The 47,781-nt window shown below is 69.9% G+C and carries 28 protein-coding genes, 1 tRNA gene and 1 pseudogene; 13 read left to right on the top strand and 17 right to left on the bottom strand.

Translation table 11 applies throughout. The features are described from left to right. Positions 1–213: 213 nt before the first annotated feature. From gyrB to ASG59_RS08300, 4 genes are all read right to left on the bottom strand, one after another. Positions 214–2,676, bottom strand: coding sequence for a DNA topoisomerase (ATP-hydrolyzing) subunit B (gene gyrB / locus ASG59_RS08285; protein ID WP_055883177.1), 2,463 nt, complete (start codon positions 2,674–2,676; stop codon positions 214–216). Between the two features lie 157 nt (positions 2,677–2,833). Beyond that, positions 2,834–3,796, bottom strand: coding sequence for an aldo/keto reductase (locus tag ASG59_RS08290; RefSeq protein ID WP_056408192.1), 963 nt, complete (start codon positions 3,794–3,796; stop codon positions 2,834–2,836). 88 nt (positions 3,797–3,884) lie between these two features. Continuing rightward, positions 3,885–4,154 carry a hypothetical protein gene (locus ASG59_RS08295; RefSeq protein ID WP_055883181.1) on the bottom strand — a complete coding sequence of 90 codons (270 nt, stop codon included), beginning with the start codon at positions 4,152–4,154 and terminating at the stop codon, positions 3,885–3,887. Between the two features lie 153 nt (positions 4,155–4,307). Continuing rightward, positions 4,308–4,952: an MBL fold metallo-hydrolase gene (locus ASG59_RS08300; protein WP_055883183.1), complete on the bottom strand. Its 645-nt coding sequence runs from the start codon at positions 4,950–4,952 to the stop codon at positions 4,308–4,310. A gap of 276 nt (positions 4,953–5,228) precedes the next feature. Here ASG59_RS08300 and ASG59_RS08305 point away from each other — a divergent pair, with 276 nt between their 5' ends. Beyond that, a complete protein-coding gene (locus ASG59_RS08305; protein WP_055883185.1) occupies positions 5,229–6,863 on the top strand; it encodes an AarF/UbiB family protein in 1,635 nt (544 codons plus the stop codon). 121 nt (positions 6,864–6,984) lie between these two features. On the opposite strand, the gene ASG59_RS20405 is transcribed toward ASG59_RS08305, so the two are convergent. Further along, entirely contained in the window at positions 6,985–8,610 is a 1,626-nt protein-coding gene (locus ASG59_RS20405) for an RNA-directed DNA polymerase (RefSeq protein ID WP_156399170.1), read from the bottom strand. A 256-nt stretch (positions 8,611–8,866) separates the two neighbouring features. On the opposite strand from ASG59_RS20405, the gene ASG59_RS08310 reads away from it, so the two are divergent. Together ASG59_RS08310 and ASG59_RS08315 are read left to right on the top strand one after the other, a co-directional pair. Further along, complete coding sequence (locus ASG59_RS08310) at positions 8,867–11,971, top strand: transglycosylase domain-containing protein (protein WP_056408194.1); 3,105 nt, start codon at positions 8,867–8,869, stop codon at positions 11,969–11,971. 35 nt (positions 11,972–12,006) lie between these two features. After that, positions 12,007–13,047, top strand: coding sequence for a hypothetical protein (locus ASG59_RS08315; RefSeq protein ID WP_056408195.1), 1,041 nt, complete (start codon positions 12,007–12,009; stop codon positions 13,045–13,047). Positions 13,048–13,068: 21 nt separating this feature from the next. Here ASG59_RS08315 and ASG59_RS08320 read toward each other — a convergent pair whose 3' ends face one another. Continuing rightward, positions 13,069–13,287, bottom strand: a complete 219-nt coding sequence (locus tag ASG59_RS08320) for a hypothetical protein (protein WP_055883190.1) — start codon at positions 13,285–13,287, stop codon at positions 13,069–13,071. A 227-nt stretch (positions 13,288–13,514) separates the two neighbouring features. On the opposite strand from ASG59_RS08320, the gene ASG59_RS08325 reads away from it, so the two are divergent. Together ASG59_RS08325 and ASG59_RS08330 are read left to right on the top strand one after the other, a co-directional pair. After that, entirely contained in the window at positions 13,515–13,757 is a 243-nt protein-coding gene (locus ASG59_RS08325) for a hypothetical protein (RefSeq protein WP_055883223.1), read from the top strand. Between the two features lie 360 nt (positions 13,758–14,117). Continuing rightward, complete coding sequence (locus ASG59_RS08330) at positions 14,118–14,882, top strand: Crp/Fnr family transcriptional regulator (RefSeq protein ID WP_055883225.1); 765 nt, start codon at positions 14,118–14,120, stop codon at positions 14,880–14,882. Between the two features lie 49 nt (positions 14,883–14,931). Here the strand turns inward: ASG59_RS08330 and ASG59_RS08335 are convergent, their stop codons facing one another. Beyond that, the gene (locus ASG59_RS08335; RefSeq protein ID WP_055883193.1) at positions 14,932–16,986 is read right to left on the bottom strand and encodes a nitrate- and nitrite sensing domain-containing protein; all 2,055 of its coding nucleotides are present in this window, start codon (positions 16,984–16,986) and stop codon (positions 14,932–14,934) included. A gap of 246 nt (positions 16,987–17,232) precedes the next feature. Continuing rightward, positions 17,233–18,714, bottom strand: coding sequence for a PAS domain-containing methyl-accepting chemotaxis protein (locus tag ASG59_RS08340; protein WP_056408196.1), 1,482 nt, complete (start codon positions 18,712–18,714; stop codon positions 17,233–17,235). A 491-nt stretch (positions 18,715–19,205) separates the two neighbouring features. Here ASG59_RS08340 and uvrA point away from each other — a divergent pair, with 491 nt between their 5' ends. Together uvrA and ASG59_RS08350 are read left to right on the top strand one after the other, a co-directional pair. Next, positions 19,206–22,352 carry an excinuclease ABC subunit UvrA gene (uvrA, locus tag ASG59_RS08345; protein ID WP_056408201.1) on the top strand — a complete coding sequence of 1,049 codons (3,147 nt, stop codon included), beginning with the start codon at positions 19,206–19,208 and terminating at the stop codon, positions 22,350–22,352. Between the two features lie 513 nt (positions 22,353–22,865). Next, positions 22,866–23,828 (top strand): transporter, encoded by a 963-nt coding sequence (locus ASG59_RS08350; protein WP_055883198.1) that lies wholly within the window; start codon positions 22,866–22,868, stop codon positions 23,826–23,828. A 562-nt stretch (positions 23,829–24,390) separates the two neighbouring features. On the opposite strand, the gene ASG59_RS08355 is transcribed toward ASG59_RS08350, so the two are convergent. The 5 genes and pseudogenes from ASG59_RS08355 to ASG59_RS08375 form a co-directional block, all read right to left on the bottom strand. Beyond that, positions 24,391–25,335 carry a ribose-phosphate pyrophosphokinase gene (locus ASG59_RS08355; protein ID WP_055883200.1) on the bottom strand — a complete coding sequence of 315 codons (945 nt, stop codon included), beginning with the start codon at positions 25,333–25,335 and terminating at the stop codon, positions 24,391–24,393. A gap of 229 nt (positions 25,336–25,564) precedes the next feature. Beyond that, entirely contained in the window at positions 25,565–25,792 is a 228-nt protein-coding gene (locus ASG59_RS08360; protein WP_056286930.1) for a DUF4170 domain-containing protein, read from the bottom strand. A 166-nt stretch (positions 25,793–25,958) separates the two neighbouring features. Then, a complete protein-coding gene (gene xseA, locus ASG59_RS08365; RefSeq protein ID WP_056408204.1) occupies positions 25,959–27,632 on the bottom strand; it encodes an exodeoxyribonuclease VII large subunit in 1,674 nt (557 codons plus the stop codon). A 238-nt stretch (positions 27,633–27,870) separates the two neighbouring features. After that, positions 27,871–31,449, bottom strand: a pseudogene (mfd, locus tag ASG59_RS08370) (transcription-repair coupling factor); the annotation flags it as partial. A 232-nt stretch (positions 31,450–31,681) separates the two neighbouring features. Next, entirely contained in the window at positions 31,682–31,978 is a 297-nt protein-coding gene (locus tag ASG59_RS08375) for a succinate dehydrogenase assembly factor 2 (protein WP_055883227.1), read from the bottom strand. A 261-nt stretch (positions 31,979–32,239) separates the two neighbouring features. Between ASG59_RS08375 and recG the strand changes: the two genes are divergently transcribed. Beyond that, positions 32,240–34,426 (top strand): ATP-dependent DNA helicase RecG, encoded by a 2,187-nt coding sequence (gene recG, locus ASG59_RS08380; protein WP_082523960.1) that lies wholly within the window; start codon positions 32,240–32,242, stop codon positions 34,424–34,426. Positions 34,427–34,778: 352 nt separating this feature from the next. After that, positions 34,779–35,111 carry a hypothetical protein gene (locus tag ASG59_RS08385; RefSeq protein ID WP_055883207.1) on the top strand — a complete coding sequence of 111 codons (333 nt, stop codon included), beginning with the start codon at positions 34,779–34,781 and terminating at the stop codon, positions 35,109–35,111. Positions 35,112–35,138: 27 nt separating this feature from the next. Here ASG59_RS08385 and ASG59_RS08390 read toward each other — a convergent pair whose 3' ends face one another. Beyond that, positions 35,139–35,918, bottom strand: a complete 780-nt coding sequence (locus ASG59_RS08390; RefSeq protein WP_056286922.1) for a DUF502 domain-containing protein — start codon at positions 35,916–35,918, stop codon at positions 35,139–35,141. 336 nt (positions 35,919–36,254) lie between these two features. Here ASG59_RS08390 and ASG59_RS08395 point away from each other — a divergent pair, with 336 nt between their 5' ends. Continuing rightward, a complete protein-coding gene (locus ASG59_RS08395) occupies positions 36,255–39,557 on the top strand; it encodes an ATP-binding protein (protein WP_082528689.1) in 3,303 nt (1,100 codons plus the stop codon). A gap of 4 nt (positions 39,558–39,561) precedes the next feature. Here the strand turns inward: ASG59_RS08395 and glmS are convergent, their stop codons facing one another. After that, positions 39,562–41,388: a glutamine--fructose-6-phosphate transaminase (isomerizing) gene (gene glmS, locus ASG59_RS08400; protein WP_055883213.1), complete on the bottom strand. Its 1,827-nt coding sequence runs from the start codon at positions 41,386–41,388 to the stop codon at positions 39,562–39,564. A 145-nt stretch (positions 41,389–41,533) separates the two neighbouring features. Continuing rightward, a complete protein-coding gene (gene glmU, locus ASG59_RS08405; RefSeq protein WP_056408211.1) occupies positions 41,534–42,925 on the bottom strand; it encodes a bifunctional UDP-N-acetylglucosamine diphosphorylase/glucosamine-1-phosphate N-acetyltransferase GlmU in 1,392 nt (463 codons plus the stop codon). Between the two features lie 354 nt (positions 42,926–43,279). Here glmU and ASG59_RS08410 point away from each other — a divergent pair, with 354 nt between their 5' ends. The 3 genes from ASG59_RS08410 to ASG59_RS08420 all read left to right on the top strand — a co-directional run bounded on the left by ASG59_RS08410 (position 43,280) and on the right by ASG59_RS08420 (position 47,229). Further along, on the top strand, positions 43,280–44,863 hold the full coding sequence (locus ASG59_RS08410) for a glucan biosynthesis protein D (protein WP_056408215.1): 1,584 nt from the start codon (positions 43,280–43,282) through the stop codon (positions 44,861–44,863). After that, complete coding sequence (gene mdoH, locus ASG59_RS08415; RefSeq protein ID WP_082528690.1) at positions 44,839–47,055, top strand: glucans biosynthesis glucosyltransferase MdoH; 2,217 nt, start codon at positions 44,839–44,841, stop codon at positions 47,053–47,055. Before ASG59_RS08410 ends, mdoH begins: the two co-directional genes overlap by 25 nt. An 84-nt stretch (positions 47,056–47,139) precedes the next feature. Then, positions 47,140–47,229 (top strand) — tRNA-Ser (locus ASG59_RS08420). Positions 47,230–47,235: 6 nt separating this feature from the next. Here the strand turns inward: ASG59_RS08420 and ASG59_RS19820 are convergent. Next, positions 47,236–47,781: site-specific integrase (locus ASG59_RS19820; protein WP_162245436.1), on the bottom strand; the 546-nt coding region annotated here is incomplete at its 5' end.

Consider the following 47,781-nt stretch of genomic DNA (forward strand, 5'->3'; position numbering starts at 1 on the left):
CCGCCAAGGTCGCCATCGTCGCCACCGGCCGACGCCTCGTCGTCCTCGCCAACGCCCTGGTCAAGGACGACAAAACCTTCGCCGAAAGCGACCTCATGGCTTGACCGACAATACAGTCGCCCGTTGATCACTTCGTGATGCGGGAATGGGCTTCGCTCATGCGCCGCGCGGGCTCGGTGAGACGGTTCCCGCTTGATCCAAGCGGAAACCGTATCACACGTCGAGGTTGGCGACGCTGAGCGCGTTGTCCTGGATGAACTCCCGGCGCGGCTCGACCACGTCGCCCATCAGCTTCACGAAGAGGTCGTCGGCGTCCTGGGTGTCCTTGACGCGAACCTGCAGCAGCGAGCGCACGTCGCGGTCCAGGGTCGTCTCCCACAGCTGCTGGGCGGTCATCTCGCCCAGGCCCTTGTAGCGCTGTAGCTGCAGGCCCTTGCGGCCGAACGCCATCACCGCCTCGAACAGGCCGACGGGGCCGTGCAGCACCGTCTCGTCGCCCTTGCGGGCGTAGGTGACGGGCTCGTCGTAGATCTCGCGCAGGGCCTCGGCCCGGTCGGCGAGGCGGCGGGCCTCCTGCGATCCGATCAGGGTGGCGTCGAGGCTGGCCACCTGGCGCACGCCGCGCAGGGTGCGCGACAGGACGTAGCCGCCCTCCTCCGCGCCGCCCTCCCAGCCGCGCTCGATGTCGTCGGCGATCCGGTCCATGCGTTCGGCGATGGTCGCCGCGTGGCGGCCGGCCTGCGCGCCGTCCTCGGCGACATCGGGGCGGAAGGCGCCCGCGATCAGGGCCTGCTCGACCACGGCCCGGTCGTAGCGGGTGTGGAGGGCCTGCATCAGGCCGCGGAACTGGCGCGCCTCCTCCACCAGGGCCTTGAGCTGCGCGCCGCCGAACTCGGTGCCCGAGGCGAGCCGCAGCACGGCGCCGTCGACGCCCGCGTCGATGAGGTAGTCCTCCAGCGCGCGCTCGTCCTTGAGGTAGATCGCGCTCTTGCCCTTGGCCGCTTTGTAGAGGGGCGGCTGGGCGATGTAGAGGTGGCCGCGCTCGATCACCTCCGGCATCTGCCGGAAGAAGAAGGTCAGGAGCAGGGTGCGGATGTGGGAGCCGTCGACGTCGGCATCGGTCATGATGATGATGCGGTGGTAGCGCAGCTTGTCCGGGTTGAAGCCCTCGCGGTCCGTGGACGAGCGCCCGATGCCGGCGCCCAGCGCGGTGATCAGCGTGCCGATCTCGGCCGAGGACAGCATGCGGTCGGCCCGCACCCGCTCGACGTTCAGGATCTTGCCGCGCAAGGGCAGCACCGCCTGGAAATGGCGGTCACGGCCCTGCTTGGCCGAGCCGCCGGCGGAATCGCCCTCCACCAGCAGGATCTCGCACTTGCTGGGATCGCGCTCCTGGCAGTCGGCGAGCTTGCCGGGCAGCGAGGCAATGTCGAGGACGCCCTTGCGCGTCACCGTCTCGCGGGCCTTGCGCGCCGCCTCCCGGGCGGAGGCCGCCATGATGACCTTGGCCATCACCGAGCGGGCCAGCGCCGGGTTCTCCTCCAGCCAGTTCGAGAGGCCCTCGTTGAGGACGTTCTCCACCGCCGGGCGGACCTCGGAGGAGACGAGCTTGTCCTTGGTCTGCGACGAGAACTTGGGATCGGGCACCTGCACCGAGATCACGGCGGTCAGCCCTTCGCGGCAGTCCTCGCCGGTGAGCGAGATCTTCTCGCGCTTGGCGATGCCGGACGATTCCGAATAGCCGGTGATCTGCCGGGTCAGCGCCGCGCGGAACCCCGCCATGTGGGTGCCGCCGTCGCGCTGCGGGATGTTGTTGGTGAAGGGCAGCACCGTCTCGTTGAACGAGTCGTTCCACCACAGGGCGACCTCGACGCGGATGTCGTCGCGCACGGCCCGCACCATCACCGGCTTCGTCATGCCCTCGATGGGTTTGCGCGAGCGGTCGAGGTAGCGCACGAAGGCCTCGATGCCGCCTTCGTAGTAGAGCTCCTCGCGCTTGTGCTCGGCGTGGCGCGCGTCGGTGAGCACGATGCGCACGCCCGAATTGAGGAAGGCGAGCTCGCGCAGGCGCTTCTCCAGCGTCCCGTAGTCGAACTCGATCATCGTGAAGGTGTCGGTGGAGGGCAGGAACGACACCTCGGTGCCGCGCCGGCCGTTGCCCTCGCCGACGATCACCAGCGGCGAGACCGCGTCGCCGTGGCGGAACTCCATCGCGTGCTCCTTGCCGCCGCGCCAGATGCGCAGGCGCAGCCACTGCGACAGGGCGTTGACCACCGAAACGCCGACCCCGTGCAGGCCGCCGGAGACCTTGTAGGAATTCTGGTCGAACTTACCCCCGGCGTGGAGCTGGGTCATGATGACCTCGGCCGCCGAGACCCCCTCCTCCTTGTGGATGTCGGTGGGAATGCCGCGGCCGTTGTCGGAGACGGTCACCGAGCCGTCGGGGTTGAGGGTGACGGTGACGAGGTCCGCGTGGCCCGCGAGCGCCTCGTCGATGGCGTTGTCCACCACCTCGTAGACCATGTGGTGGAGGCCCGATCCGTCGTCGGTGTCGCCGATGTACATGCCCGGCCGCTTGCGCACCGCATCGAGGCCCTTGAGCACCCTGATGGATTCCGCGCCATAGGCCGTGGCCGCAAGGTTGCGGGAGACGTCGTCGTCGTGCGTGTCGGACATGAAGTTCCTCGGGCAGGCGGGTCTTTGCTCGGTTGTCGTGCCCCGGCTCCGGCCATGGGCGCGCCTGCGATTCGTCGGCCTGCGTTATATAGGCGGCATCCCTTGTAAATGCATCGTTCTCGGGCAGCGTGGCTGTGGGCGGCCCCGAGCGGGCGGCTCAGGCCCTGACGCCGCCGGCGCTGGCCGCGTTGAGCCTGTCGCGCCCCGAGGGCGACAGGCTCAGGGAGACCGCGCCGATCAGCTCGTCCAGCTGCGCGACCGAGGTGGCGCTGGCGATGGGGGCGGTCACCCCCGGGCGGGCGATCAGCCAGGCGAGCGCCACCTGCGCGGGGGTGGCGTCGTGCTCGGCGGCCACCGAATCGAGGACGTCGAGGAGCGCGAAGCCGCGCGGGGTGAGGTATTTCTGGACGTTGCCGCCGCGTGCGCGCCCTTCAGCGGCATGCTCCGAGCGGTACTTGCCGGTGAGGAACCCCGCGGCCAGGGAGAAGTAGCCGATCACCCCGAGGTTCTGGCGCCGGCACAGGGGTTCGAGCTCGGATTCGTAGCCGGCCCGTTCGGCCAGGCTGTAGTCGGGCTGCAGGCATTCGTAGCGCGCCAGGCCCTCGCGCTTGGCGATGTCGAGGGCGCTGCGCAGGCGGGCGGCCGAGTAGTTCGAGGCGCCGATCGCCCGGACCTTGCCGGCCTCGATCAGCCGTTCGTAAGCGCGCAGCGTCTCCTCGATTGGGGTGGCGTGGTCGTCGGCATGCGACTGGTAGAGGTCGATCCGGTCGGTCCGGAGACGGCGCAGGGAGGCCTCCACTGCCCGCTCGATATGGGCGGCGGACAGGCCTTTGCCGTCGGGGCCCATGTCCATCCCGACCTTGGTCGCCAGCACGACCTTGTCGCGGTGGCCGCTCCGCTTGAACCAGTTCCCGATCACCGTCTCGGATTCGCCGCCCTCGTGGCCGGCGGCCCAGCGCGAATAGACGTCGGCCGTGTCGACGAAGTTCAGCCCGGCCTCGACGAACCGGTCGAGGATGGCGAAGGAGGTCGCCTCGTCGGCGGTCCAGCCGAACACGTTGCCCCCGAGGCAGAGCGGCGCCACGAGGAGGCCGGAGCGGCCGATCTGTCTCGCCTGCATGCTGATCCTCTACAAAGCGGTGATCGCTGATATCGACGTGTCAGGCATGACCGAACCTCCCGCACCAGCCGTCACAACGCGGTTTTCATCACGACCCAAGAACTTTGATGAAAGCGGCGCCGGCTCCGAAAAACGCGGCCCCCGCAGCCATGCCGGACAACGCGATCTGCCAAGGTGCGAGCATTCGGTCCCGGCCAAGCTTCGACGCTTCTGCCGCGAGCTTGCTCTGCTCCGAGACGAGTTTGCCTTGCTCGGCAATCAGCTTGTGCTGCTCGGCGACGAATTTCCGAGTTTCCTCGTGCGAGCGCTCGATCCTGGCGCGCTGCTCCTCGAGATCAAATGGCGCAACCTCTGCCATCGACGGCCTTCCTTCAGACGAACCGGTCACACGACGACCGGTCCCACGATATGAGCGGGTGGCCGGACGAGTGGCAAGGGGCAACCCTCCGACCACCCTTTCCGATGCACCGCCACCACGGTGCCGGAATCGCTGCAGGCCGATCGGAGCGGCTCAATCCTGCAGGAACGGGTTCGTCAGCCGCTCCTCGCCCAGGGTGCTCGTGGGGCCGTGGCCGGGAATGAAGGCGATGTCGTCGCCCAGCGGCAGCACCTTCTCCTTGATGGCGCGGATGAGCTGGTCGTGGCTGCCGCCGGGCAGGTCGGTGCGGCCGACCGAGCCCTTGAACACCACGTCGCCCACCAGCGCGAAGCGGGCGTCCCGGCTCACGAACACGACGCTGCCCGGCGAATGGCCCGGCGCGTGGAGGATGTCGAAGGCGAGCTCGCCCACCGTGACCAGGTCCCCGTCCGCCAGCCAGCGGTCCGGGGTCACGGCGCGGGCGCCCTCGAGGCCGTAGTTGGCGCCCGTGGCGGGCAGGCTGTCGAGGAGGTAGCGGTCGGCCTCGTGCGGGCCCTCGATCGGCACCGCCAGTCGCTCGCGCAGCTCGTCGGCGCCGCCGGCGTGGTCGATGTGGCCGTGGGTGAGCAGGATCTTCTCGATCGTGATGCCCTGGGCGGCGATGGCCGCCACGATCCGGTCGAGGTCGCCGCCGGGGTCGACCACGGCGCCGACCTTGGTCTCGTCGGACCAGATCAGGGTGCAGTTCTGCTGGAAGGGTGTCACCGGGATGATTCCGGCGCGGGGCGTGCCTGGCATCGGGACCGCTTTGCTCCATCGAGGCGCCCGTCGGCGCGGATGCCCGACGGTCTAAGCGTCCTTGCGCGACCTGTCACACGGGGGTCGGCCCCGGCACGGGTGCGACGTCGCCGGGGCACGCAAAAACCGCGGCCCGCCAAACTTCGGCCTCGCCCGGCGGTTAGCGGGCGCTGATCGAGCGGATACGGCCGATCCGTCCGGTGACCCGGCGATCCCCCGTGCCCCTTCGTCCGCCCGTCCATCCGAAAACGCCAGCCGGGGTAGCCCCTTGTCGTCATGCTGAGAACCGCCTTCGTCGCCGCCCGGGACCGTCAGCGCCTGGGCGAGATCACGGCCGTGCTGGTCGGGTACGGCGTCAACAAGGTGGTGGACCGCCTCGGCATCGCCCATGTGGCGCGGCTGGCCAAGCGCAGGGCGCCGCGGGTGGACATCACCCGCCTGTCGCAGCCCCAGCGGGTGCGCCGGGCGATCGAGACCCTGGGGCCGACCTTCGTCAAGCTCGGGCAGATCCTGGCGAGCCGGCCCGACCTGCTCACCCCGGAGTGGACCGACGAGCTGGCCAAGCTGCACAGCCAGGTGGCGCCGGTCCCGTGGGAGCGCATCCGGCCGCAGCTGGAGGCCGACCTCGGGGGCACCCCCGAGGAGGTCTTCGCCGAGTTCGACACGACGCCGCTCGCCTCCGCCTCCATCGCCCAGGTCTACCGCGCCCGCCTCCACACCGGCGAGGACGTGGTGGTGAAGGTGCTGCGGCCGGGCCTGCGCAAGATCATCGAGGCGGACCTGCGCCTGCTGGCGCACGCCACCCGCATCGTCGTGGCCGAATGGCCGGAGTTCGGGCGCTACCAGCCCCAGGAGCAGATGCGCCACCTGGCCGGGGGCCTCTACGGCGAGCTCGACCTCGTCAACGAGGCACGCAACTGCGAGACCATCGCGGCGATCTTCTCCGAGCGCGACGACATCGTGGTGCCCAAGATCCACTGGGAATGGACCTCCGAGCGCGTCCTCGTGCAGGAGTTCATCCACGGCATCCCGCCCAACGACCATGCCCGCCTCGACGCGGCCGGGATCGACAAGGTGCTGCTGGCCCAGAAGGGCACCGACGCCTTCCTGCAGATGGCCCTGATCGAGGGCGTGTTCCACGCCGATCCGCACCCCGGCAACATGCTGGCGATGAGCGGCGACCGCATCGGCTTCATCGACTTCGGCATCATCGGCCGGCTGTCCGAGCGCCGCCGCACCCAGCTCCTCATGCTGATCGGCGCCATGCTCAAGGAGGACGCCGACGGGCTGATGGCGGTGCTCCTCGACTGGACCGGGGCGAGCAACCCGGACCTGACCAAGCTCGAGGCCTCCTCGCAGGCCTTCATCAACCGCCATGCCGGGGCGGCCCTCAACTTCGGCGACCTGCTCACCGACTTCATGACCATGGCCCGCGAGAACGATCTGGCCATGCCCACCGACCTCGCCATCCTGTTCAAGGGCCTGGTGACGGCCGACGGCGTGATGCGCCAGCTCGACCCGAAGTTCGACCTCTTCACCGCCGCCGGCCCAACCGTGAAGAGCAAGCTCGCCTCGCAGTTCTCGATCAAGGGGCTGACCCGCAAGGTCGAGGCGGTGGGCGCCGGCCTGTTCGGCGCGGCCTCCGAGCTGCCGACCCTGATCCACCTGATGCTGGTGCGCCTCAAGCAGGGCCGCGTCACCGTCGAGATCGAGGTCAAGGGCATCGACAAGCTCACCCGCGGCATCGAGCGGGCCGCCGCCCGCGTCGCCGTGGCCCTGATCGTGGCCGCCTTCGCGACGCAGCTCGCCCCGCGCTTCATGGATCTGGGCACCCCGGCCTTCGTCACGGTGGGGTTGGGCGTGTTCGTGATCGGAATCGGGTGGCTGGTGCTGCTCGGGCGGAACAAGTAGGTAATCATACGGTCTCCGCTTGATTAAAGCGGTGACCGTATCAGCAAGCCCGCGCGGCGCTTGAGCGAAGTCCATTTCCCCATCACGAAGTGATCAACCGGGAATGGTGTCATAAAATATTTTAGTAATCATCAATACTTGACGGGTGGGATTCAAAAATATTCCTGATTTTATCTTGATCAAAAGCTTCATACCCCCATCTTGAAGATTCTATGGCGGAATGATCTGATGAAGAAAGTCTTTCAAGGTCGTTGTTTAAATCTATAATTCCTATTTTTTCGTCTGAAATTTTATCTAGATAAGAGCCATAAGGCCCAGAAAATTTTTGTTTGATAATATCATATTTTCTTAATTCAAGTTGGACCATCCAACTAGCTTGCGATCCTGTGTCCGATGATGGAAGTTCAAAATTCCGTTTGATTTTTATCTTATTATTTGCATAGAGCGATACAATAATGGATATTAAATGGGGATTCTCAGTTCTTTCTATTTGAGATATTACGTCATCAGACAAATAAATATCTAGTTGATGAGATAGCCAAAGCAACCAGGCGCATTCATGATGATAGCGATATGAAGCAAATCGCTTCAAATTAAAATTTATGATGGTTTCCCAGCTGTTTTTGTCAAAAGAAAGTGCAATCGCCGCCCGTTTCGCCATTACCAGACAAATATAATCAATGGCATGAGAAAAATGATATATAAATCTCATCAAATATGTTTCTAAAATATCGAAGTGATCTGATTCCGAAATATTCTTTCGATCTAGTTCGCGCAGTAACAATTTTAGAGGGCTTTGGCTTCCTGATGATTTAATAAGACTAATAGTAATTTCTACAACGTTTCGGATTGCTTCGCCTGATTCGACGATTTCGACATTTGAAGTTAATGTACGCAACTGCGATGGCCAGCTGTCATCGCTAGGCTGATCTGTCCGTATTATCTTTGTCTTTTCATCATTCGCAAACAATTCAAATTCTGCTAAAGATTCCCTTAGATGTGAAAGCACAAGCGCAGCGTCAGCTTCGTCTGAAACACCGAGGTAGTAGTCGTCTACATGGCGAACACCTCCAATTATTTTATCTCCTGACAAAGTCTGAAATTTAATATCGGCAGCAGTTATTACTGCTTCAGCAATAATGCGATGCGCATCTGGACCAATCAAAACTCCACGAGTTTGTCCGTCTTGAGCTCTTCGAACTTGAAAATCCAATTCGTTAAAAGGTAAAGAACTTGATTTCGAATCAAAATCATTCTTAGAACTTTCTTTGCCATGCAGAGCCCAGGGTATCGAGTGAGTATAAATTGATGGAAAAAATTGAGCCACATCTGCTCTTAGTAGAAATGGAGAATATAGAATTTTTCTATGAACGGTTTTATCCAATTCGCCGAATGGAGTAAAACTGATAGGTCTGACTACGAGCGGACCTTCATTAAAATTTGGAGTCGAAAGGCTTATCTTTGATTTTTTAAAATGATCTTCAAGGCTACCCCAATTATCTTCGATAAATCTACAGATAAAAAAGTAAGACGCGGGATGGCAGGTCGCAAATTGACGGCGATGCCCATTGCGCTTCGTGCTGCTATAAGGTGCAGGTTTTGTTGTATGTTTCCCAGTCCAGCGTAACCCATCCAGCTCATTAGAATATTTTATTGTTCCGTCGGCTAATTTGATGGCCGAAAAACACGGAGGAACAACTTCTGGAAAAAATCCAGTGCTCAGCAATGAATGTAGTTTATCTACCATGTTATTCCTTCATCATAATAGCGTTATAGATTGATAATTCTGTACAATATTTATAAAAATTCTTAGGCATTATTGCAAATTACAACTCAACATTTGTGTATGAAAATTTCGACATAAAAAGCGTACTGCGAGGGCGTGTTTCTGCCGTTCGCGGTTTCATCGGACCATAAAACAGCCGCCTTGTACAACGCATAGTCACCGCCTGCGGCGCAAGCCTCTCCGCGCCTCCCGACACGCACCGGTCCAGCCCGCTTCGATGAACATCATCCTGATCAAGCTGTTCGCGACGGCCCTGACGCTCAGTCAGGTGACGACCCGGCCGGACGCGGTGAAGACGCAGTTCGATCCGGCCACGGACGGGCCGCAGGTGGTGCAGATCCTGCGCGACGGTTGCGCCCACATGCGAAAAGCCTTCGACATCGAGGACATCAACCTCGACGACCTCATCTCCACCGCCATGGAGGACCCCACCGCGGTGGCGGGGGCGGGTGCGCCCAAGCTCCTGCACGGGCTCGACATCGGCGAGCTCAACGTCAGCTACCGCCAGTTCTGCAAGGGCGAGACCCCGAAGGATTCGCCCTTCGAGGCGAGCGAGGTGATCGCGTTCTACAACAAGGCCGCCGCCGACCTGCCGGCGGCCGAGACCTGGAAGGACCCCAAGCTCCCGGGCGTGAGCCTCATCCTCGACCGGGCGGGCAAGCGCTTCTCGGAGACCTTCGAGCCCAACGGCCGGCGCATGGTGGTGCCGATCGCCACGGTGCCCGTCATGGTCCAAAAGGCGTTCGTGGCGGCCGAGGACAAGAGGTTCGAGACGCACCGGGGCATCGACGAGCGCGGCGTCATCCGCGCCTTCATCGGCAACCTCGCCTCGCCGGGCCGGCCGGCCGGCGGCTCCACCATCACCCAGCAGGTGGTCAAGAACCTGATGGTGGGCGACGACGTCACCTACGAGCGCAAGATCCGCGAGATGATCGTGGCGGCGCGCCTGGAGCGCATCCTGTCGAAGTCCGAGATCCTCGGGCTCTACCTCAACGCGATCTACCTCGGGCGCGGCGCCTACGGCATCGAGATGGCGGCGCGCAGCTACTTCGGCAAATCGGTGGGCGCGCTGACCCTCACCGAGGCGGCGCTGCTGGCGGGCATGCCCAAGGGCCCGAACTTCTACAGCCCCGACAAATACCCCGAGCGCGCCCGCGAACGGCGGGCCTACGTGCTCGCCCGGATGAAGGACGAGGGCACGATCACCGAGGCGGAGCTGGCCCAGGCCGCCAATGCGCCGCTGGGCCTCGTCTCCGGCGAGGCGAGCCGGCGCGATACCGGGTTCTACGTGGTCGATCACCTCGCCCGCGAGGCGCGCACCTTCGCGGGCCTCGAATCCCTGACGGCGGCCTCCTACACCCTGCGCTCGACCCTCAACGCCGGGCTGCAGCGCGCCACCGAGACCGCCCTGCAGGACGGGCTTTCCACCTACGAGCGCGCCACCGGGCGCCAGACCTACGAGGGGCCGGAGTTCAGCCTCGCCGAGGCGATCCGCAAGCTCGAGGGCGGCCCGGTGACGGTTCCGCCGGCGGCCGCGGAGCCGCAGAAGGCCGCGGCCGCCTCGCCGGCGCTGGTCAACGGCGTTCCCCTGCTCGTGGGCGGCGACGCCAAGGCGGCGGCGATGACGCCGCCGGCGCCCAAGGCGACCGAGTCCGTCGAGGCCAAACCGGTCGTGCGCGCCAAGACGGCTGACAAGCCGACGACGGACAAGCCCCTGCTCGAAAAACCCACCTGGCGGCGCGCCCTCGAAGCGGCCCGGCCGGTGCTCTACGACGTCCACTGGCCGCTGGCGGTGGTGCTCGACGCCAGGGGCGGGGCGGTGAGGGTCGGCCTCGCCGACGGCCGCACCGCCAGCCTCGACCCCGGCCCGGCGCGGGGCCGCCTCCAGACCTACGACGTGGTGCGGGTGAAGCTGCGCGACGCCAAGGCCAAGACCCTGCGCGCCGAGATCCGGGTGCGCCCGGCGGTCCAGGGCGCGGCGGTGGTCATCGAGAACCGCACGGGCGCGATCCTGGCCATGGCCGGGGGCTTCTCCTACCCGGTCAGCCAGCTCAACCGGGTGACGCAGACCGTGCGCCAGCCGGGCTCGACCTTGAAGCCCCTCACCTATCTCGCCGCGCTCAACGCGGGCCTGCAGCCCAACACCCTGGTGCTCGATTCCCCCGTGACGCTGCCGCCCATCGGCGGGGCCGGCGATTCCTGGAGCCCCAAGAACTACGACGGCGGCGGCTCGGGCGCGATGACCCTGCGCCGGGGCCTCGAGTTCTCGAAGAACCTCGTCACCGCCCGCCTGCTCCAGGGCGGCATCGCCCCGACGGCACCGGCGAGCCTCCAGCGGATCTGCGACCTGGCGCTGGAGGCGCAGCTCTACGCCGAGTGCGAGCGCTACTATCCCTTCGTGCTCGGCTCGCAGCCGGTGCGGATGCTCGATCTGGCCGCCTTCTATGCGGCCATCGCCAACGAGGGTGCGCGCCCCGCCCCCCACGTGCTGGAGGCGGTGGAGCGCGACGGCAAGGCGATCTACCAGCGCGGCACCCGCGCCCCGGTGCGGATCGGCTCGGCCGACGCGGTCGCCTTCTACCAGCTCAAGACCATGCTGCAGGGGGTGACCCATCACGGCACCGCCGCCGCGCTCGCCCGCGTCTCCGCCTATGTCGCGGGCAAGACCGGCACCTCCGAGAACGAGAACGACGCCTGGTTCGCGGGCTTCTCCAACGAGATCACCGTGGTGGTCTGGGTCGGCTACGACAACGCCGACGGCACCCGGCGGACGCTGGGGCGCGGCCAGACCGGCGGCCATGTCGCCGTGCCCATCGCCGGCAGCCTGTTCCAGGCGGCCTGGGCCAACGGCGTGGCCAAGACCCCGCTGGCGCCGCCGACCGCGGAATCGCGAAACCTCCTCGTCGACCTGCCGATCGACGCGCGCAGCGGCGCGCCCACCGCCGAGGGCGGCTTCATGGAGCATTTCCGCCTCAAGGACGGGCGCATGGCCGAGACCCGCTACCGGCTGCTGCCCGGCGAGACCCGCACCGCCATGCGCCCCGACGCCGAGGACGGCGACCTCGAAGGGGTCGACGGCAGCGCCGATGCCGGCACCGACCCGGATCAGGAGGTGCTCGAAACCCTACGCCGGCGCCGGCGCGCCGAGGTCGATCCCCTCGATCCCTTCGGGGGCCGCGGCACGCCCCTGCGCAACCGCCAGCCCGAGACCTACCAGCCCTGGCCCGGCGCCAGCCGCTCGCCCTTCGGCGAGGACGACGCCTATCCGCGCCCGCGCCGCCGCGATCCCGACTATCTCTTCGGCGACGACCCGCGCTACTGAGCCCCCCACCGATCCCGACATCCGAGGCGCCCGACGTGCAGACGCAGCTTGCCGCGACCCTTCTCCTCGGCCTGAGCCTGGCGGCCCCGGCCGTCGCCGAAGCCCAAACCCCGGCCGCCCTCTCCGAACGGATCAAGGACGTGCCGGCGATCACCCCGGCGGGATTGGCCGGCCTGAAGCCGGGCACGATCCTGTTCACGGACCACCGCGACAACCCCTCGAACCCCGAGAGCGGGCTCGTGCCCTACCTCGACTGGGGCAAGAGCCGGCCGGCCGAGCGCGCGGCGCTGGCCCCCTACCCGGCCTACGCCGAGCCCGACTACACGGTCACCGTCAACGGCGTCGCGAAGCCCCGCCACGAGACCCTCAAGGTCTACGTGGCGCAGGGGCGCTTCGTGCTGCCCAAGGCGCCCGAGGCCATCGACCTCTCGGCCTACGCCACCCTGCCCTTCGTCGCGACGATGGACCCGGTGATCAAGCACAAGGCGCTCGACCCCGCCGACGTGACCCCGACCAAGGACCCGGCCGCCGCCTTCGCGAAGCGCCCCGACCGGCCGTGGTGCGCGCCGGGCACCGTCTGCATCGAGTCGCGCTACGACCTGGAGGGCAAGCTGCCCCTGGGCGTCAAGCTCGCCAACAAGCTCGAGGAAGGGGCGGCCAAGAAGGTCGCCGAATTCGTCTCGTTCCAGAGCGAGCTGCGCACCCTTCCTGCCGCCGAGGCCGCGGGCCTGTCGGCGCTCACCGGCATCGAGACGCCGGTGGCCGGCGGGCTCGAACAGACGATCTTCTGGGTCAACCAGATCCTGCGCTTCGGCAAGTTCCTGGCGGTGGTCCAGCCACTGCCGGGCGATCCCGCCAAGAGCGTCGTCACCACCTACATGGCGCTGGCGATCAAGGCGGACGTGCTCGACCGCAAGCAGGAGTACGCCCGCGTGCCGGTCCTCAAGAACCTGCTGCCGGCCCAGGTGCTGATGGGCAATTCGTCCTTCAACACCGGCACCTCGATCAGCGCCGGCCTGCCGGTCTACGCCCGCAACCGCCTCGCCGCCTTCGCCGACGCGATGGCCAAGCGGTGAACGGCCAAGCGGTGAATGGCCTCAGTTCCCCCGGAACATGATCGAGGGCAGCGACGGCGCCGTGTACTGGCGGTTCACGTCGCGGCGGGTCTGGGTGCCGTTGGTGTTGCTCGACTGGCGGTAGTTGCCGGTGTCGAAGGTCTCCGACAGGGCGCTGCGGCCGTTGGGACCGGTGTCCGTGTTGCAGGCGCCGAGCCCGCCGCAGAGGACGACGGCGAGGACGAGGTGGGGCAGGCGCATCGCGTGGGGTTCCCGGCTTGACGGATCGTGAGCCGTGGTGCTGCCGGGGGCTGCCCCCGTCAAGCGCATGATGAACGGGCCGTCGACGCTTCGCCGCCAAGTGATGTCCTTGCGCCACGCAAAAAGTGACCACGGCACCAGAAGACCGGGGTAGGACGCCGCTATTGGGGCCGTGCCGCCGCCGCGCCGTCTGGCCTTTCGGCCGCGTTTGCGTGCAGATGACGGTCATGAGCAACGTGGTTCCCTTCCGCCGGCCCGAACCCTCCCCGACGCGCGGCGACGTCGTGGCGGTGGCCGACGACCTGTTTTCCCTCCTCGACCAGCTCCAGGCGCTGAGCGAGCGGGCCGCCGCCATGGGACGGCCGACCCGGGAGGTCGAGCGCACCGTGCAGAACCTGCTCGACGCCGTGAGCGCCGTCGAGCGCGCCCTCGACTGCATCGGCGAGGGCGAGGAGGCCGGCCAGGGCTGAAGGCCGCGTCCGGGCGGGCTCCACCGGCACCGGTCCTCATCGCGAAACCGCTGCGCGCTTCCGTGGGGGCTGCTCTCCGGCGGCGGGCCGCAAGCGGGTTGTCGGCTTTCGCAGGAATCCGATGCGAAGCGGGTTTCGCAGAAGCGGTCACCGGGTTTGCCTTGAAAACCTGCGACAGACCGAGGACTTCAGCAGGGTCAAGGACTTCAGCAGGGTAAAGTGTTGGCCTGCCAACACGAACCCGCTTACGGTCAGCGCCGCCGTGGGCCGCCGGCACGATCGGCGACGGCTCCCCACCGAGGTCGCACAGTGAACACGACAGACGCCCCGTCGCGGCCGGCCGCGGCGCCCGCTCCCGCGATCCCCTTCGAGGGCAACCTCCTGCTCAGGGCGCTGCAGGCGCCGGACCGCGCGCGCCTGGCGCCGCACATGGAGCTCGTCCACACCCGGCGCGGCGACCGGCTGTTCACGGCGGGCGAGGCGGTGTCGGTCATCTCGTTTCCCTGCGACCTGACCGTGACGACCCTGCTGGTCGCCATGCGCGACGGGCGCAGCGCCGAGGCGGCCACGATCGGCCGCGAGGGCGCCGTCGGCGGGGTGGTGAGCAACGGCTGCCTGCCGGCCTCGACCTCGGCGGTGGTCCAGATCGGCGGCCCGGTCCTGCGGATCGAGGCCCTGAGGCTGCAGGAGGCCAAGCGCCTGTCGCCGGCGCTCGCCGACCTGTTCGTCCGCTACGCCGACTGCCTGCTGGCGCAGGTGCTGCAGTCGGTGGCCTGCAACGCCCTCCACCCGATCGAGGAACGCTGCCTGCGCTGGCTCCTGACCCTGCAGGACCGGATCGGCACCGAGGTCCTGCCGGTGACCCACGAGCTCCTGGCGGCCATGCTCGGGGTGCAGCGGACCTACCTCACCCGCGTCCTGCGGACCCTGCAGCAGCGGGGCCTCGTCGAGGTCGGCCGCGGCCGCATCACCATCCTCGACCGGGCACGGGTCCGGGCGGCGGCCTGCGACTGCCACGGGATGGTGGCCCGGCACTACGAGGACGTGCTCGGGGCCGTCTACGGCCCCTCCGGGCGCCTCGTGGCGGTCGATCCGCCCGACGAGGGCGCGATCCGGCCGGCCTGAGGCCGGCCGCTCATCTTCCTTCGGCCGCAAGCACGAGCCCGCCGTCGCGTCAGGCGGCGCGCACCGTCGCCAGGAAGTCCGCCACCTCGGTGCGCAGCACCGTGGCCTGGCGCGAGAGGTCCCTGGCCGCATCGAGCACCTGCGCCGAGCCGCCGCTGGTCGAGAGCGCCGCCTCGCTCACCCCCGCGATGTGGCCGGAGACCGTCCGCGTCCCGTCCGAGGTCTGGGCGGTGGTGCGGGCGATCTCGAGGGTCGCCGCGCCCTGTTCCTCGACGGAAGCCGCGATCTCGGCGGAGATCAGGCTCATGCGCTGGATCACCTCGGCGATGCCCCGGATCGCGGCGACGGAGGACTCGGTGGAGGCGGTGATCTCCGAGACCTTGCCGGCGATCTCCTGCGTCGCCTTGGCGGTCTGGCTCGCCAGGCTCTTGACCTCGGCGGCGACGACGGCGAACCCGCGCCCGGCCTCTCCGGCCCGCGCCGCCTCGATGGTGGCGTTGAGGGCGAGCAGGTTGGTCTGCCCGGCGATGTCGGAGATCAGCCCGACGATCTGGCCGATGCTGCCGGCGGCCATCGAGAGGCGGTTGACCTCCTCTGTGACCCGGGCGGCGTTGCGCTCGGCCTCGTCGGCGACGGCGGCCGAGGCGCCGACGCGCTCGCCGATCCCGCGCACCGAGGCAGTAAGCTCCTCGGTGGCCGCCGCGACCGTATCGGCGCTGGCGGCGGCCTCGCGGGAGGCGACGGCGACGGCCTCGCTCAGCGACGAGGTGTCGGCGGCCGCACGGGACAGGTGGTGGGCGGCCGATTCGAGTCGCGTCGAGGAGGCCGAGACCGCCTCGACGATGCCGCCGGCTCTCGCCTCGAAGCTGTCGGCCAGCGCGAACATGGCGGCGCGGCGGTCCGCGGCGGCCGCGGCCATCGCCCGGTCGCCCCGGCTGCGGCTGGCCCGGCCCTCGGCGAGGCTGTCGCGGAACTCCACCGCGGCGGCGGCGATGGCGCGGACCTCGCGCGGTCCCCCCTCGGGGAGCGCACCGGCGTCCTCGTCGCGCCCGATCGCCGTCAGGGCGGTGGCGATGCGCGAGAGCGGACGGGCGATGGCGGTGCCGAAGGCGAAGGCGACGATGCAGGACGCCAGGAGGGTGGCCAGGCTCGCGGCGGTCCAGGCGACGACGGCGTCGCCGGCCGCGGCCCGTGCGGTTCCGGCCGCCTGCGCGAGATCCGACGACAGGCGATCCTCGATGCCCTTGAGGGCGTCGATGCGCTCCGAGGCGAGGCGGAACCAGGCCGGTCCGTCGGTGAAGGCGAGGGGCTGGCCGGGGACGGTGTCGAGGATGACGGCGCGCAGCCGCTCGACCTCGCGCGAGGCCGCGCCGGTGCGCGCCGTGTCGAGCATCGCCTGCTGGGCCGGCGTCGCGGCCCGGCGGAAGACCGCTTCGTAGGTGGCCTGGTTGGCCGCGAGGGTGGCGATCCGCCCGAGGGCGGCGAGGTCGAGCCGACCCGAGCCGAAGATCGCCGCGGCGGTGGCGCGCTCCTGTCCGGCGAACTCCTTGAGCGACAGGAACGCGGCATAGGCCGAGACGCGGGTGGTGATGTCGCCGCTGGCCGTCACCTGCGACATCTCGCGGACGAGGTCGAGGGCCGAACCGATCAGGCCGGAATAGGCGGCCAAGTTCTGGGCCGGCGTCCGGGCGAGGTCGTCGACCGCCTTGCGATGCGCGGGCAACTGCCCGAGCCCCTTGCGCAGGGCCTCGCCCCGGCCCTCGAAGCTCGTGCCCAACCCGGCCGCGTGCATCCGGTCGTAGGTCTCGCCCAAGGCCTCCCGGCCGGCGTCGGTGAGGAGGCGCTGGCGGGCGAGCTCCTCCTTGAAGGTGGTGCCCTTCGAGCCGAGGAACAGGCTCGATGCACCGCGCTCGCGCTGGGCCTCGTGGACGAAGGCGCCGACGCGGGCGGCGAGGCCGACAAGGTCCTCCATCCGCGCCATCTCGGTGCGCTGGCCGACGCGCTCGTCGATCGCGAGGCCGGCCACGACGGCGAAGGCGAGGCACGGGGCCAAGGCCACGAGAAGAATACGCGACCGCAGGGACCGCAAAACACCGAACGTCATCGAACCGCAAGCCTCGAGGTACCAGAGATCTGCGGGCACCCTGCCGGACTTCGTGTAAAGGGAAGGTTGAAGGGTCGGCCTTTGCCTTTTGTTTGCGCATCCTCGTCGCAAATTTAGCCTGCGAGGCGAAGTCTCGTCTATCGGCCGCGCATGCTGTCCCGCCGACATCTCCGGCGGCCCGGCAAGGCATGCGTTTCCGGCGGTGGCGGCCGCCGTCCCCTGCCCGTGGAGGTCCCCGCCTGACGCCTATCGGGCCAGGACGCGCACGGCGTCCTTCGTGGTCGCCACCGCCTGCGAGACACTGCCGACGGAGCCCGTGATGCCGTGGAGGTTGCGGGCGATGGCGGTCACGGCCTCGGCGGCGACCTGCATGTTCGAGGACATGTCCTGCGTGACCACGCTCTGTTCCTCCACCGCCGCGGCGGTGGCGATCACGTGGTCGCGCATCGTCTCGACGCTGCCGCCGATCCGGTCGAGGGAGCCCGCCACCTGCCGCGAGATCGCCTGGACGCTGTCGATCTCGGTGGAGATGCGCTGTGTCGCCGTCGCGGCCTGGTTGGCGAGGTTCTTGACCTCCTGGGCCACCACCGCGAAGCCCCGGCCGGCCTCCCCCGCCCTGGCGGATTCGATGGTGGCGTTGAGGGCGAGCAGGTTGATCTGGCCGGCGATGGTCTGGATCAGGCCGACGATGCCGCCCATGGCGGTGGCCGCCTCGGTGAGCCTGTGCGTGAAGGCGCCGGCGGCCTTGACCTGGTTTTGCGCGTCGTCCGTGGCGTGGCGGGACTTGGACATGCTCTGCGAGATCTCGCAGACCGAGGCCGCCAGTTCCTCGGCCGCCGCCGCCATGGTCTGGACGTTGGTGGAGGTGGAGCCGGCCGCCTGCGCCGCGGCCGCGGATTCGCGGTCCGACACGGCCAGGGCCCCGTCGATCTCGCCGAAATTCCGTTCCAGCAGGGCCTGGAGCTTCATCAGCATCGTCACCTGCGCGGTGACGTCGCTCGCGAACTTGACGATCTTGTAGGGCCGCCCGCTGGCGTCCAGGATCGGGTTGTAGGAGGCCTCGATCCAGACCGCGCGGCCGTCCTTGGCGATGCGCTTGAACTGGCCGGCCTGGTAGACGCCCCGGCGCAGGGCCGCCCAGAACTCGCCGTAGGCGGCGCCCGCCCGCACCTCCGGCTCCACGAAGATGCCGTGGTGGCGGCCCACGATCTCCGACAGGTCGAAGCCGAGGGTCGACAGGAAGTTGGCGTTGGCGTCCAGGATGGTGCCGTCGAGGTCGAACGCGATCACCGCCTGCGACTTGCCGATGGCCTCGATCTGACCCTGGCGATCGGCATCCATGAGCTTGCGGGCGGTCACGTCGGTGGCGATCTTCACGACCTTGAACGGTCGTCCGGAGCGGTCGAGGACCGGGTTGTAGGACGCCTCGATCCACACCTCGCGGCCGCCCTTGCCCAGGCGCCGGTACTGGGCGGCCTGGTAGCGGCCGGACCGGAGGGTCTGCCAGAAGTCGGCATAGGCGGGGCCGGCCTGTTCGTCGGCCTCCACGAACAGCCTGTGGTGCCGGCCCTGGATCTCGGACAGGTCGTAGCCGACCACCTCGAGGAAGCGCTCGTTGGCGGTGATGATGACGCCGTCGAGATCGAACTCGATGATGCCGTTGGACTGGGAGAGTGCCGCCAGCGTCGCCTTCTGCTCGAAGGACGATCTGCCCCATACGTCGATCATGATGGCCTCCGGCGTCCCGCCCCGGTGTCGACCGGGACCGACGCGCATCCGCGTCGATCAGATCCGCCGACGCATGTATTCGATGTGAAAAAATACCACCATAGGGTTTAATCCTGAGTTAAGATCGTTGCAGCGCGGTCCGTGGACGGATCGGTATCTCGAACGGGTGGGCCGCCCCCGCGCGAATGCCTTGGCGCTGCAAAGGCAGATCCTTCGCCGACGGCCGGCATCGGGCGAAACCTTGTGGCGCGTGCGAGACGAGCCGCCGCGCCGGTGCGGCTACTCGCGCAGGAGCCGGTGTCGGGCTCTCGCCGGTCCCGGGCTCTCGCCACTCCCGGGCTCTTGCCGCTCTCGGGTTCTTGCCGACCCGGGGCTCTTGCCGATCCGATCCGCCCGGACGACATAGCAACCACCGAACGACCGCGGCCCGCGCGGGTTCGGCCCGGCCGGTGCCGCCACGGTCGCTCCACGCGTGATTCCGAAGAGACCCGATGGCCAAAGCCAAAGCCGCCGCCAAGACCAGTTTCGATAAGACCAGTCTCGACGAGACAAGCCCGGCCGCGAGCGCGCCGCCCAAACCGGTCTCCCCGAAGACGGCGTCTTCGAAGGCCGCCGCCACCAAGGGCGTCCGGGCGAAGGCCGAGCCGGCGGCCGAGGAAGCACAGGCCGAGGCCCGGCTCGACGCGCTGTTCGACGGTCCGCGCGACACCCGGGTCATCGCCGTGCGCGGCGCGCGCGAGCACAACCTCAAGAACATCGACCTGACGATCCCGCGCGACCGCCTCGTGGTCTTCACCGGGCTGTCGGGCTCCGGCAAGTCGTCGCTGGCCTTCGACACGATCTACGCCGAAGGCCAGCGCCGCTACGTCGAGTCGCTCTCGGCCTACGCCCGCCAGTTCCTGGAGATGATGGCCAAGCCCGACGTCGACCAGATCGACGGGCTCTCGCCGGCGATCTCCATCGAGCAGAAGACCACCTCCAAGAACCCGCGCTCCACCGTGGGGACCGTCACCGAGATCTACGACTACATGCGCCTCCTGTGGGCGCGGGTCGGCATTCCGTATTCGCCCGCCACCGGCCTGCCGATCGAGAGCCAGACGGTGAGCCAGATGGTCGACCGGGTGCTGGCGCTGCCCGAGAAGACCCGGCTCTACCTGCTCGCCCCCGTGGTGCGCGGCCGCAAGGGCGAGTACCGCAAGGAGATCGCCGAGTTCCAGAAGAAGGGTTTCCAGCGCCTTCGCATCGACGGCGAATACTACCCGATCGAGGACGCGCCGAAACTCGACAAGAAGCTCAAGCACGACATCGACGTGGTGGTGGACCGCATCGCGGTGCGCGCCGACATCGCCGGGCGGCTGGCGGAATCCTTCGAGACGGCGCTGGAACTCGCCGACGGCATCGCCCTCGTGGCCTTCGCAGACGGGGCCGAGGGCGAAAGCCCCGAGCCGATCACCTTCTCCTCGCGCTTCGCCTGCCCGGTCTCCGGCTTCACCATCGCGGAGATCGAGCCCAGGCTGTTTTCCTTCAACAACCCCTTCGGCGCCTGCCCGACCTGCGGCGGCATCGGCCACGAGATGCGGATCGACCCCGAACTCGTGATCTCCGATCCGCGCCTGAGCCTCAAGCGCGGCGCCATCGGCCCCTGGGCGAAATCGACCTCGCCCTATTACGGCCAGACCCTCGATGCCCTGAGCCAGCACTACGGCTTCAAGACCGGCGTGCCCTGGGCCGACCTGCCCGAGAGCGCGCGCACCGTGGTGCTCTACGGCTCGGGCCGCGAGTCGATCCGGTTCTCCTACAACGACGGGCTTCGCGCCTATGCGGTCAACAAGCCGTTCGAGGGCGTGATCCCCAACCTGGAGCGCCGCTACAAGGAGACCGAGAGCGACGCCTCCCGCGAGGACATCTCGCGGTTCATGAGCGAGACGCCCTGCGCGGCCTGCGCCGGCAAGCGCCTCAAGCCCGAGGCCCTGGCGGTGAAGGTGGCGATGCAGGACATCGGGCAGGCCACGGCCCTGTCGGTGCGCGAGGCCCACCGCTGGTTCTCCGACCTCTCGGGGCAGCTCACCGACAAGCAGAACGAGATCGCCGCGCGCATCCTCAAGGAGATCCGCGACCGCCTGACCTTCCTCATCGACGTCGGGCTCGACTACCTCAGCCTGGCGCGCGGGGCGGGCACGCTCTCGGGCGGCGAGAGCCAGCGCATCCGGCTCGCCTCGCAGATCGGCTCGGGCCTCACCGGTGTGCTCTACGTGCTGGACGAGCCCTCGATCGGCCTGCACCAGCGCGACAACGAGCGCCTGCTCGGCACCCTCAAGCGCCTGCGGGACCTCGGCAATTCGGTCATCGTGGTCGAGCACGACGAGGACGCGATCCTGCAGGCCGACCACGTGGTCGACGTCGGGCCCGGTGCGGGCATCCACGGCGGGCGGATCATCGCGCAGGGCACGCCCGCGGAGGTCCTGGCCAACCCCGCCTCCCTCACCGCCAAGTACCTGACCGGCGAAATGAGCGTGCGCACCCCCACCGCCCGGCGCAAGGGGGCCAAGGGCAAGCTCACCCTGGTCGGCGCACGCGGCAACAACCTCAAGGACGTCACCGTTGACATTCCGCTGGGCACCTTCACCTGCGTCTCGGGCGTCTCGGGCGGCGGCAAGTCGACCCTGATCATCGACACCCTCTACAAGGCGGTGGCCAAGAATCTGAACGGGGCGATGGAGCACCCCGCCCCGCACGAGCGCCTGGAGGGGCTGGAACACCTCGACAAGGTCATCGACATCGACCAGTCCCCGATCGGGCGCACCCCGCGCTCCAACCCGGCCACCTACACCGGCGCCTTCACCCCGATCCGCGACTGGTTCTCGGCGCTGCCCGAGGCCAAGGCGCGGGGCTACCAGGCCGGGCGGTTCTCCTTCAACGTCAGGGGCGGGCGCTGCGAGGCCTGCTCGGGCGACGGCGTCATCAAGATCGAGATGCACTTCCTGCCGGACGTCTACGTCACCTGCGACGTCTGCAAGGGCCGCCGCTACGACCGCGAGACCCTGGAGGTGAAGTACCGCGGCCGCTCCATCGCCGACGTCCTCGACATGACGGTGGAGGAGGCCGCCGACCTGTTCAAGGCCGTCCCCTCGATCCGCGAGAAGATGGAGACGCTGGCCCGCGTCGGCCTCGGCTACGTCAAGGTCGGCCAGCAGGCCACCACCCTGTCGGGCGGCGAGGCGCAGCGGGTGAAGCTCTCCAAGGAACTTTCGAAGCGCGCCACCGGACGCACCCTCTACATCCTCGACGAGCCCACCACCGGCCTGCACTTCCACGACGTCGCCAAGCTCATGGAGGTGCTCCACGAACTCGTGGACCAGGGCAACACCGTGGTGGTGATCGAGCACAACCTCGAGGTCATCAAGACCGCCGACTGGGTGATCGACATGGGGCCCGAGGGCGGCGACGGCGGCGGCGAGGTCGTGGCGCAGGGCACGCCCGAGCAGATCGCGGCGGCGAAGGGCAGCCACACCGGCCGCTTCCTGCGCGACGTGCTCGCCCGGCGGCCCCTGGGAGCGCCGGCTTCCAAGGCGACGACACCCAAGGCGACGTCCCCCAAGCCGCCGATCCCCAAGGCGCGGGCCGCCGGCGGCCGCTGAAGCCGACGTCGCTCCGGAAAGGCGCGCCTGCCCGTGATTCGGGCGGTCGCTGCCCGTTCCGGGCCCGCTGGAGGCCTCCGGCGGACCGTCGGGGCGGGCGAGGCCGTGACGCCGGTTTGCGCATCGGTCGACGCGCGATTGCGCAATCGTCCCGGCCGTAGGCCCCCGATCAAGCGATTGATCGTCTTGCGTTATTCTGCCGACGCGTCCCGAACAAACCCAAGGTCTTCGTCACGAGATCTTGGGCAAGACCTTAACGAATCCTTTCCAGGCAGTGCAGCCGAATTGCGGCTTTTGCGCAACGGTCGATTTGGAACTGCCTTGCCGGCGAGCATCCCCCTGTCATTCGCCGCCGACCTGTAGAATAGTTCTCAGCGTTGAGACGCGACTTGGGGCCGCAATGGGGGGCCACACACCGACTGCGAATCACACCGCGACCAAGCGGTGGACCAAGCGGGAAGGTGCGTAAGGCTGCGTCGCGGACGCCTGAAATCCTTGGGAAGGAAAAACACGATGACGAAGAACTGGCTGGCCGCTGGAGCACTTGCGGCCACGATGACCATGACCGCTACCGCGTCCTATGCCCAGACCACCACCGTTCCCGGTGAGCAGGTCGGTCTGGCCACCGGCGCTCCGCTGCCCGAGGGCATCTACGCGCTGAACACGTTCGTCTACCGCAGCAACGAGAACGTCACCCCCGGCAGCGTCGACGTCGGCGTGAACGTCCCGGTGCTGGTGTGGTCGACCCCGTTCGTTCCCTTCGGCGGCCGCATCGAGCTGCTCGTCGCTCCCCCGACCGTCTTCGCCTTCGGCAAGAACGGCGGCCCGAACGGTTCGCGTGACCTGTCCATCAACGTCGGCACCTTCGTGGGCGGCATCTGGGCGTTCGACCTCGGCGGCAACGTCGGCGTCAGCTTGCTCGGCGGTGTCTACCTGAACGAGCTCAACGGCGACCGCGGCGTTCTCGTGAACAACGCCGGCACCACCTTCGCCACCCCCGTGCTGCCGCAGCTGGCCTCGAACACCTACCGCGCCGGCATCGCCATCAGCTACACCGGCGACGGCTACAACCTCACCGCCAACCTGACCGGCAACTTCTACGACTCCCCGGCCACCTTCGGCGGCAACAACGCTTTCGGTACCCGTGGACCGTTCATCATCTCCGACTCGCTCAACCTCGACCTGACCGCGACCAAGAAGTTCGGCAAGTTCGAGATCGGCGCCATCGGCTACGGCACCGTCAACCTCGACACCAGCCCGAACAGCCTCGCCTTCCGCAACCGCGGCAACTTCTCGCTCGGCGGCCTCATCGGCTACGACTTCGGACCGTTCACGGCCCAGGCCTATGTCGCCACCACCGTCGCGAACGCCGTCCGTCGCGCCGACACGGTCGAGGGTTGGTTCCGCGTGATCGTGCCGCTGTACTCGCCGACCCCGGTCGTCGCGTCTGCCGCTCCGATCGTCCGCAAGTACTGATCTCGCAAGTCCAGATCCGTTCATCCTCTGAACCGATCTGAATGGTCGCTCCCGGTTCGTCCGGGGGCGACCTTTTCGTTTTCGGGGTCGCGTCCTGCTGCGAGCGACCGGCCCCCGTGGGCCTTTCGGATCGTCGAGGGACGAAGGGCCGCCGTTTTTCGTCACGGCTTCGTCCGGTGCGAGCGCGTCATTCCATTTCCGGTTGATCACTTCGTGATGCGGAAATGGGCTTCGCTCAGGCGCCGCGCGGGCTCGGTGATACGGTTCCCGCTTGATCCAAGCGGAAACCGTATCACGCCATCGGTGGTCCCAGCCTCGGTCGAGATGGGATCGCCGCCTCGCACGCAGGGGCGGGCCCGGCTCCCGGTTCGGCCGGGCGCGGTCGGTCGCGCAGGGCGGGACGTCCGGAGCCCGACGTGACCTCACGTCGGACCGCCCCATCCCTCGCCTTCGGCAGGACGGGCGCGACAGGGCCGGCCGAACGCCGGCCGCGATCGTCCCCGCAGGCTTTTCGATGGTGACGGACGAACGGGTTCCGGACGTCGAAGGAAGCCGGGGCGGCTTACGCGAACAGGCTCGACACGCTCGATTCCGTCGCGGTCCGGCCGATGGCCTCGCCGAGCAGCGGCGCGATGGTGGCGACCCGGATGTTGCGGGCGAGCTTGACCGCCTGGGTCGGCTGGATCGAGTCGGTGATCACCAGCTCCTTCATCCGCGAGGCGGCGATGCGCGAGACCGCACCCCCCGACAGCACCCCGTGGGTGATGTAGGCCGAGACGTCCTTGGCGCCGGCGGCCAGCAGCGCATCGGCGGCGTTGACGAGGGTGCCGCCGGAATCGACGATGTCGTCGACGAGGATGCACGAGCGCCCCTCGACCTCGCCGATGATGTTCATCACCTCCGATTCGCCCGGGCGCTCGCGGCGCTTGTCGACGATGGCGAGCGTCGCGTCGATGCGCTTGGCGATGGCGCGCGCGCGCACCACGCCGCCGACGTCGGGGGAGACCACCATCCACTCCCTGGGATCGAGGCGCTCCTTGATGTCGCGCACGATCACCGGGGCGGCGAAGAGGTTGTCGGTGGGGATGTCGAAGAAGCCCTGGATCTGGCCGGCATGGAGATCGAGGGTCATCACCCGGTCCGCGCCGGCTTCCGTGATGAGGTTGGCCACCAGCTTGGCCGAGATCGGGGTGCGGCCCGACGTGCGCCGGTCCTGGCGGGCGTAGCCGAAGTACGGGATCACCGCGGTGATGCGCCGGGCCGAGGAGCGCCGCGCGGCATCGATCATGATGAGCAGTTCCATCAGGTGATCGTTGGCCGGGTAGGAGGTCGACTGGACGATGAACACGTCCTCGCCGCGCACGTTCTCCTGCAGCTCGACGAAGATCTCCATGTCGGCGAAGCGCCGGACCATGCATTTGGCCAGCGGCATCTCGAGATAGGCGGCGATGGCCTCGGCCAGCGGCCGGCTGGCGTTGCCGGCGATGATCTTGATCGAGGACTTCATGCCGGGACTTTCCACCAGTGTGCTCGCGCCGACAGGCGTGGATGGCACCCGACCCGGTGCGCGTGGCCGAACGACGGGCGTGGGCCCGCACGGCGCGCGGGGACCGGCCTCGTCGATGCCCGCGCTCTTAACAGCGGCGGGGGGGCGTCACAATGCCTTCATGCGAGCGGTCCGCCGTCATCCCAGGCCCCGGGCACCGTCGGCGACGCGCCCTGCCCCGTCCCGGCAATCAGGGCGCGAGAAGACGGTGCAGATGCACGACGAAGTAGCGCGTCTGGGCGCTGTCCACGGTCGCCTGCGCCTTCGACTTCCAGGCGGCCTGGGCCGAGGCGAAATCGGGGAAGATGCCGACGATGTCGAGGCCGGGCACGTCCTTGAAGTCGACTCCGTCGAGGCTCTCGAGTTCACCGCCGAAGACGAGGTGCAGTTTCTGGCCGCTGTCGATCGTGGTTGTCACATGCCTCTCCTCGTCGGGCCGGGGTTCGCCGCGCGCCCTTTAAGCACGGCTGCGGGACCCTGCGCGAGCGGTCCGGCCGGGATGCGTCCCATGCTCGGGCCGCCGGGCTCGTCCCGACGCCATGGCGGACGCTCGTCGGCAAGCACGCCGTGAGCCAGATTCGGCTTCACACGTCGAACAGCGACCCCTGCGGGGCGGCGGCCGACGCCTCGACCGTGGTGTCCGCGACACCGCGCTTCTGGGCCGCGCGCCTGCGCCGGGCGGGCGCGGGCTTCTGCGGCGCGTCCTCGCCGGGAGGGGCATGGCCGTCGGCGTCGGTGACGACGCCGATCCGGCCGTCGGCGAATTCCAGGGTGAGCCGCTCGCCCGGCCCGAGGGTCGCGGTCCCGCGCACGGCTCCGCCGGCGGCGTCGCGCACCAGGGCGAAGCCCCTCGCCAGCACCGCCCGGTAGCTGAGGGAGCCCAGCAGCCCGCCCAGGGCCGCCAGGCGGTCGCGCCGGCGCTCGCCGAGGCGGGCGGCTGCGGTCGCGAGGCGCAGGGCCAGGGCGCCGAGGCGCTCGCCGTCGCGGGCGGCCGCGGTCCTGGCCCGCCCGAGGGTGGCCGCCTGCGCCAGCGACAGGCGCCGGCCGAGGTGGGTCAGCGCCTCGCGCTTGCGCAGGGTACCGAAGTGCAGGGCCTCGCGCGGCTTGTCCGCCACCAGCCGCAGGCGCCCGCGCGCCATGGCCAGTGCCAGGGCGGGGGGATGGCGGCCGATCCGCTCGGCGAGGCGGGCGAAGCGCGCGCGGTGGACGCGGGCGTTGCCGGCCAGCGCCGGCACCAGCCGGGCCTCGGCGAGGTCGAGGCGCTGGCGCTTGCCCGCCAGCACCGCATCGGCCGCGGGCAGGGCGCGTACGAGGGCACGCAGGTCGCGGGCCTCGCGCACCAGCCGGCGTTCGATGCCCTCGCGCTGGCGGGCGCCGAGGTCGCGGATTTCGGCCAGGAGGTCGGCACGCACCGGCACCGCCATCTCGGCGGCCCCCGTGGGGGTCGGCGCGCGCCGGTCGGACACGAAGTCGATCAGGGTGGTGTCGGTCTCGTGCCCGACCGCCGAGATCAGCGGGATGGTGCCGTCCGCGACGGCGCGCACCACCGCCTCCTCGTTGAAGGCCCAGAGGTCCTCGATCGAGCCGCCGCCGCGGGCGACGATCAGCACGTCGGGCCGCGGGATCGGCCCATCGGGACTAAGCGCGTTGAAGCCGCGGATGGCGGCGGCGATCTCGTCGGCCGCCCCCTCCCCCTGCACCCGTACCGGCCAGACCAGCACCGGACGGGGGAAGCGGTCGGCGAGCCGGTGCAGGATGTCGCGGATGACCGCACCGGTGGGCGAGGTCACGACGCCCACGACCCGGGGCAGGTAGGGGATCGCCCGCTTGCGCTCGGGTGCGAACAGCCCCTCGGCGGCCAGGACGCGCTTGCGCTCATCCAGCAGCGCCATCCAGGCGCCGATGCCGGCCGGCTCCAGGGCCTCGACGACGATCTGGTAGGAGGACTTGCCGGCGAAAGTCGTGATCCGCCCGGTGGCGATCACTTCCAACCCTTCCTTGGGCTTCTGGCGGAGGCGGTTGAAGGTGCCCTTCCAGACCACGGCGTCGATGCGGGCCGAGCCGTCCTTGAGCGAGAAATAGGCGTGGCCCGAGCCGTGCTGGCCGCGATAGCCGGAGATTTCGCCGCGCAGGCGGACATGCCCGAAGGCATCCTCGAGGGTGCGCTTGAGCGCCCCGGCGAGGTCGCTCACCGACCATTCGGGAGCATTCCCGACGGCGGTGGCCTGCAGGGCGGCGGGAGACGGGACCGGTGACATGTCGGGACGCTAAGGCCGGAAACCCCATCGCGTAAAGCGCGGTCCGCCGGAACACGGCCGGGAACCGGCATCACGGGTGCGTGTCAGGACGCGCGTCCAGCCCTGAGGGCGTCCCGCCCCGCGGCACGGCCGCACGGGCGTGCGGGATGGTCCCTCATCCCGCCTTTCTCGCCGCAGGGGCCGCCGCCTTCGCCGGCGTGCTTTTGGTCGCTCCGGCCTTGGCCGTTCCGGTCTTGGCCTTGGCGATCTTGGCCAGTTCCCGCAGCACCGTGGTCGTCACGCTCAGGCGCTCGGGGATCGTGGTGAGCTCGCGGATGAAGACGATGCTCATGTCGGGGCGGACCTTCGCGAAGGAGGCCTGGCCCGCCACGTAGGCCACCAGCCCCTGCGGGTTGGCGAACGACTTGTCGCGGAAGTGGATGACGATGCCTTTCGGCCCGGCCTCGACCTTCTCGATGTTGGTGTCGCGGCACAGGATCTTGATGGTGACGATGCGCAGCAGCTGCTCGACCTCGGGCGGCAGCGTCCCGAACCGGTCGATGAGCTCGGCCCCGAAACTCTCCATCTCGGCGTCGTTCTCGAGGGTCGAGAGCCGGCGGTAGAGGCCGAGCCGCACGGTGAGGTCCTCGACGTAGTGCTCGGGGATGGTGACGGGGGCGCCGAGCGCGATGGTGGGCGACCACGCCTCCTCCACCGGCTCCTCGATCCCGGCCTTGAGGGCGGTGACGGCGTCCTCCAGCATCTGCTGGTAGAGTTCGTAGCCGACCTCCTTGATGTGGCCGGACTGGGCGTCGCCGAGCAGGTTGCCGGCCCCGCGGATGTCGAGGTCGTGGCTGGCGAGCTGGAAGCCGGCGCCCAGGGTGTCGAGGGTCTGGAGCACCTTGAGGCGCTTTTCGGCCTGCACCGTGAGGGTGCGGTTGGCCGGCGTCGTGAACAGCGCGTAGGCCCGCGCCTTGGCGCGCCCGACCCGGCCGCGCAGCTGGTAGAGCTGGGCCAGCCCGAACATGTCGGCCCGGTGGACGATCAGCGTGTTGGCGGTGGGGATGTCGAGGCCCGATTCCACGATGGTGGTGGAGAGCAGCACGTCGAACTGGCCCTCGTAGAAGGCCGTCATGACGTCCTCCAGCTGACCCGCCGCCATCTGCCCGTGGGCCACCGCCACCTTGGTCTCGGGCATCTCCCGGTCGAGGAAGCTCTTGACCTCGGCCAGATCCTCGATCCTGGGCACCACGTAGAACGACTGCCCCCCGCGAAAACGCTCGCGCAGCAGGGCCTCGCGGATCAGGAGCGGATCGAACGGCATCACGAAGGTGCGCACGGCGAGGCGGTCCACCGGCGGGGTCGCGATGATCGAGAGCTCGCGCACCCCGGTCATGGCCAGCTGCAGGGTGCGCGGGATCGGGGTCGCCGAGAGGGTGAGCACGTGGACGTCGGCCTGGAGGTTCTTCAGGCGCTCCTTGTGGGCCACGCCGAAGTGCTGCTCCTCGTCGACGATGATGAGGCCGAGGTCCTTGAAGCCGACGGCCTTGGCCAGCAGCGCATGGGTGCCGACGACGATGTCGACGGTGCCGCCCGCGAGCCCGTCGCGGACCCGCTTCATCTCGGTGTTCGAGACGAAGCGCGACATCTGCGCCACCTCCACGGGCAGGCCCTTGAAGCGCTCGGCGAAGGTCCGGAAGTGCTGGCGCGCCAGCAGGGTGGTGGGCACCACCACCGCCACCTGCTTGCCGGAGATGGCGCAGGCGAAGGCGGCGCGCAGGGCCACCTCGGTCTTGCCGAAGCCGACGTCGCCGCACACGAGGCGGTCCATCGGCCGGCCCTCGTTGAGGTCGGACAGGACCGCGTCGATGGCGGTGGCCTGGTCCTCGGTCTCGTCGAAGGGGAAGCGCGCGGCAAATTCGCCGTAGAGGCCGTCCGGCGCCACGAGGCGGGGGGCCTGGCGCACGAAGCGCTCGGCGGCGACCTTGATGAGCTGGCCGGCCATCTCGAGGATGCGCTTCTTCATCCGCGCCTTGCGGGCCTGCCAGGCACCGCCGCCGAGCCGGTCCAGGGCGACCTCGGCGTCCTCGGAGCCGTAGCGGGTCAGGAGCTCGATGTTCTCCACCGGCAGGAGCAGCAGGCCGCCGGCGTACTGGAGTTCGAGGCAGTCGTGCGGCGCACCCGCGGCGGTGATGGTCTTCAGCCCGACGAACCGGCCGATGCCGTGGTCGGCATGGACCACGAGGTCGCCGGGCTGGAGCGCCTGGACCTCGAGGATGATGTCCTGCGGGCGCTTGGCCTTGCGCTTCTGGCGCACCAGCCGGTCGCCGAGGATGTCGCCCTCGGAGATCACCGCCAGCCGGTCGATGACGAAGCCGGACTCCAGGCCCCACACCGCCACCGCCACGTCCGCGCCGCGCTTCAACGCGTTGACGGCGCCCAGCGTGTTGATCTGGACCGGCTTCTTGAGGCCGTGGTCGGCGAGCACGCCGCAGAGCCGGTCGCGCGAGCCCTCGGACCACGCCCCGAGGATGACGTGATGTCCCGAGCCCTGCAGGTCCTTCATGTGGGCCACCGCCGCGTCGAAGACGCTGGCGGAATCGTCGGCGCGCTCGGTGGCGAAGCTGCGGCCGGTGTGGGCCTCGCAGTCGATGGTGCCGTCGTCCGGGGTCTCGGGCATCGAGAAGCCGGTGAGGCGCACGACGCTGGCCGCGGCCACGCGCTTGTCCCATTCTGCCGCCCCGAGATAGAGCGCGTCGGGCTTCAGGGGCTTGTAGGGCGCCACCCCCGTGGAGGGCGTCTTCATCGCCTCGGCGCGGGCCTCGTAGTAATCCCCGATCAGCGCGAGGCGCTCGGCGGCGGCCTCCTCCACCTGCGGGTCGAACACCAGCGGCACGCCGGCGAGGTAGTCGAACAGGGTGTCGAGCCGGTCGTGGAACAGCGGCATCCAATGTTCGAGCCCGGCGTAGCGCCGGCCCTCGCTCAGGGTCTCGTAGAGGCGGTCGTCGCGGGTCGCGGCACCGAACTGCGCCACGTAGCCCTGGCGGAAGCGCCGGATCGTCTCGGTGGTGAGCTGGACCTCGCTCATCGGCACGAGGTCGAGGGAGCGCAAGGACCCGACCGTGCGCTGGGTCTCGGGGTCGAATGCCCTGATCGATTCCAGCGTGTCGCCGAAGAAGTCGAGGCGGATCGGGTTGGGCAGGCCCGGCGGCGACAGGTCGAGGATGCCGCCGCGCACCGCGTATTCGCCCGTGTCCCGCACCGTCCCCGTGCGCAGAAAGCCGTTGGCCTCGACCCAGGCGGTGACGGTGTCCATCGGGATGACGTTGCCGATCGCCGCCGAGAACGTCTCCACCGCGATCTTCTCGCGGGGCGGGACGCGCTGCACGAGGGCGTTCACCGTGGTGCAGAGGATGCGCGGGCGCTCCTCCGACGATCGCGAGCGGGTGATGCGCGAGAGCGCGGTCATGCGCTCGGCGGCGACGGCGGGGTTGGGCGAGACGCGGTCGTAGGGCTGGCAGTCCCAGGCCGGCACGCTCATCGCCTCGATCTCGGGGGCGACGAACGACAGGGCGCTGCGGAAGGCGGCCGAGCGGCCGGAATCGCGGGCCACGTGCACCAGCACCGCCGGTCCCTCCGCGCGCGCCGCCAGGGCGCGGGCGAGGTCGGCCACCACCACGGCGTCGAACCCGTCGGGCACGTTGACCAGCGTCGGGCTCTTTCCGGCCTTGAGCGCCTCGATGGCGCGGGCGAGCGCCCCCGATTTCGGCAGGGCGAAGCGGGCGGTCTGCGGCTTGGGAGCGGCGGGGACGGGGGCTTTGGGCTGGGGTTTGGCCATCGGGTCGGGGTTTTGAACTCGTGCGAGAGATCGACGGAAGGCCGGGCGGGGCTGGACTCCTGCTCCATCCAACCCGCCACCTCATCCTGAGGTGCCCGCTGTAGCGGGCCTCGAAGGCGGCCTCCAGCCCACCCGACGATTCCCGGAGCCCTCCGCTTGGCAGCGGCGCCTCAGGGAGGAGACAGCGCGTGGGACGTCGAGCGATGGCAGATCCATGGATCCACCGCCATCGTCAGCCGTGGATCGGCGCGTCGTGCTTATGGAACGCCCGGAGGCGGCGGTACAGCGGGGTGTCGTAGTTCTCCGGGGTCGGGTCCTCGCCGGTGAGCCAGCGGAACAGGTCGCGGTCGGGCACCTCGATCAGTGCCTCGAACTGCGCCAGCTCCTCCTCGCTGAAGGACCCGATCTCGGCGTCGGCGAAGCGGCCCATGATCAGGTCCATCTCGCGGATGCCCCGGTGCCAGGCCCGGAACAGGGTGCGGCGGCGGCGCGGATCGAGGTCGGCGCTGGTGCGGGTGGTGCCGGACATCGTGGGCATCCCATGGTGGGGAATCGGACAGGTCGAAGGCCGGATATGGGGAGCGGCGCCGGAAAGGGCAGCACCCGGGCCGACCGCGCCGGCCCTTCTCGTGTGCGGGAGGGCATAATCTTCACGTCTTCGGCGCGACGTAGGGCCGGTTGCCGCAGCCGGTGCGCGTGTCCTCGCCGCAGCCTGCGCCGCCCGAGCGCGGGTGCTGGAACCGAAGGGCGCTTGTGGGTACGAGGGTGAGGCCACCGCCATGTCTCGCCGATGACCCGCCCGGACCCGACCCCCAGCCCCACCGGGGCCAGCGCCGCGCCGGAAGCGGGCGGCCCTGCGCCCCTGCGCCCGAGCATCCTCGATCCGCTGTTCGCCCCCGCCCGCGGCCTTCCCGGCGTCGGGCCGAAGATGGCACCGATGATCGAGCGGCTGCTGGGCACCCCCGAGCGCCCGGCCCGGATCGTCGACCTCCTGTTCCACCTGCCCCAGGGCGGGGTGGTGCGAAAGCTCCTGGGCTCGATCAGCGAGGCGCCGCCGGGCGAGCCGGTGACGCTGGGCGTCACGGTCACCGGCTACCGGGCGCCCCAGCCGGGGCCGGGCAAGCGCCCCTACCGGGTGCTGGTGGAGGATGCCACCGGCGACGTGACCTTGGTGTTCTTCGGCATGCCCGCGGCCCGCGTCGAGAAGATGCTGCCGCTGGGCGCCCACCGCTACATCACCGGGCGCATCGACCTCTATGACGGCCACCGCCAGATGGTGCATCCCTCGCGCGTCGTCGACGAGGCGGGGCTCGCGGCCCTCCCGGCGGTCGAGCCGGTCTACGGCGCCACCGAGGGGCTGACCTCGCGGGCGATCTCGAAGCTGGCGCACGCCGCCCTCGACCGGCTGCCGAGCTTGCCCGAATGGCAGGACCCGGCCTGGCTCGCCAAGAACGGGCTACCCGCCTTCGCCGACGCCCTCAAGGCCGAGCACAGGCCGGAGGGCGCGCCCGCCCCGCCGGCCGCCGACGGCACCGTGGCCGCCGGCCCGGCCCGGCGGCGGCTCGCCTACGACGAACTCCTGGCCTCGCAACTGGCGCTGGCCCTCACCCGCGCCCGCAGCCGCCGGGCGCCGGGCCGCGCCAACGCCGGCGACGGCCACCTGTCGGACAGGATCGCGGCCGCCCTGCCCTTCTCGCTCACGGGCGCGCAAGGCCGGGCGCTTGCCGAGATCCGCGCCGACCTCGCCTCCGACCGGCGCATGCTGCGCCTGCTCCAGGGCGACGTCGGCTCGGGTAAGACCGCCGTGGCGCTGCTCGCCATGGCCAGCGCCGTCGAGGCCGGGCGCCAGGCCGCCCTGATGGCGCCCACCGAGATCCTGGCGCGTCAGCACCTCGCCCGGCTCACCGCCATGGCCGGCCCGTTGCGCCTGCGTCTGCTCACCGGCCGCGACAGGGCCGCCGAGCGCCGGGCGACGCTCCTCGACCTCGCGGAGGGGCGCATCGACATTCTGGTCGGCACCCACGCGCTGTTCCAGGACGGCGTCGCCTTCCACGACCTCGGCCTGGCGGTGGTGGACGAGCAGCACCGCTTCGGCGTGCACCAGCGCCTGGCGCTGGGCGCCAAGGGCCAGGCCGTGGACATCCTCGTGATGACCGCGACCCCGATTCCCCGGACCCTGGCCCTGACCTGTTTCGGCGACATGGACGTCTCGGTGCTGGACGAGAAGCCGGCCGGGCGCCAGCCGATCGTCACCCGCCTCGTCTCCACCGACCGCCTCGACGAGGTCGTGGCCGCCCTAGGCAGGGCCGTGGCCGCGGGCGACCGGGTCTACTGGATCTGCCCGCTGGTGGCCGAATCCGAATACGTCGATCTCGCCGCCGCCGAGGACCGCTTCGCCGACCTCGCCCAGGAGTTCGGCGCCGCCGTCGGCCTCATCCACGGCCGGATGCCGGGGCCGGACAAGGACGCGGCGATGGAGCGGTTCTCCCGCGGCGAGACCCGGATCCTGGTGGCGACCACCGTGGTGGAGGTCGGCGTCGACGTGCCGGAAGCCACCATCATGGTGATCGAGCATGCCGAGCGCTTCGGCCTCGCCCAGCTCCACCAGCTGCGCGGGCGGGTCGGGCGCGGCGCCGGGGCCTCGACCTGCCTGCTGCTCTATCGCGGCCCTCTCGGCCAGGTCGCTCGCGCCCGGCTCGAGACCATGCGCGAGACCGAGGACGGCTTTCGCATCGCCGAGGAGGACCTGCGCCTGCGCGGCGAGGGCGAGGTGCTCGGCACCCGCCAGTCGGGGCTGGCCGCCTTCCGGCTCGCGAATCTGGAAAGCGACGGCGACCTGCTCCAGGCCGCCCGCGACGACGCCCAGCTCGTGGTCGCCCGCGATCCGGGCCTGAAGAGCGAGCGCGGCCGTGCCCTCAGGGTGTTGCTCTACCTGTTCGAGCGGGACGCCGCGATTCGCCTGCTCGGGGCGGGGTGATCTCGGGGCGGGGTGATCTCGGGGCGGGATCCCGAGGCGGAGGGGCGGCGGTCCGTTCAGGAAACGAGCGGGGACGACGCGAAGCCGAACGGCGCGGGTCGCCGCGGGCCCATCGCCGTAGGCCCTGGCACGACCGCCACCACGACCCCGCCGCGGCGCCCCGACGAAGCGGTTTCTCGTTCCAAGACAACATGTTGTAGGGGGCGTCTCACGTGCCGGCCAGGTACTCGCGGGGCGTGCGCGGGCCCGATGCGGGCATCGTGAGCTTGAAGTAGCCATAATCTCTGATTAACTGAACATGAACGAACGGCCGTCCAGGCTGCGCCGCCACAGATGTTTCAGGAGGATGGATATGTCGAGCGGACTGTTCCAGAACCTGCCGGGTGCCCACGAGATGGGGGGCGTCAACGGCCTTCCGAGCGAGCCGTGGCTGCTCCCGATCTCCGACGGTCCGGCGCCCGTCGAACCCGCGGCGGAGGCGGTGATGCTGTCCGTGCGCCGGGCGGCCCGCCCCTTCCAGATGGCGGCCAACGCCCTCGTCGCCGCGCTGGTCCTGATGCTCGGTGTGCAGATCGCCACGGACTGGGCCGGCACCCGCTCGGTCCCCCGCTCGAGCGAGCGGATCGCCGATGCCACGCCGCCGACGCTTCCCGTCGAGAAGGCGGCGCTGACGGTCCACAACTGAACCGGCGGTGCGCGGCCCGGCGCCGGCTCAGGCATCCTGGCTGGCGGGGGCCTTGCGCCCGGCGGACGAAGGCGCCGCCTCGGTCTGTGCCGTGCGCAGGCTCGCCGCCATGGCATGGAGCCTGGCCTGGGGGTCCTCGGGCTGGATCACGCCCGCCGACATGACGAGCTTGGCCGCGTCGTCGACGCTGATCTCCACCTCGATGATGTCGGCGCGCGGCAGGTAGAAGAAGAAGCCCGTGGTCGGGTTGGGCGCGCAGGGCAGGAACACGCCGACATGGTCGCCCGCCGGATCGAGGGCGGTCTGTACGTCGGGGCCTGCCGGGGCCGACACGAACACCACCGACCAGGTGCCCTTCACCGGGAATTCGACGAGCCCCACCGTGCGGAACGAGGTGCCGTTGGCGGAAAACAGCGTCTCGAAGATCTGCCGCAACCCCTTGTACAGCCCCGAGATTACCGGAGTGCGCGCGAGCAGCACCTCCCCGAACTCGACGACGCTGCGCCCGACGAGGTTGGCGGTGAGGAAGCCCAGCAGCGTCACCGCGAAGAAGGCGATGAGGAGGCCGAGGCCGGGAATCGAGAACGGCAGGTAATGGTCCGGCAGATAGCTCGGCGGCACCAGCGGCTTCACCCAGCTGTCGATCAGGCTGATGAAGTACCACGTGAGGTAGATGGTGATGGCCAGCGGCCCGGCCACGATGATGCCGGTGAGGAAATAGGTCCGCAGGCGCCCGCGCTTGCTCAGGCGCGGGCGGGTGCCGGGGAGGTCGGGCGGTTCCGGTGTCGGCAGGACCGTTTCGCGCAAGGGGACGTCTCGCTGGGGCCGTGACTCTGGAACCGGGAATCCGGCGGACCGAAAACACGGGGGATCGATGGAACGGGGACCCGTACGCGGTCCCTACCCGCAAGGGTTAGCGAGTCGGGCTCGCGACCTCAAGCGGAGGGCGGATCGCCCGGCCCGCTTTCGGCCCGTGTCCCGCGCGCATCGGCCACGCGCTTTCGCGGGCGGCGTCGGGCGAAACGCCTTGCCGATCGAAGGGCTTTGCGGGTGTAGGGATGTCTTGATGTCTGTGTGATCGTATGGCGCCGGCCCGGCCGCGCCGGGCGGATCGCGCGCGGTGATGGAAAGCGACGGACGGCGATGAGACGGCCCACATTGAGCGCCGGGTTCAAGGCCGCCGCCGTCGTCGTCGGCATCGGCATTCCCGCGGTGGTGGCGAACCATCTGCACCAGCAGTACGGGCAGGCCCTGCATATCGCCGAGACCAGCACCGCCAACACCACCCGCGCCCTCGAACAGCATGCGGCCCGCACCCTGGAGACGGTGGACACCTACCTCCAGGCGGTGATCTCCGTGATCGGGCCGGACATGGACGGCCTTTCGCCCGAGGTGATCCACAAGGCCCTGCGCGACCGCCTCGCGCAGTCGCGCCACCTCAACAACGTCATGATCCTCGATGCGTCGGGCCGTCTGATCCACGAGGCGGGAGCGTTCCCGGCCCGGTCCACGGAATTCGGGGACCGGGACTACGTCGAGGCCCTGCACGGCGACGGCCAGACCGGCCTCGTCGTCGGCCGGCCGGTGACCGGGCGCGTCAGCAAGCTGCCGACCCTGCCCCTGATCCGCCGCATCACCCGCGCGGACGGATCCTTCGCGGGCATGGTCGTCGCCTCCCTCAATCCGGCCGCGTTCCAGGAGGTCTACGACGCCCTCGACCTCGGCGCCGGCTCCACCCTCTCCCTGTGGCGGGCCGACGGCACCCTTCTGGTGCGCTCGCCCGACCTGCCGAGCGCGGTCGGCAAGAACTACGCGGCTACCGAGAACTACAAGCGCTACGTCCTGGCGCGCCAGACCAGGCCGTTCTGGTCGGCGGGGTCCACCGACGGCATCGAGCGCGTCCTGGCGCTCGGCTTCGTGCCCTCCTACCCGCTCTACGTCAGCGCCACCCAGTCGCGCGACACGGCCCTGGCCGAATGGCGCAGGAGCGTCTGGACCCAGGCGCCCATCGCCGGCGGCACGACCCTCGTCCTCGTCCTGTCCCTGCTGTCGCTCGCCAGCGAGATCGGCCGCCGCCAGCGCTCCGATGCCCAGACGCGGCAGGCCGAGCGCAGCGCCCGCATCACCAGCGCCACCCTGCGCAACACCCTCGACACCATGGAGCAGGGCCTGATCGAGACCGACGCCCGCGGCGTCGTCCAGGTCTGCAACCGGCGCGCGCGCGACCTCCTCGGCATCACGGACGCCATGATGGCGCGCGCCCCGGTGCTCGGCCGCGACCTCGAGGGGCATCTGCGGCACGGCGAGGCGGATCCCGCCGACCCCCAGGCGCGGCGCTTTCCCGACGAGGGCGACGTGGCGCGCTGCGCAGCCGTGTTCGAGCGCGAGTGCCGCGACGGCACCGTGCTCGAAGTCCGCACCGTCGCCCTGCCCGAGGGCGGCGCGGTGCGCACCTATACCGACATCACCCCGCGCCGCCGCAGCGACCGGGCGTTCAAGGAGAGCGAGGCGCGCTACCGCCTGCTGGCCCAGACGGCCACCGACATGATCGTGCTCTCCGGCATCGACGGGGTCCGCCACTACGTCTCGCCCGCCAGCGTCGACCTCCTCGGCTACGGGCCGGAGGAGCTCGTCGGCGCCCATCCGGAGGCGATGGTGCATCCCGAGGACGCCGCGCGGCTGGGCGAGATCCTGACCGCCCTGCGCGAGGGCCGGATCGACCAGGGGGTGAGCACCCACCGGTTCCGGCGCAAGGACGGGTCGTTCACCTGGGTCGAGTCGAAGTACCGGCTGATCCGCGACCCCGCCACCGGCGCTCCGGCCAGCATGATGGTGGCCGTGCGCGACGTCTCGGAGCGTCACGAACGGCAGGAGGAGCTGCGCGCCGCCAAGGAGGCAGCCGAGGCCGCCGCCGCCGCCAAGGGCGAGTTCCTCGCCAGCATGAGTCACGAGCTGCGCACGCCCCTCAACAGCATCATCGGCTTCTCGGGCCTGATGCTCGACAGCCCCGATCTGCGCACGCCGATGCTCCGCCGCTACGCCCGCCTCGTCCAGGACGCCAGCACCACGCTCCTGTCCATCGTCAACGACGTCCTCGACGTCTCGAAGCTGGAGGCGGGCAGCCTCGCGCTCGACCCGCAGCCGTTCTCGCCGCACGACCTCGTCGAGGGCGCCGTCGCCCTCCTGCGCAACGAGGCCGACGCCAAGGGCCTGGCGCTGACCGCGCAGGTCGAGGCGGGCGTGCCCGAACGCCTCGTGGGCGACGATGCCCGCCTGCGCCAGGTCCTGCTGAACCTGCTCTCCAACGCGGTGAAGTTCACGGCGGCCGGCCGCGTGCACCTGCACGTCGCCACCGAGGAGGGCGGCGAGCGCGCCCGGATCCGCTTCACCGTGACCGACACCGGCATCGGCATCCCGCAGGAGAAGCGCCACCGCCTGTTCCAGCGGTTCAGCCAGGTCGACGGCTCCACCGCCCGGCGGTACGGGGGCACCGGCCTCGGCCTCTCGATCTGCCGCAGCCTCGTGGAGATGATGGGCGGCACGATCGACCTCGACAGCGCCGAGGGCGAGGGCTCGCGCTTCTCCTTCGCCATCGCCCTGCCGGTGGCCGCCACCCCCGCCGTCGAGGGGGCGGCCGATGCCGACGCCCGGGCCGGCACCGCCGTCGGCCGGTGCGCCCACATCCTCCTGGCCGAGGATGTGGACATGAACCGGGAACTCGCCGTGACGCTGCTGAGCGGCTGGGGCCATCGCGTCGACGTGGTCCTCGACGGAGCGGCGGCGGTGGAGGCGGTGACCCGCGTGGCCTACGACCTCGTGCTGATGGACGTGCAGATGCCGGTGATGGACGGCCTCGAGGCGACGCGGCGCATCCGCGGCCTCGGCGGCGCCTTCGCGCGCCTGCCGATCCTGGCCATGACCGCCAACGTCATGACCGACGACGTCGCCCGCTGCCGCGAGGCGGGGATGGACGATCACATCGGCAAGCCGTTCGCGCCCGCGCGGCTCCGGGCGGCGGTGGCGCATTGGGCCGGGCCGAGCGTGCGCGGACCGGACGCCGGCGTGCCGACGCAGGACGACCGTGACGAAGCGCCCGCCCCCGGCCATGACCCGGCCATCCTCGACGAGCTGCACGACCTGCTCGGCCCGGCGAGCCTCGGCCAGATGCTCGCCCGGTTCGCGTCCGAGCTCGACCGGCGCTTTGCCGCCCCGGTGCGGGACGCCGCCGACTGGCCGGCGGTCGGCGGAGATGCCCATGCCCTCGTCTCGAGCGCGGGGCTGCTCGGCTTCGGGCGCCTCTCGGACGCCTGCCGGACGATGGAGCAGGTCTGCACCGGGCCCGACCGCGACGAGGCGCGAAGCCGCCTCCAGCTCGACCGCGTGCGCGAGGAGATCGCCTGGGTACGCCGGGCCCTGCCGGTGATCACGGCCCGCCGGGCGGCGTGATCGGCTATTCCACGGTCACCGATTTCGCCAGGTTGCGCGGCTGGTCTACGTCCTTCCCCATGAAGACGGCCGTGTGATAGGCGATGAGCTGGATCGGCACCGCGTAGACGATCGGCGCGACCACGGGGTCGAGGTCGGGCATCGTCACGGTCGCCATGGTCTCCAGGCCGGCCTCGGAGGCGCCCTTGGCGTCGCCGATGAGGATGATGCGCCCGCCGCGTGCGGCGACCTCCTGCATGTTCGAGACGGTCTTCTCGAACACCGCGTCGTGGGGGGCGATGACGATCACCGGCACGCTCTCGTCGATCAGCGCGATCGGGCCGTGCTTGAGCTCGCCCGCCGCATACCCTTCCGCGTGGATGTAGCTGATTTCCTTGAGCTTCAGCGCGCCCTCCAGCGCCATCGGATAGCTGGTGCCGCGCCCGAGGTAGAGCACGTCGCGGGCCTTGGCGACCTCGCGGGCGAGCGGCTCGATCTCGACCTCCAGCTTGACCGCCTCCGCCATCAGGCCGGGCACCGTGATCAGCGCGTCCACGAGGCTTCGCTCACGCTCGGGGCTGAGGGTGCCGCGCGCGCGGCCGGCCGCGATGGCGAGGCACAGGAGCACGGTGAGCTGGCAGGAGAACGCCTTGGTCGAGGCCACCCCGATCTCGGGGCCCGCCAGCGTCGGCACCACGGCGCTGGCCTCGCGGGCGATGGTGGAGGTCGGCACGTTCACCACGGCCAGCGTGTGCTGACCTTGCGCCTTGGCGTAGCGCAGGGAGGCCAGCGTGTCGGCGGTCTCGCCCGACTGCGAGATGACGAGGGTGAGCCCGTCCTTGTCCAGCGGCGGCTCGCGGTAGCGGGCCTCCGAGGCGACGTCGATCTCCACCGGCAGCCGCGCCAGGCTCTCGAACCAGTATTTCGCGACCAGCCCCGCGTAATAGGCCGTGCCACACGCGGTGATCGACAGGCGCGAAAGATCCTTGAAATCGAACGGCAGCGCCTCGGGCAGGGCGACCCGGCCGTTGGCGAGGTCGACGTAATGGGCCAGCGTGCGGCCCACCACCTCGGGCTGCTCGTGGATCTCCTTGGCCATGAAGTGGCGGTGGTTGCCCTTCTCGACCCGGAACGCCTGGGCGACGATGCGCTGGCGGGGCCGGGCGACGGGAGCGCCCGACGCATCGTGGATCTCGGCGCCGCTGCGCGAGAGGACGGCCCAGTCGCCCTCCTCCAGGTAGGTGATCTCCTCCGTGAACGGCGCCAGCGCCAGGGCGTCGGAGCCGAGGTAGGTCTCGCCCGCCCCGTAGCCGATGGCGAGCGGCGCGCCGTGGCGGGCGCCGATGAGGAGGTCCTCGAAGCCCGCGAAGATGAAGCCGAGCGCGAAGGCGCCGCGCAGCTGCGGCAGCGCCGCGGCCACCGCCTCCACGGGTGCCAGGCCCTTGTCCATCTCGTGGCTCACGAGCTGGGCCACCACTTCGGTGTCGGTCTCGCTCTCGAAGCGGACGCCGCGGTCCTGCAGCATCCCCTTCAGCTCGCGGAAGTTCTCGATGATGCCGTTATGGACCACCGCCAGCCGCGCCGTGGCATGCGGATGGGCGTTGGTCTCGTTGGGGCGGCCGTGGGTGGCCCAGCGGGTGTGGCCGATGCCGATGGCGCCGGCGAGCGGCGATTCCGCGAGCCGCGCCTGCAGGTTGGCGAGCTTCCCCTGCGCCCGGCGCCGTTCGAGCCGGCCGTGCTCCAGGGTCGCGACCCCGGCGGAATCGTACCCCCGGTATTCGAGCCGCCGCAGGGCCTCGACCAACTGGTCCGCCACCGCGTCCCGACCGACGATACCGACGATTCCGCACATGATCCGTTGTCTCTCGTCAAAACCGTTCGTGGTCGTGCTTGTATCGGAACCGGTCGATGCGTGGCCAGCACATCGATCGTGCGGTGTACCGATCGGCCGATTGTTGAACGGGCCTGTGAGGAAAGGCCTACAGGTCTTCCCGCCGTCAGGGCTTTTCGTGCGTCTTGGTTTCCGAGTTGCGCACCAGCCCCTTGGTCGCGCGCCAGAGCCTGGCCCCCTCCGGGCGGTTGACCTGGCGGGCGCGGGCCACCGCGAGCCCGTCGGCGGGCACGTCCGCGGTCACCACCGACCCGGCCCCGACGATGGCCCCCGCCCCCACCGCGACCGGGGCGACCAGGGCGCTGTTGGAGCCGACGAAGGCCCCCGCCCCGATGGATGTGCGGTGCTTGTTCACCCCGTCGTAGTTGCAGGTGATGGTGCCCGCGCCGACGTTGGCGCCCGCCCCCACCGTCGAATCGCCGAGGTAGGTCAGGTGGTTGGCCTTGGCGCCGGCCCCGAGGCGGGTGTTCTTCAGTTCCACGAAGTTGCCGACCCGCGAGCCCGTCTCCAGCACCGCGCCGGGGCGCAGCCGGGCGTAGGGCCCGATGGTCACGCCCGGTTCCAGGCTCGCCCCTTCGAGGTGCGAGAAGGCATGGATGACGCAGCCGTCCCCCACCGTGACGCGCGGCCCGAACACCACATGAGGCTCCACCAGAACATCCTGGCCCAACACCGTGTCGACGCTCAGGAAAACCGTCTCCGGCGCCACCAGCGTCGCCCCGCCGATCTGGGCGGCGCGGCGCAGGCGCGACTGGATCTCGGCCTCCGCCACGGCGAGCTGGACGCGGTCGTTGACCCCCTGCGCCTCCGCCTCCTCCACTCGCACCACGGCGACGGACAGGCCCTCGGCCACCGCCAGGGCGACGGCGTCGGTGAGATAGTATTCGCCCGCGGCGTTGGCGTTGCCGATCCGGTCCAGGATGGCCAGCGCGTGGCGCCCGGACAGGGCCATCAGCCCGGCGTTGCACAGGCCGACGCGGCGCTCCTCGTCCGTGGCGTCCTTGTCCTCGCGGATCGCGGTGACGCTGCCATCCTGCGTGAGGACACGGCCGTAACCCGTTGGCCTGTCGGTGTCGAAGGCGAGGACGGCGATGGCCGCACCCTCGGCCAGCGGCGCGCGCAGGCGCGTCAGGGTCGCGGCGGTGACGAGCGGGGTGTCGCCGAAGGCGACCACGACGTCGTCGGCATCCTCGGCCAGGGTGTCGCGGGCGGCCAGCACCGCGTGCGCGGTGCCCAGGCGCTCGGCCTGGGGATGGACCCGCGCTCCGGGAGCGAGGGCGGCGACCTCGGCCTCCACCGCCGCCTGACCCGGCTCGGCCACCACCGCGATCCGGCCGGCACCCGCCTCCCGGGCGGCGGTGAGGACGTGCCCCAGCATGGTCCGGCCGGCGACGGCATGCAGGACCTTGGGCAGCGCCGACCGCATCCGCGTGCCCTTGCCGGCGGCCAGGACGATCGCCGTGAGAGTCCGTCCGGCCGATCCGTGTTGTGTGGTCATCCTGCCTTCGCCTTGCGGTTCGTCGCGCCGGTGCACGCTTGCCCGGACGACAGGTCGACGACCGGCCGGGCGGCCACCGTGGAATCGCGCCGACGGTCCAATCAGGCGGTCTAATCAGGTTCGTGCGGCCAAGCCAACTTTGACGCGGCCAAGCCAACTTTGACGCGGGCAAACCGACGCCGCACGGGCGAACCGGCGCCTCCGCCGATGGCCCGAAAGTCGCTTGGCCTTCCGGGCCCGCCGGCACGAATCCTTAACGCCCCGTTCAGGCCCCGGCATGGTAGGGAGGCCATCGACTGCCCGTGCGAACGACCCCCGTGTTCGCCGCTTCGAACGAACCGACATGAAGGCCGCATGACCCTGCCGACCCGGTCCACCCCCTTCCGATCCCCCTCGCTCCCCCCGGACTCCGGCTCGACCCGCAGGGACGTTCTGCGCCAGGGGGGCGTGGCGATGGCCGCCCTCGCCCTGGCGCCGGCCGCGGCCGCGGCACAGGAGGCCGCCTCCGCCCTGCCCGCCGCCGGCACGCCGTTCTCGCCCGGCCTCGTCACCGATCTCGCCCGGGCGCTCGCCGCCAAGCCCTACCAGCGCCCGGCGGCCGACCTGCCCGAGTCCCTGTCCGGCCTGAGCCGCGACCAGTACGCCGCCATCCGCACGGTCCCCGGCAGCGCGATCTTTGCCGGCGACGACCTCGGCTTCACCGTCGAACCGCTGCACCGCGGCTCGGTCTACGGCGACCGCGTGACGCTCACCCTCGTCGCGGACGGCGTCCAGCGGCCGGTGCCCTACGATCCGGCGCGCTTTGCCGAGGGCGGGCCGGCGCTGCCCGCCTTCAAGGACGACCCGGGCTATTCCGGCATCCGCATCCGGTCTCGGTTCGGCGGCGGGGATCTGGCCGATTTCGCCCTGTTCCAAGGGGCCTCCTTCTTCCGCCTCGTCGCCTCGGGCCAACGCTTCGGCGCCACCGCCCGCGCCTTGACCCTGCGCCCGGCCGATCCGCGCGGCGAGGAGTTCCCGCAGTTCCGCGCCCTCTGGATCGAGCGTCCGGCCGCTCCTGACGCGATCGTGATCCACGCCCTCGTCGAATCCGAATCGGCCACCGCCGCCCTGCGGATCGCCTGCCGGCCCGGCCCGGCCTCCACCGCCGAGGTCTCGGGCACCCTGTTCGCCCGCGCCGCCCTCGACCACCTCGGGCTGGCCAGCATGACGACGCGCTACCTGTTCGGGCCGAGCGAGCGGCGCGGCGCCGAGGACATCCGCGCCGCGGTCCACGGCTCGGAGGGCCTGCGCATCCGCACCGGCGCCAACGAGGCGATCTGGCGGCCGCTGCGCAACCCAGAGACCCTGCAGATCTCGTCCTTCCTCGACGAGAGCCCGAAGGGCTTCGGCCTGATGCAGCGCTCGCGCGACTACGCCACCTACCAGGACGACATCAACGGCTGGGAGCGCCGCCCCTCGCTCTGGGCCGAGCCGCGCGAGCCCTGGGGGGCGGGCGCGGTCAGCCTGCTGGAGATCCCGAGCGATTCCGACGCCAACGAGAACGTGCTGGCCTATTGGCGCCCCAAGGAAGGGCTGGCGGCCGGGGCCGAGCGGGCGCTGGCCTACCGCCTGACCTGGGGATGGGACGCGCCCGAGCGGCTGCGGCTGGCCCCCGTCACCGCCACCCGCAGCGGCCGCGGCTCGGCCGAGGGCCGGCGCCGGTTCGCGGTGGATTTCAGCGGCGACGACTTCACCGGCGGCGCGGAACTCCAGACCGAGCTCACGGCTTCCCCCGGCACGATCGTGACGCGCACGCTCTACCGCTATCCCGAGCGGCGGACGGTGCGGGTGGCGTTCGAACTCGATCCGGCCGGTGCGAAGGCCTGCGAATTGCGGCTCCTCCTGCGGCGCGACGACAGGCCCGTGACCGAAACATGGCTGTACCGTTGGACACCCTGACCCCCCCGCATTCCGACGCCGACCGGCATCCCGCCCCGCCCCCGGAGGCGGGTCCGGCCAGGCCGACCGAGGCGACATCCGCCGTCCCGCTGGAGGCCCACCACCCAATGCCTCCGGAGGCACCGCTGGCGATGCCGGTGCAGGACCTCGGCGCCTGGGACCCGCGCTCCGGCCATCGCCCGGCCCGGCCCGAACGCCGCCCCTGGCTGGCGCGCGCCTTCGTGTTCGGAGGCGCGGCACTGCTGACCGCCTACGGCGCCCTGCAGATGTACGAAGTGGTCTCGGTCTCCGGCGGCACCACGGCGCTGCAGTACGTGCTGCTCGTCCTCTTCACCCTCAACTTCTCCTGGATCGCGCTGGCCTTCACGGGCGCGATCCTCGGGTTCGTCGTGCTGTTGCGCGCACCGCGCCACAAACCCCTGGCCGGGGCGCTCGCCACACGCACCGCGGTGGTGATGCCGGTCTACAACGAGGCCACCGCCCGCACCTTCGCGGGCATCGAGGCGATGCGGGCCGAGGTCGAGGCCACCGGCCACGGCGCCGCCTTCGACTGGTTCGTACTGTCGGATTCGACCCAGGGCGACGCCTGGATCGCCGAGGAGCGCGCCTTCCTGGCTCTGCGCGAGCGCCTCGGACCGGAGGCGCGCCTGTACTACCGCCACCGGGCCAAGAACCATCACCGCAAGGCCGGCAACATCGGCGACTTCGTGAGCCGCTGGGGCGCCTCCTACGACCACATGCTGGTGCTCGATGCCGACAGCCTGATGAGCGGCCCCTGCATCGTGGCGCTCGCCTCCGCCATGGAGGCGGACCCGGACGCCGGCATCGTCCAGTCGCTGCCGCTCATCATCAACCGCAACACCCTGTTCGCCCGCGTGCAGCAGTTCGCCGCCCGGATCTACGGGCCGGTGATCGCCACTGGCCTCTCGGCCTGGTCGGGGCCGGACGGCAACTATTGGGGCCACAACGCCATCATCCGCACTCGCGCCTTCGCGCAGGCCTGCGGCCTGCCCGACCTGCCCGGCAAGCCGCCGTTCGGCGGCCACGTCCTGTCCCACGACTTCGTCGAGGCGGCGCTGATCCGGCGCGCCGGCTGGAGCGTGACGATGCTGCCGACCCTGCCGGGCTCCTACGAGGAGAGCCCGCCTTCTCTCATCGACGTGGCGGTGCGAGACCGGCGCTGGGCGCAGGGCAACCTCCAGCACTCGGGCATCATCGGCGCCGCCGGCCTGCGGGCGGCCTCGCGCCAGCATTTCGCCACCGGCATCGCCGGCTACGTCGCCTCCCCGCTCTGGCTCGCCCAGCTCGTGGTCGGCATCGCGCTGGTGCTGCAGACGGCCACGATCCAGCCCGATTATTTCTCCGGCGATTCCGGCCTGTTCCCGAACTGGCCGCGGTTCGACCCGGTGCGCGCGCTCCAGCTCTTCGGCCTGACCATGGGCATCCTGCTGGCGCCCAAGCTCCTCGGCCTCCTCCTCGCCCTGTTCGACGGGCCGGTGCGCCGGGCCAGCGGCGGCGCGCTCCGGCTGGTGCTCTCGAGCCTGATCGAGACCCTGCTGTCGGCGCTCATCGCGCCCATCGCGATGCTGATCCAGTCGGGCTCGGTCTTCCAGATCCTGGCGGGCCGCGACACCGGCTGGAACCCGCAGCGACGCGACGACGGCTCGATCCCGTTCTCGGACATCGTGCGCCGCCACCGCTGGCACATGGCGCTGGGCCTGGTGACGGGGGTCGCGGCCTTCGCCATCGCCACCTCGCTGTTCCTGTGGATGTCGCCGACGATCCTCGGCCTGGTGCTGGCCATCCCGATCTCCTGGGCGAGCGGGCAACTCGCCTGGGGGCTCGGCCTCAAGCGCCTCGGGCTCCTGATGACCCCGGAGGAGCGCGATCCCCCCGCCGTGGCCACCGCCGCCGGCAGCCTCGCCCGGCGCAACGCCGCCATGGGCCTCGACGACGCCCCCGCGCTCGCCGCCATCCACGCCGACGCGCAGCTGGCGGCCGCCCATGCCCTGATGCTGCCCCCGGCCAGCCCGCGTGCCCGCGGCGCCATCGATCCGGACCGGGCGTTGGCGGCGGCCAAGCTCGCCGAGGCTCGGACCCTGGACGAGGCGACGGCTTGGCTGTCGCCGAAGGAGCGCCTGGCGGTCCTCCACGACCGCCCGCTCCTCGATCGCCTGAAGAGCCTGTCCTGAGCGCTCGTCCCGCCGCCGGGAAATACCGATTTCCGTCCCGGCGGTTTGGGCGTAGAGACGCGATGTCCGGGCGGCCTGCGCTCCGGAAGGGTGGCCGAGTGGTTTAAGGCAGCGGTCTTGAAAACCGCCGTGGGGGCAACTCCACCGTGGGTTCGAATCCCACCCCTTCCGCCAATTATATCAGATACTTAGGCGGATTTCACTTTTCTTCCGAGGCTTCGAGACCGCCTTCTCTGTGCCGACCTTTGTGCCGAACTTGGCCATGGCGTCGTGGAGATGCGCTGTGATCATGTGTGCGTACCGCATCGTCATCGTTACCGTTCGGTGGCCGAGGATGGCTTGAAGCGCTGGGAGATCACCCGTCCTCTGGAGGAATTCCGAGGCGAAGCGGTGGCGCAGATCGTGACACCGCCATGCCACACCTGCTCGAACAGCGAGATTTCGGTACTGGCTGGAGAAGCTCGTGTATCTCCGGCCGTCCCCATTCCAGAACACATAGCTACCGATCGGGTGCCGGGGTGTGCCGAGAAGCGTGCCGAGCGCTTCGTCACTCAACGGGACCACACGCGGCGCCGACGTCTTAGTCTTCGTAAGGCGGACCTCCCGGCGTGGGATTGAGACTGTGTTTCGGCGTGCAACTTTGACCCCGTGAGGTGGGGGATCGGCGTCCAATTCTGACCCCCTAACCTCGTTCTCGCAGACTGCTCTCCGGTACGGCCGGAAGGG

The sequence above is a fragment of the Methylobacterium sp. Leaf466 genome, from assembly GCF_001425565.1.
GTDB lineage: Bacteria > Pseudomonadota > Alphaproteobacteria > Rhizobiales > Beijerinckiaceae > Methylobacterium.

Coding starts and splice junctions, on each gene's coding strand:
- gyrB (WP_055883177.1), bottom strand. CDS start 2,676: ATGTCCGACACGCACGACGACGACGTCTCCCGCAACCTTGCGGCCACG.
- ASG59_RS08290 (WP_056408192.1), bottom strand. CDS start 3,796: ATGCAGGCGAGACAGATCGGCCGCTCCGGCCTCCTCGTGGCGCCGCTC.
- ASG59_RS08295 (WP_055883181.1), bottom strand. CDS start 4,154: ATGGCAGAGGTTGCGCCATTTGATCTCGAGGAGCAGCGCGCCAGGATC.
- ASG59_RS08300 (WP_055883183.1), bottom strand. CDS start 4,952: ATGCCAGGCACGCCCCGCGCCGGAATCATCCCGGTGACACCCTTCCAG.
- ASG59_RS08305 (WP_055883185.1), top strand. CDS start 5,229: ATGCTGAGAACCGCCTTCGTCGCCGCCCGGGACCGTCAGCGCCTGGGC.
- ASG59_RS20405 (WP_156399170.1), bottom strand. CDS start 8,610: ATGGTAGATAAACTACATTCATTGCTGAGCACTGGATTTTTTCCAGAA.
- ASG59_RS08310 (WP_056408194.1), top strand. CDS start 8,867: ATGAACATCATCCTGATCAAGCTGTTCGCGACGGCCCTGACGCTCAGT.
- ASG59_RS08320 (WP_055883190.1), bottom strand. CDS start 13,287: ATGCGCCTGCCCCACCTCGTCCTCGCCGTCGTCCTCTGCGGCGGGCTC.
- ASG59_RS08325 (WP_055883223.1), top strand. CDS start 13,515: ATGAGCAACGTGGTTCCCTTCCGCCGGCCCGAACCCTCCCCGACGCGC.
- ASG59_RS08335 (WP_055883193.1), bottom strand. CDS start 16,986: ATGACGTTCGGTGTTTTGCGGTCCCTGCGGTCGCGTATTCTTCTCGTG.
- ASG59_RS08340 (WP_056408196.1), bottom strand. CDS start 18,714: ATGATCGACGTATGGGGCAGATCGTCCTTCGAGCAGAAGGCGACGCTG.
- uvrA (WP_056408201.1), top strand. CDS start 19,206: ATGGCCAAAGCCAAAGCCGCCGCCAAGACCAGTTTCGATAAGACCAGT.
- ASG59_RS08350 (WP_055883198.1), top strand. CDS start 22,866: ATGACGAAGAACTGGCTGGCCGCTGGAGCACTTGCGGCCACGATGACC.
- ASG59_RS08355 (WP_055883200.1), bottom strand. CDS start 25,335: ATGAAGTCCTCGATCAAGATCATCGCCGGCAACGCCAGCCGGCCGCTG.
- xseA (WP_056408204.1), bottom strand. CDS start 27,632: ATGTCACCGGTCCCGTCTCCCGCCGCCCTGCAGGCCACCGCCGTCGGG.
- ASG59_RS08375 (WP_055883227.1), bottom strand. CDS start 31,978: ATGTCCGGCACCACCCGCACCAGCGCCGACCTCGATCCGCGCCGCCGC.
- recG (WP_082523960.1), top strand. CDS start 32,240: ATGACCCGCCCGGACCCGACCCCCAGCCCCACCGGGGCCAGCGCCGCG.
- ASG59_RS08385 (WP_055883207.1), top strand. CDS start 34,779: ATGTCGAGCGGACTGTTCCAGAACCTGCCGGGTGCCCACGAGATGGGG.
- ASG59_RS08395 (WP_082528689.1), top strand. CDS start 36,255: ATGAGACGGCCCACATTGAGCGCCGGGTTCAAGGCCGCCGCCGTCGTC.
- glmS (WP_055883213.1), bottom strand. CDS start 41,388: ATGTGCGGAATCGTCGGTATCGTCGGTCGGGACGCGGTGGCGGACCAG.
- glmU (WP_056408211.1), bottom strand. CDS start 42,925: ATGACCACACAACACGGATCGGCCGGACGGACTCTCACGGCGATCGTC.
- ASG59_RS08410 (WP_056408215.1), top strand. CDS start 43,280: ATGACCCTGCCGACCCGGTCCACCCCCTTCCGATCCCCCTCGCTCCCC.
- mdoH (WP_082528690.1), top strand. CDS start 44,839: ATGGCTGTACCGTTGGACACCCTGACCCCCCCGCATTCCGACGCCGAC.